The organism is Maricaulis sp. (genome assembly GCF_030149515.1).
Taxonomy (GTDB): Bacteria; Pseudomonadota; Alphaproteobacteria; order Caulobacterales; family Maricaulaceae; genus Maricaulis.
On the sequence record NZ_JASBRI010000022.1, the window covers coordinates 280,675 to 336,115 of the forward strand.

Below are 55,441 nucleotides of genomic sequence, written 5' to 3' on the forward strand. Positions count from 1 at the left end.
GTTCTCTCGCTCGAACGCTGCCGCACCGGCTGGTGCCGTGTCGAGGCCCAAGGCTATCGCGGCTGGGTCAGCACGGCCACACTGTGGGGCGTCTATCCGGACGAACGCAGCGGCGAGGATGCCGCCGGCCTCGACGGCACCACCGCCTTGAGCGCCCCTCGTACGCGTGATACCGCTCTGCGCTGACCCCGCCCGGACGCCGTGACTGCCGGGTTCCAGTGACTAGCCCGGAGACCGGCCCCGCGCCGCATGTCCGTGGCGCAACCGATCGGCTACATGACTGAACGCCAAAGCTCTTTCAGCTACGAAGACCTGATTGATTCCAGCGAAGGCCGGATGTGGGGACCCGAGAACGCCCAACTCCCCGCCCCGCCCATGCTGATGATGGATCGCATCACCCATATCGACGAGGACGGCGGCGAGTACGGCAAGGGACACATCGTCGCCGAACTCGATATCAACAAGGACCTCTGGTTCTTCGACTGCCACTTCAAGGGCGACCCGGTGATGCCCGGCTGCCTGGGCCTGGACGCCATGTGGCAGCTGGTCGGCTTCTTCCTGTGCTGGAAGGGCAATCCCGGCAAGGGCCGGGCGCTCGGCGTCGGCGAGGTGAAATTCAAGGGCGAGATCAAGCCCGACACCCAGCTGGTGCGCTATGTCATCGACCTGAAGCGTGTCATCCAGCGCAAGCTGATCATGGCGATCGGCGACGGGCGTGTCGAAGCCGACGGCAAAACCATATATACCGCCAAGGATCTGCGCGTGGGCTTGTTCAAGCCCGGCGAAATGGCCTGACCCCAGGAGAGACAGCAATGCGTCGCGTCGTTATCACCGGCCTCGGCGTGATTTCCCCGATCGGCAACAATGCCGAGGAAGTCACCCGCTCCCTTCGCGAAGGCAAGAGCGGCATCGGCCGCATGGACAGCTTCGTCGAGCACAATTTCAAATGCCACGTCGGCGGCAAGCCGACGGTCAATCCCGCCGAACATGTCGACAAGCGCGTCTACCGCTTCATGTCCGAGGGCGCGGGCTGGAACTATATGGCGATGGAACAGGCGATTGCCGACGCCGGCCTGCCCGAGGCCGACATTTCCCATCCGCGCACGGGTATCATCATGGGTTCGGGCGGCCCCTCGGCCGGCACCATCGTGGATGCCGCCGACATCACCCGCGACAAGGGTCCGCGCCGCATCGGCCCGTTCGCCGTGCCCAAGGCGATGAGCTCCACCGCCTCGGCGACACTGGCCACGCCCTTCAAGATCCTCGGCGTGAACTATTCCATCACCTCCGCCTGCACGACCTCGCTGCACTGCATCGGCGCGGCTGCCGAACAGATCCAGTGGAACAAGCAGGACGTGATGTTCGCCGGCGGCTGCGAGGAGATTCACTGGGCGCTGTCCAACCTGTTCGACGCGATGGGCGCCCTGTCGACCCGGTATAACGAGACCCCGGACAAGGCCTCGCGTGCCTTCGACAAGGACCGCGACGGTTTCGTCGGCGGGTCCGGCGCCGGCGTGGTGATCCTGGAAGAATACGAGCGCGCGAAAAAGCGCGGCGCGCCGATCATTGCGGAAATCGCCGGCTATGGCGCCACCTCCGACGGCTACGACATGGTCGCCCCGTCCGGCGAGGGTGCCGTGCGCGCCATGAAGCTGGCGATGGAGACCGTGAACGGCGAGATCGACTATCTCAACCCGCACGCCACCTCGACGCCCGTCGGCGACATCGCCGAGATGAAGGCGGTCAGGGAGACCTTCGGCGACAGGGCCCCGGCCATTTCGGCCACCAAGTCGATGACGGGACACTCGCTGGGCGCCGCCGGCGTGCACGAGGCTGTGTATACGCTGTTGATGATGAAGCACGGCTTCATCGCGCCCTCGATCAATGTCTTCGACATGGATCCGGAGATCGCCGAACTGAACCTGCCCATCGTCACCGAAACCCGCGAGGCCGACATCAAGACCGCGATGTCGAACTCCTTCGGCTTCGGCGGCACCAATGGCACCGTGGTATTCCAGAAAATCTAGCGGCGCGGCGGAACGGGCAGCGCCGGCCGGTCGATCGGTTCGCGCGGGCGGTGGCCCCAACGGACTCCCTATGCCCTGCCGGTGCAACGCTCGCGGGCCGGCAGTCCGCCGCGAGATTTCCGATCATTAACTTCCGCCCGGGCCCGAGCGCGGACTAGGTTGTGGCTGTGATCGACACGGACCGGACGAAACCATGAGCGATACTACGATCAAGGCAGGCCTGTTTGTCTGCGTGCTTGCAATCCTGATCGGCATCAGCCCGTCGCGCAGCGCGGCACAGGCCGTCACCACGGATTTCGAGTTCACATCGGAAGGACGCGTGCTCTCCGGCGTGCTCGATGTTCCCGCTGGCGGAACGGCAGAGGCAATGATCGTCTTCGTGCATGGATACGGCCCGACCGATGTCCGCGGCCGGGACATGTATGCTGACCTTCGGACCCGCTTCAACGCGCTCGGTATCGCGACCGCCGTCTGGGACAAGCCGGGCCAGGGGCGCAGCGAAGGCACGTTCGATATCGATCAGCCCGTTCATGAAAGCGCCCAGGAGGTCCTCGATGCCGCCGCTCATCTCCGGGCGCGCAACGTGCCGGGCTCGCACAGAATGGGCATCTGGGGCGTTAGCCGCGCCGGATGGATCGCGCCCATCGCCCTGTCGCAGGACCCCGGATTTGACTTCTGGATCAGCGTGAGCGGAACCACCGCCGAGGATAATTTCCGCTATCTGCTGATATCCAACCTGCCGCATGAGGGATACTCGGCCGAAGAAGCAGACAGGATCGACCGGGAGTGGCAGCGCGGCTGGGAGATTTTCCGCGCCGGCGGTTCCTACGACAGCTATCGCGACGCCACACCGACCTTGCGCGCGAACGAATACGTCACACGCATGCTTGGCGGGATCATGAGCCGTGACGAGTACGAAGCCGAACAGAGCGCGTATCTGGAGCACCAGGGCCCGCCATACCTGGATCCGGCGAGCGGGGCCTTCGTCCATATCCATGATTTCGACCGCATGCTCGGCGGACTGGATATCGACGTGCTCGCCATCTTCGGCGAAAAGGACCTCAATGTGGACTGGCGCCGGACACGGGCCCTCTACGAGACGACCATCGGCCGGAACCCGGACGCGAGTCTGCAGATCCGGACCTTTCCCGATGCCGACCACAATATCGTTGACTCCGAAACCGGCAGCATCCGCGAGATGCAGGAGGGCGGTCGGCGCGACCCGAGCGCAAGTTTCTACAGCACCCAGACCGAGTGGTTACGCGACGTCGTTCTGGACTGAGCCAGCACCGGATGCCCCGGTCACGTGCACCTCGGGTTTCAGTTCCCCGGGCACAGCGGCTATACCGGTGACGACACAACTCAAGAGGGGATCTCGATGAGCGATCATGTTTTTCCGGCCGGAGAGCTGATGAAGGGCAAGCGCGGGCTTGTCATGGGCGTGGCCAACAAGAACTCGATTGCCTGGGGCATTGCCCGGCAATTGGCGGCCCAGGGCGCCGAGATCGCCTTCTCCTACCAGGACGAGGCGCTGGAGCGCCGGGTGCGGCCGCTGGTGGAAAGCCTGCCCTGCGAACCCTTCATGGTGCAGGCCGATGTCACCGACGACGCCTCCATGGACGGCTGTTTCAAGGCGCTGCAGGACAAGTGGGGCACAATCGACTTCCTCGTCCACGCCATCGCCTTCGCCGGCAAGGACGAGCTGGTCGGCTCCTTCACCGAGAACACCACCCGCGAGGGCTGGCGCCGGGCGATGGAAATCTCCGCCTTCTCCTTCGTCGATGCCGGCAAGCGCGCCAGCCGCCTGATGCCGAATGGCGGCGCCATGGTGACGCTGACCTATCTGGGCTCGGAACGCGTCGTGCCCTCCTACAACGTCATGGGCGTCGCCAAGGCCGCGCTGGAAGCCTCCACGCGCTACATGGCCCGCGACTTGGGCCCGCACGGCATCCGCGTCAACGCGCTGTCCGCCGGCCCGATGCGCACCCTCGCCATGGCCGGCATTTCCGGCGGCAAGGCGCTGATGAAGACGGGCCGCGAATGGTCGATGATGAAGGAAGACACGAAGATGGAAGGCGTCGCCGGCGCCGCGCTCTACCTTCTCTCGGATCTGGGTCATTCCTGCACGGGCGAGACGCTGCACGTCGATGCGGGCTTCCATGCGGTGGCCGTGCCGGATATGGCGGATGAGTAGGGGCGGGCTTGCACCTGAGGCGCGAGCCCGCTACCCCTCTCACACACCCAGCCTGAAAAGGAGGCTCTGACGGTGAACAAATAGGCTGAAACTCGCCCGAAACGCGCCGCTCGATCGAGCGATGGTGCGTGCGAATTCAGACCTTTGACACCGGAGCCTTCCCATGCCCGAACAACCGAATACCGAAACCGCGCCCGTGCGCGGTCCCGATCCCATGGCCGCGCGGCCGCAGATGGATACCGCCTTTCTCCAGGCCGTGGTGACGCGTGCGAACATCGAGGTGGGGGCGTATTCCTATTATCACGACGAGAAGGGTCCCGAGCACTTCCAGGACCATTGCGTGAAGTATCATTTCGAGTTTCTCGGTGACCGGCTGGTGATCGGGAAATTCTGCGCCCTGGCGCAGGACGTGACCTTCATCATGAACGACGCCAATCACGCCATGACAGGGTTTTCCACCTATCCGTTCAATATCTTCGGCCACGGCTGGGAGGACGGGTTCGACTTCGCCACGATCGGGGCCGGGCTGCGCGGGGATACCGTGGTCGGCCATGATGTGTGGATCGGGCGCGGGGCGACGGTCATGCCCGGCGTCACGATCGGCCACGGCGCCATCGTGGCGACCGGATCGGTCGTGGTGCGCGATGTGCCGCCCTACACCATTGTGGGCGGCAATCCGGCGGGGGCGATCCGGCAACGTTTCGACACCGCAACGATCGCACGCCTGCTGGAGATCGCCTGGTGGGACTGGCCGGCCGAGCGGATCGGCCGCGCCGTGAATGCCATTCGCGGCAACGACCTTGCCGCGCTGGACGCTTTCGCCCGCGAGGCCGGCGACCGAAAATCGACGCCCGGGACACCTTGACCAAGCCGGGTACCCTAGCGGTGCACCCAGCCGGTCAGGCTGGTGCGGGCGCTGCGGGCAAAGGGCGCAACCATCTGGACCGCGTGGAATTGCGGTACGGAAAAGACATTGAGCGCGTTGAAGCACGGGATCAGCGCTTCCTCGATATTGCCGGCCTTGTCGAAAAAGGCGAGATGGCCACCCCAGTTGCGGTTCCAGTCCGGGGTCAGGGAGATGACATAGGCCGCCACGCGATCGCGCGCATGATGCGTGTCGTCGTGGGAGGTGAGGTAGTGGCCCGGCCCGTAGCAGGAGGCCAGGACGTCCGCCGACCTGATCCCTGGCTCGCCTGTGAGGCTTCGCATGAACCCCAGAAAGGCCTCGGAGTTGACGAAGTCGTGGGCGACATGCAGCGGATGGCCCGGATTGTCGCCGCGATTGACGCTCTCGGTGACATAGTATTGCAGGAAACAGTACTGGAAGGCATCGGCCGCGCGCTGATGGATCCGGGCGAAGAACTGCTGCTTCTGCTGCGGATTGAGGCGCTGGATATCGGCGCTCGGACTCTCCACGGCCTCGCCATTCTCCGTGTAGGCGAGATACCATTCCTGATTGCCGCGAATGGCAGCCAGCAACTGGTCGGCCGAGGCCGGCGCGAGGAAATCCTCGATATGAATCCGGCCCTTGTCAGCAAAGGTCCGGCCAAGCGCGCCGGCATCCAGCGCGCTGTTGATCGTGATCGCCTCGGTCATCCGGCCCCCGGCCATGTCGCAAATCCGGCCGTCACGCCTGGCTGCGGGTGACGGCCGGACGAGGTTAGGCGGTTTGCCGGCGGCGGGGCAAGGCGCGCGGTGCAGCCTGCCATTTCAACCCCATCACAGGCCGCAGGACCGGGATGCGGCGGACGATCTCGAAACCCAGCCAGCAGCCCGCTCCGGTGGCGAAGACGAGAACGGCGAATTCCACCCAGACATTGAGGCCCATCGGGGCGATCCAGTAGCCGGTCAGGACGGTGATCGTCTGGTGCAGGATATAGAAGGGGAAAATCGCTTCCGTGAGATAGCGCCGCACCGGTCCGTCTCCGGAGAGATAGCGGCGGGCCAGTCCCAGAAGCGCCAGGATGATCGCCCAGGCATAGGTGATGCGCGCGAGGCGGAAGATCCAGCTGAGCCAGGCCTGGCCCTCCCAGTCCCCGGCCGGCCGGCCGATCCCCCACCACAGCGCCGCGGCATAAAGCGCGGAATAGATCAGCGCAAACGGGAGGATACGGTCTACGGCGCGCCAGAACACATCCTGTTTGGCGACGCCATAGCCGATCAGCAGAATGGTCAGCCGATGAGCGTGATTGGCCCAGTCCCAGACCAGGTTGTGGGTGGCGGGAAAATGCGGTTCCAGCCAGATGCGATAGGCCCAGAAGGGCAGGCTCGGCACGATCAGGAGGAGGACAAGGCCCCATCCCCTCCCGTCCAGGATGCGCATGGACTGCGCCACGGGACCGTCGGAGACGCGGCGCAGGAGGGGGATGAAAGGTGACAGGATCAGGCAGTAGACGAAAAGGTAGACGACATACCAGAGATGGTTCCAGGTCGGCACGATGACACCGCCGATCTCGCCGCTGGTGATATAGCGCGGCCAGAAGGCCCAAAGCCCCTCCCCGATCTCGCCGGCCTGGCGCAGTTCGGCCCAGGTCTGGGGCATCACCACGACCAGCATCCCGAACACGATCACCGGCAGCAGCCGCCAGGTCCTGTCCAGCGCGAAACGGCCGGCGCCCAGCTTGTCGGACAGGAAGCGGATCGCCACGCCGGAGATGAAGAACAGGAGCGCCAGCCGCCAAGGATTGAGCAGCATCATGGCGTATTGCGGGCCCGGATTGGCCTGGGCGCTCTTCACGTGCCAGTCCCAGGGCACGAAGAACATGCCGACATGGTAGAGGATGAGAAGACCGAAGGCGACGATCCTCAGCCAGTCGAGGTCGTAGCGGCGGGTAAAGACGGCATCGGGATTGGCGGCAGTATCGGACATGGCGAACTCCGGAAGGATAATATGCCTCGAATTTGCCGTCGCGTTTCGCGTCCGTCGATCCTGCCGGGACGGAGAACGGGTGAAGGGGACCGCCGGCTGTATTGCGGGGCCGAACGGCGGCAGTGCGGGACGAGTGGCCGCCTCGCTTCCAATCAGCCGACTTGCGCCGGAGCGGGTTGAGGGCATGATCAGATCATGGCACAGCCGATACAAGTACAGCCGGACATCGATCGCCAGGCGGAGCGGGAAACCGAAACCCGGGCCTATAGGCGCGCCCTGCTGATCTCCGCCGGTATCATACTCACCTTCTACGTCCTCAACGCCTTGTCGATCGGCACGGAGTTGCGCTGGTCGGGGCGAGCGTGGCCGGATTATCTGCCCTGGGTGCAGGAAGGCAGCGCCATCCTTCCCATGCTGGTGGCGCTTCCAGTCGTACTCTGGCTGGGTCAGCGCTTTCCCTTCGAACGGGGACGCCTTGCGATGTCGCTCGCCGTCCATGCCACCGGGCTTCTGGCGTACGGACTGTTCCAGATCGCCGTCATGTTCACGCTGCGGGACCTGATCTGGCCGTCCGTCTACGGTTTCGCCTACACCACCGACGGCACCATGCTGGATGTATTCGTCTACGAGTTCCGCAAACAGGCGCTCGCCTATGTCGGCTTCCAGTTCATCCTGTCCACCGACATGGCACTGGAACGTGCGCGCATGGAAGCAGGCGCTGCAGCAACCGAAGCGCAGACCCGGCATCGCATCACGCTGAAATGCGGGGGTCGAGTGCTGCTGCTCGAGGCCGAAGGTTTCGAATGCGCCCAAGCCGCCAGCAACTATGTCGAGACCCGCTTTGCGGGCCGCACGCATCTCGCGCGCATGACGCTGGCCCAGCTGGAATGCCTGCTCGCCGAAGCCGGTATCGACGCGGTCCGCGTGCACCGCTCCTGGCTGGTCAATCGCGACCGCATCCGTGAAATCGCCCCGACCGGCGAGGGCGACGTCACGATCACCCTGGACACCGGCGCCACAATCCCCGGCAGCCGCCGCTACCGCGACCGGCTGGGGGCGGGGTAGGTTGGCCAGCCAAAAGCTGTACACACCAGACCGCCCATCCTGGCTCACGCCGGTGTGGGGATCGCGCAGCAAGCGGGGCGGGAGCGAGGTCCCGGCGAGCTGTCCGATAGCGGGATAGGCCCGGCGGGGCGCCCAAGCCGGCCTTCGCCCCCGAGGGTCCACGAAAACAGAAAACCGCGCCCCGGACACCCGGAGCGCGGCTTGTTTTTGTTGTCGCGGCCAAGGGCGTTTAGCCCTTCAGCAGCTCCGCCAGCGTCGTGCCCAGACGTGCAGGCGAGGGCGAGACCTTGATACCGGCGGCTTCCATCGCGGCGATCTTGTCTTCCGCGCCGCCCTTGCCGCCGGAGACGATGGCGCCTGCATGGCCCATCGTGCGGCCCGGAGGCGCGGTGCGGCCGGCAATGAAGCCGACGGTCGGCTTCTTGCGGCCCTTCTTCGCCTCGTCGGCGAGGAATTGGGCAGCGTCCTCCTCGGCGGAACCGCCGATCTCGCCGATCATGATGATCGACCGGGTCTCGTCGTCGGCCAGGAATTTTTCCAGCACGTCGATGAATTCGGTACCCTTGACCGGGTCGCCGCCAATGCCCACCGCCGTGGTCTGGCCAAGGCCGACCTGGGAGGTCTGGAACACGGCTTCATAGGTCAGCGTGCCCGAGCGCGAGACCACGCCCACCGAGCCCTTCTTGAAAATCTGGCCCGGCATGATGCCGATCTTGCACTCTTCCGGCGTCAGGATGCCCGGGCAGTTCGGGCCCAGCAGCATGGAGTTGGACTTGTCGAGCTTCGCCTTGACCTTGACCATGTCCATCACCGGAATGCCCTCGGTGATGCAGACAATGAAGGGAATCTCGGCATCGATCGCCTCGATGATGGCCGCACCGGCACCGGCCGGCGGCACGTAGATCACAGAGGCGTCGGCGCCCGTGCGTTCCCTGGCTTCCGCCACAGAGGCGTAGATCGGCAGTTCGGCGGAGCTTTCCAGGCCGGAGGACCAGGTCTCGCCGCCCTTTTTCGGGTGCACGCCGGCGACCATCCGGGTGCCGTAATATTCCAGCGCCTGTTCGGTGTGGAAGGTGCCCGTCTTGCCGGTCAGGCCCTGGACGATGACCTTGGTGTTCTTATCGACGATGATCGACATTATTCGGCCTCCTTCACGGCGGCGACAATCTTCTGGGCGGCATCGTCCAGATCGTCGGCGGCGATCACGTTGAGACCGCTCTCATTGATGATCTGCTTGCCTTTTTCCACATTCGTGCCTTCCAGGCGCACCACCAGCGGCACCTGCAGGCCAACCTCTTTCACGGCCGCGACCACGCCCTCGGCGATCACGTCGCAGCGCATGATGCCGCCGAAGATGTTGACCAGGATGCCCTTCACATTCTTGTCGGCGGTGATGATCTTGAAGGCCGCGGTGACCTTTTCCTTGGAGGCGCCGCCGCCGACATCGAGGAAGTTGGCCGGCTCGGCGCCGTAGAGCTTGATGATGTCCATCGTCGCCATGGCCAGGCCGGCACCGTTGACCATGCAGCCGATATTCCCGTCCAGCGCCACATAGGCCAGATCGTGCTTGGATGCCTCGATCTCCTTGGCGTCTTCCTCGGTGGTGTCGCGCAGTTCCTGGATATCGGGATGACGGAAGAGCGCATTGCCGTCGAAGGAGACTTTTGCGTCCAGCACCCGGACATGACCGTTTTCCATGACGATCAGCGGGTTGATCTCCAAGAGCGACATGTCCTTCTCGGTGAAGGCACGATAGAGCGTCGGCGCCAGCGAGAGCATGTCGTCGCGGGCTGTGCCTTCCAGCTTCAGCGCATCGGCGATCCGGGCCGCATCGGCGCCGGTGACACCGGTGTCCGGATCGATGTCGATGGTGAGGATTTTGTCCGGAGTCTCTTCGGCCACCTGTTCGATGTCCATGCCGCCCTCGGTGGAGACCACGAAGGCGACCTTGCCGGTCTCGCGGTTCACCAGCAACGAGCAGTAGAGCTCGGTGGCGATATCGGCGCCGTCCTCGATATAGAGGCGGTTGACCTGCTTGCCGTCCGGACCGGTCTGGTGAGTGACCAGTGTGTTGCCCAGCATTTCCCTGGCGTGGGCGAGGACCTCGTCCTTGGAAAAGGCCAGGCGCACGCCGCCCTTGGCGTCGGGGCCGAGTTCCTTGAACTTGCCCTTGCCGCGACCGCCGGCATGGATCTGCGACTTCACCACCCAGAGCGGTCCGGGCAGTTTGTCGGCCGCGGCAGCGGCCTCGTCGGCGGAGAAAATGGCAACGCCCTCGGCGACGGGCGCGCCGAAGGTTTTCAGGACGGCTTTCGCCTGATGTTCGTGGATATTCATGAATGGGGCCTCGCGGGAGGAAGGAAGCGAACGGATGGCCAGACAGGACCTGCCTTATAACACCGGGTCCGGTCAGCGCAACGCATTCAACAGCGCTGTCTTTCAGCTAGACCTGCAACGTGTCCCGCCGCTGCCAGGCGTCGAGTATTTCCGCCAGGCTCAGGGGCCGGGCCGGCTCGGGCAGAGCCATTTCCGGCGCGATCAGCGGACCCGAGAAATAGCGCACACCGGCCGACAGTCCGGCCTGCAGCACCTCGATACCCGCCGTCTGGGTGAAATAGGTTTCGGCCTTCAGGAGGCACGCCGAGGCGACCCAGTCCGCCATCGCCATAAGCTGCGCCTCGTCGGGCCCGGTTTCATTCATCCGCGCAGGCACTTCGGTCCCGAAAATGCCGATGCCGCAACCGTCGAAACGTTTCAGATCGCTTGCTCCGAACGGCAATTGCGTGAGTACATAGGCGCCGAAATGCTTCATCGAGCGGAACAGCTCCTGCATCTGCCCCAGCGGCGCGCCGTCAGGCACGCCGTCGACGCGCAGGAAGAAGAAGCGGCGCATCGGCTCCGGCACGGATTGCAGGATCGCGAAATAGCGCATGCGCTGGGACAGGGTGGCGATGGTGTCGTAGTGCACCGGCACGATGATGGCGCATGCGCCGCCCTGGGCGTAGGCCTTCTGGAAGCCGCGCTGGGCTGCGCGCGCCACGGATTCGTCGAGCTTGCGGTGCAGTGTCCGGTCGTCGGCCCCCATCAGCGTGTCACGCCCGTAATAGGCAAATCCCTTCACCACCCGGCGGGCAACGCAGATATTGTGCAGCAGGGCCGATTTGCGCCCGTCCCAGCAGGGCTTGAAGACGATATCGTCCCACACGCCTTCGCTCTCGGTGTAGATGGCCCTGGGCCGGGGCGTATAGACCGGTCTGGGACCGGGTCTGGGCGCCTCGACCCAGGCCGCACCCGTTTCGCCCGCCCGTTCCAGGCGCCGGTCGGGTGTCCAGGGCGGTGTCCGGCCGGGTTCGTGACCGCCGGCCTCCGCATCGCCCGTCCCGGACGGCCGGGCGCTCTCATCCTGGTCGCGCGCGACGATTTCCAGCAATTCCTCGGTTGTCACGCTGCGCGCCTCGGCCAGGATTTCCAGTGGACCGAGGTCGCTGTCGCCCAGGAAGAAGCGTTCCAGCTCCTGCGAGATCCCGTCGACGGTGGCCTGCGCGGCTTCGCCGTCCAGGGCCGCAAAAATGATCATGAAACCGCCGCGGCAACGGATCACGGCGTCGTCTCCATCGAGGCGTTTCTCGATGAAATGATGGCCGACCTCGTAGATCTTCTCGCGCAAACGGTCCCAGTCGCCGCCCGCACGCTCGCGCACCCGGCCCAGATTGAGAAACCGGACCTGGCCCATATCGACGGAACTGCGACCGGCGAGGACTTTCTTGAGCTTCTTTTTCAGTTCGGGCGGCATGAGCGCGTAAATCCCCGGCGAAACACTCCGGCCAGGTCAGGCTAGCGCTGCAGGTCTTGCGATTCCTCTAAGCGCCCGCTCAGGCAACGTCGGATTGCCGCCGCATGATATCGTCCAGCGTGCAGGCTCTCAGCGGCGCCGGGCGTTTCAGGTCGCCGCCGATCACCGAACCCGAGAACACTTCGAACCCGGCATCCAGGCTGACCGTTAATTGGTCGAGCGTCGCCACCTGGGTCAGGCAGCCGCGGGCCTTGGCGCGGACGATCGAGGTCGCCTGCGCGGTCAGCTTCTCGACGGTCGCCGGACTGGCGGCGAAGGGGCGCCGGCTGGGTATCTGCGAGCTGAACAGCGTAATGCCGCAATTCTCGAACCGGCTCAGATGCACCGTACCGAGCGGTATCTTGGCGAGAATATTGGAGCCGAAACAGCGCATCGCCCGGAACAATTCCTCCATCTGCCCCAGGGGCGCGCCATCGGGAATATTGTCGACGCGGATATAGAAATACTTCCTCAGCCGCGGCGGCACGTATTGCAGGATGGAAAAATAGCGGATCCGGTCCTGGGCACCCAGAATGGTGTCGTAATTCACCGGAATAGCGACCGCACACCTCATACCTTCGGAATAGCGGCTCATGAAGCCGCGCTGGGCGGCAATCACCACGGCGTGGTCGAGGGCGCGGTGCAAAGCCGGGGAATCCTTGCCCAGAAGCGTATCGCGACCGTACAGCGTCTCCCCGCGATACTGCCGCCGCGCCAGGCAGAAACTGGCGATGATATGGTTGAAACGCACGTCCCAGCACGGTTTGAAAACGATATCGTCCCAGGTCTTGTCGAGTTCGGAGAACAACGCCGCGGTTACGTGTCCGGGCGCCACTTCGGGAACATTGCCGTCCTCGTCCTCGATGGCGGTACGCGCCCGCGGCCCCGTACCGGCCGTCTTTTCCTGGCTGGGCACGACCGCCTGATCGAGCTCGTCTTTCTCCACTGAATCGACGGCCAGGACACCGGTATTTTCCCGGGCATCGTGTGCGATGGGGCGCCATTTTCCAGGCCCCTCCGGTCCGGGCGAGCCAGGCGCCTCGGTTTCCGACGCATCGCCGGTCTCCCGGCTGCGCTCCATGAAATCGGCCAGGTCCCCGACCGGGATGGATTCGCTGCGCGCGGAAATCTCGAACTGTTTCAGGATACGGTCGCCCAGGAAGAACAGGTTGAGCTGCTGGGAGGTCTGTTCGGTGCGTTCCTTCGCTTCCTCGTCGCTGCCCTTGGCAAAGACCAGGATGAATCCGCCCTTGCAGCGCAGAAGGACATCGCGCTCGGACAGGCGTTTCTCGATGAAATGGGAGGATGCGCTGTAGACCTTGTCTTTCAGCGTCTCCCACTTGTCCCCCGCTTCTGCACGAACCATGTCGAGATTGACCCACTGGAAGTGGCCGATATCGACTGCGTCGCGGCCGGCGAGGGCCGCTTTGAGGCGGTCCAGGGTTTCCGGCTTCATCACACACTCGCAAAGACTGGCCCGCCAGGCGACAGGAGGCAGGCAGAACCGTCATTCTAGTGGCGATACCTTAACGATAGGTGGTCGCCCCGGGCCGGTTAACCATAAGGCGAAGTTTACGCACCGCTTTTGTCCGCTTAAAAAACAAGACATTACTTGCTTCATGCCACCAAGCCGCGGCGCATGTATAATATATTACGCCGTCAGCGGGTCGTGGCCACAATGGCGCCGTCGATCGACAGACCGCCGCCGCCGCGGGCGAACAGGTAGAAGCTCATCGCCGCGAACATCACGGTCATCGGCCAGGCCTCGGGCGCCACCCACACCCCGTAGATCCAGCTCGCCAGCAGCAGGGCCACGCCCGCCAGCCGGGTGAGAAAACCCAGCACCAGCAGTGCGGCGCAGATCTGCGCTCCCCAGACCGCGAACTGAGCCAGATGAACCGGCGCAATCACCGGGACCGACCAGACATCGGCGGCATGGACGATATCCGGCATGACCTCGGGCCAGGGACCGGCATGCGCCCGTCCCCACAGCCACAGGCCCGGCGCCAGGGACAGGCGGATCAGCCCGCCGACGAGCCAGTCCGGCATGAAGCGTTCGGCCCGGGCGGGCCGAGCGGTGGTATCCATGAGCGCCCCCGGAAACATCCCCTCACAGCCAGCATGCCCAAGCCGCATCCCGGCTGCAATCGTCTGCACCTCTGGCGCGAGTCGAGGACGCGGCGATGACCGCGAACACACTCAGCCGGCGAGAAAGACGGTGTGCATCAAACCGTCCCAGAGCGCTCCCGGAACCCGGTGCAGCAGCGTGCCCTTCGGGCCGAGCAGCCGGACAGCGCCGAGGGCCAGCGCCGACAGTGCGCTGGCCCCATGGATCGGTACCAGCAGGGGGCGTCCAGGTTCATGCCGGCCTCCAGCAGCCGTGAAATCCCAGCGGACAGGCATAGGGCAGGCGCCAGCTGGCGACGGGCCCGTCTCCGACATTGCGGGCGTCCAGCACATGCAGCTCGGTCGCCGCGGCGCGCGTGTTCAGCGCCGTGTGGACGAGCCAGCCCTCGCCTTCCGCCGGACCGGCAGGCACGAAGAGCGGTTCTTCCACGATGACATCCGCGTCATGGCTGAAGCGCTGGGTGGCGCCGGAGACCAGGTCGCGGCGCACGATATCCGTGGGTCCTTGGATCTGCCCCGGCTGCCAGCCGACATGCCAGGTATAGCGCCGTTCCAGCCCGGTCAGACGCATGTCGACCTGGGGAAATTCCGCATAGCCGTCGTCGAACACGGACTGTTCGGACCGCCCGCCGGGATAAAGGACAAGACGGTGCAGACGGGCCTGCGAGACCGTTTCTTCGCGGGCCACGCCGCGCATCACGTCATAGGCGCCGCCAATGGCGAAGCGGGCGTCGCCGGACATGGCCGCGTCGAGACAGATCGTGCCGTCGGTGCGCTCCCAGGCACCGCCGACATGGAAGAGGAAGCCCGGCGGCAGATCCCAGGTGCGGCGCTGCGACCAGTCGGCCTTGTCGATCGCGATCGCGCGCATTGGCCGGCTTCCGTCCCAGCGGAAGCTCTCCAGATAGGGCAGGCGCATGCGCTCGAAACGCAGATTGCCCACCAGGAAGACCAGCGACCGTTCAGTGACGGCAAAATCATGGATCATTCCGCCGGGCACATCGCCTACCATATCGGCCCGGCGCAGGCTTCCGTCGGGCGCGATCTGCCAGAGCACCAGCGCGTTGCGCGCCGCGTCCTGGCCGAAATTCCAGACCGTGCCATCGGGATCGACCTTGGGATGGGCCGAAAACGGCAGGCCCGCCAGGCCATCGCCCCAGACGCGCGGCCCGTCCGACTGCAGCGTGTCCGGATCGAGCTGCCAGGCCGAACCGCCTTCCCACAGGGCCAGGAGATCACCGTCCAGCATCATCACGGACGTGTTGGCGGCATTCATGCCGTCCGGTCCGGACAGGCCCTCCTCGTCGGGCGGCGCCGAACCGAAGGCGGGCACCAGAAAGCGGCCCGCCGCTTCCTCGCGCCGCCATTTGCGGGTTTCCACGAAACGCGCCGCGTGGACCGGCGCCTCGCCAGCCTCCAGGTGCCAAGACTGGACCAGGCCATCGCCGTCGAACCAGTGGCGATAGCGCCAGTTCTCGCGGCTGAACCGGCCCGGCCCGTTGCGGTAGAGCACGCCCTCCAGCCCCTCGGGCAGGCGGCCGGTCAGCCTTTGCGCCACACCGTCAAGGCCGGCGGCAGGGGCATCGGCATAGCCCAGTGTCCAGGGTTGCTCCGGCCGCGCCGCCTCGAAGGCCTCGAACACCGGATCGCCCGGCTCGGCCCGGGCCGGGCCCGGCAGTCCCGCCATGCCGCCCGCCGCGGTCATCAGGGCGATCATCTCTCTGCGATTGGCGAACATGGCGCTCTCCTCAGCGGAAGCTCATTGCATGGGCGTTCTCGCCGGCGTCCACAGCAAAGGACGCGTCCGGCCAGGCCGCCGGCCCGAACCGGCCCATGGCATTGTTGGAAAAGGCGAAAGGCTCGCTGGGAATACCCATAAGATTGGTGTCCAGCTGGCCGTCATCGTCGACGTCGTGATACATCTTGATGCCGTAGCGCCCGGCCGGCAGCGGACCGAATTCGATCTCGGCGACATCGCCGGTTACCGCCACACGGCGGCCGTCGATCGCGGTCTCGCCGTCCCAGCCCTCGGCGGAATCGTAGAGGCCGACAACGAGATGGCCGGAGCCGATTTCGATACCGTCGACCGTGACGGTGATGGATGCCGTGCCATCGGCCATGGCCGAGGACAGGACCGCAGAAAGGATGAAAGCAGGCAGGATCATGGACCATTGTCTCCATTCGAACGCCGGAACAAGGCCGGCCGGGAAGGCCCGAAGACATCCACGCTGCCGCACCGCCGGGAAACACCGATTGCGTAAACGGGCTGCCGGGCTTCGCGAATTGCGCTAGGTGTTCGTTCGCGCTTCGTGAACGACAAGGCCCATGACGCTGCAGACCCTCAGATCCCTGGCCCCCAATACGGCCGCCGTCCTGGCCCTGGGCACTTTCCTGTCGATCCTCGGTCCGTACGACACGCACGATCTCGGCCTGCCCTGGGTGTGGCTCTACTGGACGGGGCTCATGGCGCTGGGCTGGGTGTCCGGCGTCATGTTCACGGCACTGCTGGCGCGCATCGTGCCGGACTGGCCGCGCACCGCAGTCGGGCTCGCCCTGTCGATCCTGGTGTCCCTGCCGGTGGCGACCGCGGTGATATCGATCCAGGCGGCTGTCGGCAGCACCCTCAGCCTGGCGGATCTGCCGCTGACCTTCTTCCTTGTCTGGGTGATCTCGGCCGGTGTCGTGACGGTGGCGATGCTGGCTGAACGGACCGGCGGTCCCGGCAGAACGGAGACCCGCGCCGGACCGGCACTGACGGAAAAACTGCCGCCCCGCCTGCGGCGGGTCCCCTTGCTCGCGCTGCAGGCCGAGGACCACTATCTGCGGGTCCACACAGCGGCCGGGGATTGCCTGGTCCTCATGCGGCTGCGCGATGCCATCGCCGCTGTCGGGGCGCTGGACGGCGCCCGCACGCACCGGTCCTGGTGGGTCGCCCGCGAGGCCGTGGACCAGGTGTCCCGCGGCGACGGCCGGGCCACGCTGACCCTGAAAAACGGCGTGGAAGCCCCGGTCAGCCGGACCTATGCGCCGAAGCTGCGCGAAGCCGGCTGGTATTGAGCCAGATCTCGGCGATCAGCAGGTGCGGCACCCAGGCCAGGAAGCTGACAATCTCATAGGTGGTCTGGAAGCTGAGACCGGACGCGATCAGCAGGGGCATTTCCACCCGCAGCGCCAGCGCCCCAAAGGTGAGCGCGACGCTGCGCACCATCCAGCGGCGATGGGACGGGAAATCGCGCTTCAAGGCCGCCCGCACACCCAATCCGGTAACGCCCAGCCAGATTACGGCCAGACTGCCGAACCCGGCCTGGACGACCGGTCCCCACAGCGAGCCGGCGGCCAGGGCCAGGCCGCTCAGCCCGCCGGTCGCGACCGCAACGGCATAGAGACGGCCTAGCAAACGGTGCAGGCCCGGACGCGCAGCCCGCAGGGGGCCGTGCAATTGCCAGGGCCCCGCCAGCAACGCCAGCGATGCCGACCCGGCATGCAGGCCCAGAAGGGTTGGGCCGAAACCATTGCGCAGGGGCTCGAAGCCGGACGGCGCCATCCCCGGCATCCAGTACCAGGCGGAATAGACGGCCACGCCCGTACACAGAATGCAAAGCGCGGCGAAGGCCACTACGCGGCTCACTTTCATGACGGCATCTCCCGAATCCGGTGTGCCATCCGGTTAGCGGCCCGCTGCGCCTGACGGGTGGAGAAATTCGCCGTATGCAGCCGTCCCCGCGCCAGTGCCGTTCGCGCGACGCAGGCCGTACGGCTTTGACACCGCGCGCGAGCCCCGGCATAGGCAAAGCCATGCCGATCCAAGCCCCGCACCGACCCGGGCGCGACACCTGGCCCGCCGAGATCGCCGTCCTGACAGGACTGGGCGTCTTCTTCGCCCTGGCCGGACTGTTCGACACGGACCGCGCGCCGCTGGCGCTCAGCCTGATCTACTGGTGCGGGCTGATGGTGGCCGGCGGCAGCATCCTGATCGCGGTCGACACCGCCCTGGGACGGTTTGCCCCGCGCCCGCTGGCCGAGGGATGGACGGGGTTTGCCGGGCTCGTGCTGATCGCCGGAACCCTGCAGACCGGGGTGGTGGCGTTTTTCGAAGTCGCGCTGATGAACCATCCGCCACAGCTGCAGGACATTCCCTATCTCTGGCCACCGGTATTGCTGGTCATGCTCGTCGCCGCAGCGGCGATGCGCGTGTTCCGGACCGTGTTGCGCCTGCGCCGGCAATCGCCCGGGGAAGCTGGCAGCCATGTCCGCGTGCCGGCACTGCTGGCCGAACGCATGGCGCCCGGACTGCGCCGCTCGCCCCTGATCGCGCTGTCGGCGGAGGATCATTATGTCCGGGTCCATACGCGGGCGGGTTCGGCCCTGGTGCTGATCCGGTTCGGCGATGCGCTGAAACTGGTCGGCCAGCAGCCGGGCCACAAGGTGCACCGGTCCTGGTGGGTCGCTACCGACGCCATCGACACGGCCGCCTACAGCCGCGGCCGCGGCGAGATCCGGCTGTCGACCGGCCTGACCGTTCCGGTCAGCCGCAGTTATGCCGAAACGCTGCGCGGCGCCGGTATCCTGCCCCGGCGCGGCGCGGCGTCCAGCTCGTCCTAGTGCACCATCAAGATGGCGAAACCGGTATCCTTGAGCAGGGCCGTGGTCTCGTCGCGGCCGAGCGCATACTGCCAGCCCGGCGCGCCGAAACCGCCCATTACGACGAGATCGGCCGCGTCATCCCGAGCGGTTTCAACCAGCGCGCGCGCAATACTGCGCCCCGACGCATCGACGGTCTCCGTGGCGGCGGCAACACCATGCCGGTCGAGATAGTTCGCAAGACGGCCCAGCCGGGCTGAATCGTCGTCGTGAAGGCCTGCATGCACGGCCTTGACGCTATCCGCGGCGGCCAGCAGCGGCAGGGCGCCCGACACGGCGCGGGCCGCCTCCAGCGAGCCGTCCCAGGCGATCATGATCCGCTTGAAACCGGCATCCGCGGCCCGGTCGGGCGGCAGCAGCAATACAGGCCGGCCAGCCTCGCAAGCGGCGGTCTTGATGGCACTCAGCTGGCTGGGCGCGCTGCGGCCGCGGGGCAGGGCCATGACCACGAGGTCGCTGAGGCGCCCTTCCGCCGCCATCGCCTGATGGGGTAATCCGACATATTCGCTCAACCGGCCGAAATGCTCCGCCGGGGCGTCGTCGCCCACCCGCTCGAACGCCCGGTGCGCACGCAGGCTGGCTTCCGACGCCGCATCGTCCAGTGCCTCCAGCACGGCCTCCATGCCATAGGTCGAGAAGGCATCTCCCATGAAATCGCCGCCGCTGGCGGCATTGCGGCGCACGAACAGGGCGTCCAGCCGGCCCGCCTGGGTCTCTGCGATGGCCAGGGCCTGGCGCAACAGGGCCTCGTCGTCGTCCGAGCCGCTGATCACGGTGAGTATGCGGCGAAATGCCATTGCGAAAACTCCCAGTTGCCGTTGTGATCAGCCAGGGGCGGCGCGCCGGGCGCGCCATTCCGACGCCGTCTGTCCCCACAGGTCCACGGTGATCCCGAAACCGGCCACCTCGACATCGCGGCCCAGATCGCGCGAGCCCAGCTTGGCCGCCACGGCCTGGCTGGGCGTATTCTCCTCATGGATGAGATGCACCACATCCGGCCAGCCCAGCGTGTCGAACGCCCAGTCCATGCAGGCCGTGGCCGCCTCGGTGGCAAACCCCTTGCGCCAGGTCGAACGGTTCATCGACCAGCCGATTTCCGGCTGCGGCCAGCCATGCGGATACCAGGGTCCGACCCGGCCGATCCACTGGCCCGAACCCTTCTCGATCACGCTGAAAAAGCCATAGCCGCGCAGGGCCCAGTGGCCGACAATGCCGCACAGGCCGCGCCAGACATGGGCGGGTTCCTGCACGCCGCCGATAAAGCGCGCGGTCTCCTCGTCGCCCATCAGCTCGCACAGGGGTTCGAAATCCGATATTTCGGGCTGGCGCAAAATGAGACGGTCGGTCTCGAGTACAGTCTGGGTCATGAGCGGATTCGGCGCAGGGGCGGGCGGTGCGTCAAGTATATTCCGGTGTGCTGAATACACGCATTCTTTATGACCGGCCACGGCGCCACATTGTCGCGCCACCACGCTAACCTCGCCAGGAAGTAATAATTTCGCTGCCGGGACGGAAGCCGGCGGCCGGTGGCGTGAGTTTTGCAGCCAGCCCCTTTTCGGGGGAGTGGCTGGAGTGAGTTGAGTCGGCATGGGCGAGAAGCACCAAGGTCCGGGCGTAGTAACCCTGCTGGTCTATCTGATCGGCGTCGCCAGCCTTGCCGGCGGTCTCTCCGGCTGGGTGCATGCCTCCGGTTCCTATGCCTGGCTGGAGGGGCTGAACGCCCCGAACTGGACGCCCAGTTTTGCGCTCCTGAACCTGGTCGGCCTGTTCATTCCGGTTTTCGCCATCATCAGCGTGTGGATCGTCCAGCGCTCCGGACGTGACGGCACCCGGCTTCTGGCCAGCCTCCTGACCGGCCTCCTGCTGGCCGGGATGACGACGCAGATCGTCGTCTTCTTCGCCACGCGTGACGTCACGCTGGGCTTCCTTATCGCCATCGCGATGTGGCTCTACGCCCTGTTCGCCGCCAATCTGGCCGGCCGGTCGTCGAAACCGGCGGGCGTGCTGCTCTGGGTGCCGTTCGGCTGGCACACCTTCCTGCTCGTACTGGGTTTCGAGCTGATGCGCCTGAACAACGGCACCACTTTCGCCGGCGGGCTGTAGCCCAAACAAAGCCGCCGGCCCAGCGGACCGACGGCTTCAGGTCTTCGGGCTGTGTGGCGCGGTCTACGCCAGCGCCGGCTCCAGCCCCTTGCAGGCCTCGACCAGTCCCTTCACGGCGTCCACCGAATGGTCGAACATTTCCTGCTCGTCCCTGTTGAGCGAGATCTCGACGATTTTCTCCACGCCATTGGCCCCGATCACGATCGGCACACCGACATAAAGGCCGTCGACACCGAATTCGCCGGTCAGATGCGCGGCGCACGGCAGGATCCGCTTCTTGTCGTTGAGATAGGACACGGCCATGTCGATGGCGCTTTCCGCCGGCGCATAGAAAGCCGAGCCCGTGCCGAGCAGGGAGACGATCTCGCCGCCGCCCTTGCGGGTGCGGTCGACGATGGCGTCCATCTTCTCCCGGGTCGACCAGCCCATCTCGATCATGTCGGGCACGGGAATGCCGGCGACGGTGGAATAGCGCAGAAGCGGCACCATCGTGTCGCCATGCCCGCCCATCACGAAGGCCGTCACGTCTTCCACGGAGACACCGAACTCCTCGGCGAGGAACCAGCGGAAGCGGGCCGAGTCGAGCACGCCCGCCATGCCGACCACCTTGTTGTGCGGCAGGCCGGAAAACTCGCGCAGCGCCCACACCATGGCGTCCAGCGGATTGGTGATGCAGATCACGAAGGCGTTCGGGGCGTATTTCGCGATGCCTTCGCCAACCGCCTTCATCACTTTCAGATTGATGCCCAGAAGATCGTCGCGGCTCATACCCGGCTTGCGCGGCACGCCGGCCGTGACGATGCAGACATCGGCACCCTCGATCGCGGCGTAGTCGTCCGTGCCGGCCAGCGCGCTGTCCTTGCCGAAGACCGGGCTCGCCTCGGCGATGTCCAGCGCCTTGCCCTTGGCCACGCCCTCGGCAATGTCGAACAGGACGACATCGCCCAGTTCCTCGCGGGCCGCCACGTGGGCGAGCGTGCCGCCGATCATGCCGGATCCGATGAGCGCAATCTTGTTTCGGGCCATGGGAGGACTCCTCTGTCGGGATTTTTCAAAGAACTTGCGCAGCGGTCTAGCGCTGCGGAGCGGCTTCGGCAAGGCGGCGAAGGCGCCGCGGTCGCGTGCCGAAGCGGGAAAAGCGGAGCCATGGTATTGCCGGAGACGGTCCGGCTTCCTAACTGGGCTCAGAACCGGAGGCTGATGCATGAGCCAGCGCGACTTTCACCTCGCCCAGATCAATATCGCCCGCACCCGTTTCGACATTGACGATCCGCGCTTCCAGACCTTCATCGACCTCCTGGCCCCGGTCAATGCGGTGGCCGAGCGGATGCCGGGCTTTGTCTGGCGGCTGACCGACGAAACCGGGGACGGTGCCGTCGGTGTGCCCGGCTTCGACGATCCGCGCATCATCATCAATATGAGTGTATGGACGGACGAAGAGGCCTTGTTCGCCTTCGCCTACAAGACCGCCCATACCAAGGTGATGAGCCGCCGTGCGGAGTGGTTCGAACCGCTGGCCCGCACCCATCTCGCCCTGTGGTGGATACCCGCCGGGCATATTCCCGACGTCGCCGAGGGCCGCGCCCGCCTGGAGCGGATCGATCGCGACGGGCCGACGCCCTCTGCCTTCGGCTTTGCCGATCTGCACGATCCGCACGGCGCGCCGATCGGTCCCGGCCTGCCCCAGGCCGAACGGGTTTGATCATTCCACCGGCAGGGTGAACACCTCTTCCACCGGCACGTCCAGCGCCCGGGCGAGTTTCAGGGCGAGAATGGCGGACGGGACGAACACCCGGTTTTCCACCGTATTGATCGTCTTGCGCGTCACGCCCACCCTTTCCGCCAGTTGCGCCTGGGTCAGCCCGTGGCGGGCGCGCAACTCGCGCAGCCGGTTTTCCAGGGCGACGAGATCGCTCACGCTTCACCCTCGGACGCCCGGCCCATCGCCAGAAAGGCGAAGAGCGGCGTGCACACGCCCACGACGACAAGAACACGCAGGCTCGGTTCGGCGGGCAGTTGCGCCAGCTGCGCCACGGCGAACAGGGCGGCAATCGCCAGCATCAGACCGCCATAGCCGATCTGGATCGCCTTGCGCTTGTGGTGCTGGAACAGCTCGTCCTCGATCACCGCCTGGCTGCGCGTTTTTGTCACCCGGCCTGCATAGACCAGAAACAGCACCGTCGCGGCGACCCAGCCCAGCGCGCCGGCCAGCTCGGCCACCGTCAGGACGCCCTCGGGCAAGGCCGGCGCGGCCAGCCATTGCATCGCATCCCGGTAGAGGCTGACGCCTTGCCAGACGAGAAAGGTCGTGGCCGCCAGCGCCAGACAGCGATCCCTGGACCGAACCAGCCTGTCGATATCATCCATGCCCTGTCTCCTTAGGTAACTTCAAGGTGGCATGGTACGTATAGGTGACTTGGTGTACCGTCAAGGTTACATTTTGGCGCTAACGCTTCACGGCCAGCAGGATGCCGTCGCCGATCGCAGTGAAGGCCGAATGCACCCGGTCGTCGTCCCGCACCGTCTCCGCCAGCGCCTTGAGGGCCGCCGTGTCTGCATCGGCGGCCACTTTCGCCGGATCGGCGACGGAGCCGTTCCAGAGCACATTGTCGAATAGGATCAGCCCGCCGGGCCTGAGCAAATCCAGCCCCGCCTCGAAATAGGCCTCATAGCCCGTCTTGTCGGCGTCGACGAACATCATGTCGGCCGTCCCGCCGATCTCGCCGGCCAGCCCGGCCAGGGTTTCACGGGCATCGCCGATGCGCAGCTCGATCAGCCCGTCCACGCCCGCCTCGGCCCAATAGCGCCGGGCCGGAGCGGTATAGTCTTCGGAACTGTCGCAACCATAAAGCCGGGCCGCCCCGCCATGCATGTCCTGCATCGCCAGTGCCGTGACCAACGCCGAATAGCCCGTGAACACCCCGACCTCCACGGCCGTCCTCGCATTCACCAGGCGCGCGCAGAGCTGCAGGAAGGCGCCCTGTTCCGGCGAGATCTGCATGCGCGAGATTTCGCCCATCGCATCGGTCTCCTCGCGGCAGCGGGCCAGCACCGGGTGTTCCGGCGGATTGGCATTGCGCACATAGGCGGTGAGCGTGTCGTCAAGACCGATCGATCGGGACATGGGGATCTTCCTCGCAGGCTTGTTCCGCCGCCGCTTCCCGGTGATGGGCGGCGAGGTAGTCGTGGGTGCGCATTTCCATCAGGCGCGAGGCGGTGCGTTCGAATTCGAAGGCTCCGTCGCCGGCCGGGTAGAGCTCGCCAGGCTCGGCATCGGCACTCATCACCAGCTTGGTCCTGGCCTCGTAGAGCGCGTCGATCAGGGTGACGAACCGCCTGGCTTCATTGCGCTTGTCCGGTGACAGGCGCGGGACGCTGTCCAGCAGTACGGTGTGGAAGCGCTCCGCAACGGCCAGGTAATCGGCCGCACCCAGGGGACGGGCACACAATTCGGGAAAGGTAAAGCGCGCCACCCCCGCCACTTCGCGCTCGACCACGAGCCGGCGGCCATTGACCTCCAGCGTGCAGTGCTGGGGCGCCGCCCCCGAGGTCAGCCTTTCCCAGGCCAGGTCCATGGCATGGCCGGCGTCCGCCCCCAGCGGGGCGTAGTAGACCGGCGCCGCCTCGAGCTGGCGCAGCCGGTGATCCACTCCGCCATCCAGTTCCATCACATCCAGCCGTGCTTTCAGGAGGTCGATGAACGGCAGGAAGAGCTGGCGGTTGATTCCGTCGCGATAGAGATCGTCGGGAAAGCGGTTCGACGTCGCCACCACGACCACGCCTTCGGCAAACAAGTGTTCGAACAGGCGGCCCAGGATCATTGCATCGGCGATGTCGGTGACCTGGAATTCGTCGAAGGCCAGGAGCCGGGCTTCGCCCGCCAGCGCCCGCGCCACCGGCGGGATCGGATCGTCGCCCGCCCCTTTCACATGTTCGGGACGGCGGCGGCGCTCCCCCCTGGACAGGCCGCGCCAGGCATTGATGCGGGCATGGGCGTCCTGCATGAATTCGTGGAAATGCGCCCGGCGGCGCTTTTCCACCGGCGCCGTTTCGACAAAAAGGTCCATCAGCATGGACTTGCCGCGGCCCACCCCGCCCCAGAGGTAGAGACCCTTTGGCGGCGGTTTCGGCTTTGTGAACAGTGGCTTGTGGCCCGGCTTCCAGGTCTTCAGGCGCACCGACAGATCGGTCAGCGCCTGCGCCGCCCGTTCCTGGTCAGCATCGTCGTTCAGGGTCCCCGCGGCGACACGCTGGCGCCACAACTCGATCGGCGTGGTCATGGGTTCAAGGCTTGGGTGCTGCGCCCGCCAAGGTCAATGGCAAAGCACGCCACTATCCCGCCGGCCACAGCCGCACGACAGCCAGCGCGCCCAGAACCAGTGTCGCCAGGCCGCCCACCCACAGCCAGACCGGTTTTTGCACGTCACGCATGAATGGCCTCCAGCGCCGTTCGCAGGGTCCGGGGCAAGCCTACAGGCCGGCGGCTCCCGCGGTCGACATAGACATGCACGAAATGACCCTGGGCGGCAGGGACATCTTCGCCCTGCCTGAACAGGCCGATCTCATAGGTCACCGAGGAGGTGCCGATCCGCGCCACGCGCACCCCCGCCTCGACGGTTTCCGGATAGGCCAGGGCGGCGAAGTAGTTGCAGCCGGTTTCCACCACGAGGCCGACAACGGCCCCGTCATGGATATCCAGACCGGCCTCCTCGATCAGGAAGGAATTCACGGCGGTATCGAAAAAGCCGTAATAGGCGGCATTGTTGACATGGCCATAGATGTCATTGTCGGCCCAGCGCGTGGGCAGCAACCGGAAACGCCTGTAGGCGTCGCGGGCACGTTTCTCGATCACAGCACCGCCTCATAGCAGGCCTTGGCGGCATCCAGCGTCATTTCCCGGGGATTGTTGACCAGAAGCCGGGTCACCTTCATCGCATCCTCGGCCAGTTTGGGCAGATCGTTGTGACTGACTCCGACCTGGCTTAGCCGGGTCTCGATCTTCACCGCGTCGGCAATGCGTTCCATCTCGTCGATCAGCGCGGCAGCACCGGGATTGGCCAGGCCGATATGGGCCGAGAGTTCAGCATAGTGCGGTTCGGCGGCCTCGGCATTATAGCGCAGCACCGGCGGCAGCATCAGCGAGTTGGACAGGCCGTGCGGTACATGGAAAATCCCGCCCAGCGGATAGGCCAGCGCGTGCACGGCACCCACCGGCGCGTTGGCGAAGGCCTGCCCGGCCAGAAGCGCGCCCAGCAGCATGTCCTCGCGCGCCAGCGCGTCACGGCCGTCGGTGCAGGCGCGTTCGATGGCGCCGTGCAGCTTCTTCAGGCCCGCCAGCGCGAGCGCGTCGGAGATCGGGTTCTTGTGGATTTTCGACGTATAGGCCTCGATCGCATGCACCATGGCATCGATACCGGTGGCGGCTGTGACAGCACGCGGCAGGCCGTAGGTCAGCTCGGCGTCCAGAACCGCGATATCGCCATAGAGCACCGGATCGTTCACGCCCATTTTCGAGGTCTCGCCGACCGTCACGACGGAGATCGGCGTCACTTCCGATCCGGTTCCCGCCGTGGTCGGGATGAGGATCAGCGGCAGGCGGGCGCCCCGGACCCGGTCGACACCATACATGTCCGCAAGCGGCTGATCGGTGCCCAGCAGCAGGGCCACCAGCTTGGCCGTATCCATGGACGAACCGCCGCCGAAACCGATCACCAGTTCGGCCCCGAACTGACGCGCCTCCTCGACCGCTGCCAGCACCATGTCCTCCGGCGGATCGGCGACGACACTGTCATTGACCGCCACCGCCAGGCCGGCCGCCTCAAGCCCGGCAATGGCACCGTCCAGCAGGCCGAGGCCGCGCACGCCCGTATCCGTGACGATAAATATCCGCCGCCGCGACCCGATCAGCGGTGCGGCGATATCCGCCAGCCGGTTCGCCGATCCCGGTCCGGCATGGATATGGGGAACGGTGCGAAAATCGTACTCGGCCATGACGCGGCAATTCCCGATTACAGTTAACGGTACGGCATCCATGTTCCATGGTCGGACTGCAGCGCGCGCTTGGCAAGCGCCGGGTGCGGAAAATCCGGCTAGCACACTGAATTCACTGATACGCCCGATTGCCTTGCAAAACAGGTTTCAACGGGTAGGCGAGACCTGATGAGGGATTCATTTTCAAATACTGGTGAACGCCGTTCGACGCGCCTAGCTTTCGCGCACAAACAACAACAAAACTGTGTATGGGTGTTCGAGTATGGCGGTCAGGGTCGACCTCGCCGAAGGCGGTCGCTTTATCGAGATTCTGTCGGAAGGCCACATCACCCGGCGAGAAGCCGGCTGGGCTACAGAGCGTACGTGCGAACTCCTGCGCACGCATGACGTCGCCGGCATCCTGGCGGACAGCCGCGGCGCGGAACGGCAGGTCTCCCCCCTGCTTTCGGGCGAACTGATCGAGAATTTCCTGTTTGCTGTCGGCCGCGCCGTTCCCACTGCCTACGTCCTGCCCGAAAGCTGGAGCGAGGAGTACACCGCCCGTGTACGCGAACAGGTGACGGAATGGTCGCAAAACGCCCGTTATTTCAGCAGTATCGAGACTGCCCGGGACTGGCTGATCGCCTCCGCCGGAGCCCGCGCCTGACACCGCCTTGCCTGACCAAGGCCATTACCCCCGGCGCCCGCGAGCGCCGGGGGCTTTTTTTGGCTAGTTCATCGTCGGGATGACAAAGGCCTGATCGCCGATATCGCCGGTGGGCCAGCGCTGGGTCACCGTCTTGATCTTGGTAAAGAAGCGGATGCCGTCGGTGCCGTACTGGTTGGTGTCGGTGAAGGCCGACCGCTTCCAGCCGCCGAAGGAATGATAGGCCACAGGTACCGGGATCGGCACATTGATGCCGACCATGCCGACCTGGACCTTCTTGGCAAATTCGCGCGCGGCCAGCCCGTTGCGGGTAAAAATGGCCACGCCGTTACCGTACTGGTGCTCGGACGGCAGGTGCGCTGCCTCGTCGAGACTGCCGGCGCGCACAACCTGCAGCACCGGGCCGAAGATTTCTTCCTGGTAGGACCGCATCTCCGGTTTGACATTGTCGAACAGGCTCGGCCCGATGAAGAAACCGTTCTCGTGGCCCTGCAGGGAGAAGCCGCGGCCGTCGAGCAGCAGGTCGGCGCCTTCGTCGACGCCGGCCTGGATCCAGTTCTCGATCGATGTGCGGTGTGCGGCGGAGACGACCGGGCCGTAATGGGCATCCGCATCCGTGGAGATGCCGACGCGCAGCTTGGCCGCTTCCTCTTTCATGCGGCCGACGAATTCATCGGCGGTGTCCTTGCCGACCGGCACGGCCACGGGCAGCGCCATGCAACGCTCGCCGGCCGAGCCGAAGGCGGCGCCGAGGAAGTCGTTGACCACCTGGTCCATGTCGGCGTCGGGCATGATGATGCCGTGGTTCTTGGCCCCGCCCATGGCCTGGAAACGCTTGCCGGTCTGGGCGCAGGTCGAGGCGATGTAGTGGGCGATATTGGACGACCCCACGAAGGAGACGGCCTTGATGTCGTCATTGTGCAGAAGGGCGTCGACGGCGGTCTTGTCGCCATGGATCACCTGCAGCACACCTTCGGGCAGGCCGGCCTCGATCATCAGCTCGGCCAGGCGGACCGGCACAGACGGGTCCTTCTCCGAGGGTTTCAGGATCATGGCATTGCCGGTCGCCAGCGCCATGCCCATGAACCACATCGGGATCATGGCCGGGAAATTGAACGGGGAAATGCCCGCCACCACGCCCAGCGGCTGGCGCATGGAATAGACATCGATGCCCGTGCCGGCGCTTTCGGTATACTCGCCCTTCATCAGGTGCGGCACGCCCATGGCGAACTCGATCACTTCCAGGCCGCGGATCAGATCGCCCTTGGCGTCGGCGATCACCTTGCCGTGCTCGGAGGAGAGGAGATGGGCCAGCTCGTCCATCTCGGCCTCGACGAGCGCCTTGTATTTCATCAGCACGCGGGCACGGCGCTGGGGGTTCATCGCCGCCCATTCCGGTTGCGCCTCGCTGGCCCGGGCCACCGCCTGTGCGACCTCTTCGGGAGTGGCGAACTGGACGCGCGCCTGAACCTCGCCGGTGTTCGGATTGAACACGTCGCCGAACTGGCCCGAAGACCCGGCAAAGGTCTTGCCGTCGATGAAATGATGGATCTCGCGCGTCATGATCATGCTCCCGGTGGATGGTTCCGGCGGTCTGGCGCCGCCTGTCTCGCGGGTGACTTAGTATGCGCGGACCGGGCTGTCGAGCGCCCGGCCGGTGTGGGAAGTGTGCAACGCTGATATTCGCTCGCTCCCGGCGGCTGCAGAACAACTATCCGTTGAGGCCGAGTTGTGGTTTTCTTGCCGAACCAGGAAACGGGCGAAACCGCCTGGTTTGCGATTGAGGGGTAAAATGACACACGCAAATCCGAACCCGCGCTCGTGGCGCAAGGCCTTGTCCACGACCGCATCCGCCGTTGCGCTCGCCGTGGCCGGCGCGGCGACAGCCATCACGCCGGCCGGGGCGATTCCCTACCGGGACGATGTCGGCGATGGCGGTTCCCAGGCCTTCGCCGCCGGCTGGGATGGCGTGGTTCAGATTTTCATGTGGGACCAGGCCTCCGGCAGCATCTTCTTCAACTGCACCGGTTCGATGGTGAATGCGCGCACGGTTCTCACCGCGGCCCACTGCCTGAATTCGCGCAGCTCGGAAGACTATGGTTTCGGCGGCAGCACCGTTCCGATCATCGCCTACGGCCCGGACACTTTCGTACCGCTGTTCAACTGGATCGGCACCGACCGGCAATTCGTCGACGATCTTAACGGCCTGACCTTCGGCATCGATGCCATCGTGCATCCGGACGGCGCGATCGACGGGTTTCCCTTCCCGGCCGCCGACGTGGCCATGATCGCCACGCTCGATCCGCTCTATACGCTGCCCACCTATTCCATGCTGTTCAGCCCCATCCCCAGCGACGTGTTCGAACAGGGCGTCCTGGTCAACCAGATCGGCTACGGCACCTTCCATGCCGGCTCTACCGACGCCGGCAGCATCAATGGCAAGCGCCGCGCCGGCGAAAACATGCTGGGTCTTCTGGCCTCGCAGAGCGATTTCTTCCAGGCACTGGCCCAGAACGAAGGCGCGGGATCGCCCGCACCGTCCGACAACCAGCTGCTCTACTGGACCGATTTCGACCTGCCGGACCGGACGGGCGAATGCACGCGCGGCGCCGATCCGCTCTTCGCCCTGCCCAACAGCATTTCCTGCGACGACTGGGACGGTTCCTCCGGCGTCTTCATGGATGGCGACACGGTCATCCTGCCCGGGCCGAGCATCGACTATTTCCCGGGCGATGCCCTGCCCAACGAAGTGGCAACGGCCGGCGGCGATTCCGGCGGTCCGCTGATGGCGATGAACATCCACGACCAGCCGCTGATCCTCGGCGTGCTGTCGGGCGGTTTCATCCCTGGCTTCTTCCACGCTGCGGGCCAGTCCTATGGCGAAGTGAGCTATTACAACCCGCTGTTCACGGTTCATGACTTCATTTCCGAGAACAACCCCTACAAGTATGTCTCGGCGGTCGCCGGGAACGGCGTCTGGAGCGATCCGGAGCACTGGGTCCAGACGATGGATCCGAACTATTTCATCTATGATGGCGGGGAGATCGTGAACGGCCTGCCGGACACGCCGGCCGAAGGCCTGGACGGCCGCCGTCCGACCGAAGGGGTGGTTTTCGACACGCCGGTCGGCGAGTACGATACCGGCGACGATGCTGCTTCCGCGGAAGCACCCGGCTTCTCGGCGACGGGCGATATCGCCAGCCGCAACCCGGCGCAGGCCGCCAGCAACGACAAGGCCGAAGCCGTCCTCGTGATGGATGACGCGTCCGCTCCGGCCCAGGCGGCTACTGGCGGCAAGACCGCCACGCCGGTTATGGATACCGGCCCGGCCACGACCGATCTGACAGCATCCGGCGTCGTCGCCGACGCGTCGGGCCAGCTGGCCGATGCGGGCCGGTCCGATCCGCTGGCCCAGTCGGGTTCCGCGGCGAGCCTGGGCGTTGCGTCCGGGCCGGGCTCGACCGGCTTCGTACCCAACAACACGTTCGGCGCGATCGGCACGGCCTTCGCCAATCCGGCCCAGTTCTTCGAGGTCACGCTCGATGCCGCCGGCACGACCACGCTGGATATGCATGTCGAGATCGACAAGCTGAACATCCGCGGTGCCGGTGCGGCGCTCGACATCGCCAGCGACTGGTCGCTGTTCAGCAATATCAATGTCGAGGTGTTCGACGGATCGCTGAATGTGGACGGCCTCCTCGGCTCACGCGAACTCGTCCTGTGGGGCGGGGAGCTGACAGGGTCCGGCGACATTCTCCTGTTCGAGCCCAACCTGCTTTTCGGCAATGGCCTCTACCAGCCCGGTACGCTGTTCAACATCGCCGGCACAGTGAACCCCGGCTCCAGCGCCGGAACGGGCACGCTGACGCTCGACGGCGATTATGTGCAGGCGTCCGCCGGCCGGTTGCTGATCGAGTATGACGATGCGGGGAGCGACCACCTTCTGGTGTTCGGCAATGCCTCGCTCGCCGGCGCCGTCGGATTCATGCCGCTGGGCGGGGCGCTGCCCCGCTATGGCGACAGCGGCACCTTCCTGACCGTTGCAGGAACCACGGTGGGCACGTTCGACACGGTACTCGACATGCCCGGCGTGCTGACCCCGGTGGTCACCTATTCGGCCGGTCAGGCCTCGTTCCGGCTGGACGCCCTGCCCTTCGCGACGCAGGCGACCTTCACCAATTTCTTCCAGGTCAATCTGGCCGACGCGCTCGACGATGCCCGGGACACCGACTATGCAGCCCTGGCCGACATCTACGGTCCGCTCGACCTGCTCGCCGGCGACGATCTGTCTCTGGCCCTGGACTCGATGTCGCCCTACGAGGCGGTGATGTTCGACCGTACCGCGCGGTTGCACGTCAACGCCCTCAACTCGGCCCTGATGGGCCAGCTGGGCGGCCGCTTCGGCGCCGGCGCCACGGATCTCAGCATGGCGCTGGCCTCGGCCGAGCGGCATGCCAACGGCCTCGCCGATACCCAGTCTATGGGCGGCGCGAAATCGCTGTTCCGCAATGTGTTCAGCGGCGGCGATGACAGCGCCGGCGGCGCGGACAACGGTTTCCGCCTGTTCGGCGATATCGGCATGATCCACGGCACCGCAGCGCTGATCTACGGTACCGACCGGGCCGACGTGCAGGGCCATTTCACCCTGCTCGGCTTCGAAGCCGGCCTGGCCCCGGGATGGTCCGGTGGCCTGGCGGTCGGTTTCGCCGATTCCGAAGCTGACGGCCCTGCCTCGCTGGGCCGTATTTCCGCCGACTCGCAAACCTCGCAGATCTCGGCCTTCGCCAGCTATCGCGGGGAGCGCCTGAGCCTGTCGGGCCATATCAATATGGCGGACCTGGAAAGCGACGCCCAGCGCGAGGTCAATCTGGGCGGCCTGACCACCGCGTCCGGTGCCGACCTGGCCGGTGACAGCATCGGCGGCGGTATCGTGCTCGACTATCTCGCCACCGCCCCGGATGCCGGCTTCCGCCTGATTCCGACGGCCAGCCTGGAGTTCGCCTCCTTCGACTTCGATGCGGTCGAGACCGTCGGCGGCAGCGCCGGTCTCGACATCGCGGCGCGGGACGTGGAGAGCGTGATTGCCCGGCTCGGAGCCACGCTGGACTTCGACGCCGGCAATTGGCGGCCGATGATCTATGTCGGTGTCGCCCAGGAAATGGGCGATGGCGGCGAGAGCTACAATGCGGCCTTCAGCGATGCCCCGTCGGTCACCTTCGGTGCGGCCGGCGATATCTCGCTGGACACGATGTGGATCGAGACCGGCCTGGGCGTCGAACGCAGCTACGGGAACGGCTCGACGCTGTCGCTCTCCGTGCAGACGGAAATCGACCGCGACTATCTGGAACGCGAAACCGCGACCGTATCCTACGCACTGCCCTTCTAGCGGCAGCATCTGGCACAGGGAAACGCCCGGTCCTTCTCGGCCGGGCGTTTTTCGTTGCGCTCGGCGCCGGTTGCGGACACGGCGCACGCGGGACCGGACGTGTCTAGGAGGCCTGCATGAGGGCCGCGGCATTCGCCGCATCCTCGTCGGTCCCGGTCAGCTCCGGGCGTGCATGACAGCAATCGTCGACCAGATAGCGCACCAGGCGGCGTGTGCCCTCCGGGTTGAGCGAGTACAGCATGAAGCGCGACCGGCGCTCCGCCTTGATCAGGCCGGCGCGTTCCAATGTCTGCAGATGACCGGTCATGGTCGAGGGCGGGATATCGAAACCCTGCGCCAGTTCGCCCGCCGAGGCCCGTTGCGGCGCCTGGTTGCACAGGGTGCGGAACAGGGCGAGGCGAACGGGATGCGACAGTGCGGCAAATCCGGAAATGGCGTCACGTGCGGTCATGCAGCCGGGGTAGTGCGCAACCGTGACCGCTGGATACAAGTTCAGTGAAAGTTTTGCGACAACCCATATCAACGATTGAGCGAATCGCCTTCGCTCAACCCGTGGCGCGGGCCTTGTTCCGGGGCCGGCGCGGAAACAGGCGCCGGACGATGGCCGCGATCGGCCCGCGCCGGACACCGCGCGGACGGCGGCCGGGACGCCCCGCCGCGGAAAGGGTCTGCAGTGTCCGGACATTGTCGGCGTCGGACGCCTTGCGGAACACGGCGGCGTCGCCGCACATGCGTTCCTGCAGTACCCAAGCCTCGTCCATTATCAACGCGTCCGCCAGACGGGCAGCCGCGCCATGATCGGCGCCCAGCAGAACCAGAATGCCCCCCTCGCGCATCGAGGAGGAGACGTGGCGCCAGTTCGCCGCCATGGCCGGGAAACCGGTTTCGGGGCCGAAGATCGCCACATCGATGGGCCGCTCATGCCCGTCGGTGCGGGCCGCCAGGCCGCCGCGCAGCGCATCGGCCGGTATCGCCCGCCTGTCGCATACGGCCTGCAGGGCCTCGATCGCCGAGACCGGCGCGACGATCTCGTGACGGGCACCGCGTTGCAGGCAGACCGCCCCAAGATCGCTGGCGCCGATCTGCAGCGTGCGGTCGCCGGGGCGGACGACGAGGCCGAGATAGTCGGCGATCACATCGTCCTGGACGCGCGTGCGGCGCGTTGTCAGCTTGCGGATTTCGCCGGCGGGCAGTGCGGTCGTGGCGGTCATGGCGTGTCCCGTTCGTGAACAAGGGGTTAATCCATGCCACCGCCGTCGCAAGCGGCGGGCCAATTCGTAAATTATGCGGTAACCATACAGGCCGCATCCGCGTTTTCCGATTGCGCGGCAGACGGTTCGGCGCTTGTTTGGCGTCATGACCGAAACGCCCGAACCGGGCCTCGATCGGGCCCGGCACATCGTCGATGCGCTGATCGAGGAACGCGCCCCGAAACTGATCGGAACACCGCTCTGGCCGCTGATCCGGGCGATCGGCTATCCCATGCTGGGGTATCGCCGGGCCGTGGCGATGGCCGATTCGATCGGAGCGCTGAGCGGAACGGACTGTCTCGACTGGGCATCGAACTATCTCGACCTTACGGTCGATGCCGAAGGCCTCGACCATGTGCCCGCAACCGGCGCCTGCGTGGTCGTGGCCAATCATCCCGGCGGTATTGCCGACGGGCTGGCCCTGTGGGACGCGCTGAAGACGCGCCGGCCGGACCTGGTCTATTTCGCCAATGCCGATGCGCTGCGCGTCTGTCCGGGGCTGGAAGAGCGGGTCATCCCGGTGGAATGGCGCGATTACCAGCGTTCGCGCACGCAGAGCCGGGACCTTCTACGCCGGGCCATGACCGCCTTCAGGGAGGAGCGCTGCCTTGTGATCTTCCCCTCCGGACGCATGTCGGAATGGAGCTGGAAGCAATGGGGCCTGAAGGAACGGCCCTGGCACCCCACCGCGATCAGCCTGGCCCGCAAGTTCGACGCCCCGGTCATCCCCCTCGCCGTACGCCAGCGCATGCCCTTCCTCTACTACGCCCTAGCCCAGATCAGCGAGGAGCTGAAGGACATGACCGTCTTCCAGGGCCTGATCGACAAGCGCCGCTCGAAATACCGCCTTAAATACGGCCGCCCCATGACGATCGGCAAGGATGACGGCACGGACGCCGAGGTCACGCAGATGTTCCGCGGGATCTGCGAGCGGGTGGCCTGGGGAAAATAGGCGCAAGTCCCAGAATTGCGACTTTTGATTGCATTTGTGCTAGCCTGTCCGCTCTCGATTTGGGAGCGGAAGTAGCAGCGCCGGGCCAGCGGCGCACCCGGGGAGGATAGGCCACCCCGGCTGTGGCGACAGCCTCGCTCTCGAACCGGAGGTGGTGAGATGTGGATTTTTCCGCTTTTCGTCACCCTGGACATGAAAAAGACCCGGACCACCTGGCAAGTACGGTTCCGGGTCTTCATCATGATCTAGGAAAGAGGGCGGGCCGGAAGGCTCGTCCTCACTCCGGGAGATAATCTAGTCGCTCGCGACCGAGAATGCCAGAGGCAGCAGGAAACCTACCCTTCCCGCTCGGCCATCATCTGCTTGATCTCGCCGATCGCCTTGGCCGGGTTGAGACCTTTCGGGCAGACCTGGGTGCAGTTCATGATCGTGTGGCAGCGATAGAGTTTGAACGGGTCGTTCAGATCGTCGAGGCGCTCGCCCTTGGCTTCGTCGCGGCTGTCGGCAAGCCAGCGATAGGCCTGCAGCAGCGCGGCCGGCCCCATGTACTTGTCGCCATTCCACCAATAGGACGGGCAGGCCGTCGAGCAGGACGCGCACATGATGCACTCGTAGGACCCGTCCAGTTTTTCCCGGTCTTCCGGGCTCTGCCGCCATTCCTTCTCGGGCGCCGGCGTGTCGGTCTTGAGATAGGGCTTCACCGCGGCGTGCTGGGCATAGAACTGCGTCAGATCCGGGATCAGGTCCTTCACCACCGGCTGGTGCGGCAGCGGGGAAATGGTGATCGTGCCCTTGTATTCGTCGATACCCGAGGTGCAGGCGATGGTGTTGCGCCCGCCGATATTCATCGAGCAGGACCCGCACACGCCCTCGCGGCAGGAGCGGCGGAAGGCCAGCGAGGCATCGACATTGTTCTTGATCCAGATCAGGGCGTCGAGGACCATCGGCCCGCAATCGTCCATGTCGACCTTGTAGGTATCCCAGGTCGGATTGCCGCCTTCTTCCGGATTGTAGCGGTAGATGCGGAAGGTGCGCGTATTCTCCGCCCCGTCCGGCTTGGGATGGGTCTTGCCCTTCTTGGGCTGGGAACCGCGGGGAAGTGTCAGCTGAACCATTTCGGGTCCTCGTTCAGTTCACGGCGCGCTTGTCGCGCGGAATCATCAGTTTCAGGCCCGACCAGACATCATCGACGGCACAGACCTTCACATCGACCAGATCGATCGGCAGGGCGACCTCGCGAATAACGTCCTCGGTCATGTCGATCGGCACTCTCGACGCCTTCTTGGGCCAGGAAACCCAGATCATGCCGGCCGGGTGGATCGCGGCCCGCAGGCGCGGCAGGTCGGTCTCGAAGTCCGCGCGCACCTTGGTGAAGTAGTGCACGAAATCGAGTGCGTCGCCGGGTTCGGCCGTCTCCTGGGCGCTGGTGAACACCGCGGCCGAGCGCAGGTCGTCAAGTTCCGCCGGCAAGCCGAGAAACGCCACCGCCTGCCCGTCCTTCAGACCGAGCTTCCTGGGCAGGGGCGTCCCCGAATATCCGGCGGTTGCGGCCATCGATCAGTACACCCGGGCCTTCGGTTCGATATACGCGATATCGTTCGACATCGTGTAGGTGTGCACCGGGCGGTAGTCGATCTTCACATTGCCGGCCTCGTCGCACCAGGCGAGGGTGTGCTTCATCCATTCCTTGTCGTCGCGATCCGGGAAGTCTTCGCGGGCATGGGCGCCGCGGCTTTCCTCGCGGTTGGCCGCGCCGTTCACCGTCACGGCGGCCTGGGAGAGGAGATTGTCCAGTTCCAGGGTTTCCATGAGATCGGTATTCCAGATCATGGTGCGGTCGGTCACGGCGATGTCCGGCATGCCGGAATAGACCTGTTTGATCGCCTCGACGCCCTCGTTCAGCACCTCGCCGGTGCGGAAGACGGCGCAGTTGTTCTGCATCGAGCGCTGCATCTCCAGGCGCAGCTTCGCCGTCGGCGTGCCGCCGGAAGCGTTGCGGTACTTGTCCAGGCGGTCCAGCGTATTCTGGCCGTCCGTGGCCTTCAGCTCGGGCTGGCCGGCTCCGGGCTTCACCGTTTCGCCCACGCGCAGGCCGGCCGCCCGGCCGAATACCACCAGGTCGATCAGCGAGTTGGAGCCCAGGCGGTTGGCGCCGTGCACCGAGACGCAGGCAGCTTCGCCGACAGCCATCAGACCGGGCACGACCGCATCGGGATCGTCGCCCACCTTGGTGAGGACCTCGCCGTGATAGTTCGTCGGGATGCCGCCCATATTGTAGTGCACGGTCGGCAGGACCGAGATCGGCTGCTTGGTGACATCCACCCCGGCGAAAATGCGCGCCGATTCCGAGATCCCCGGCAGGCGCTCGGCCAAGATATCCGGGTCCAGGTGATCGAGGTGAAGGTGGATGTGGTCCTTGCCTGCGCCCACACCGCGGCCCTCGCGAATCTCCATCGTCATCGAGCGCGAGACCACGTCGCGCGAGGCCAGGTCCTTGGCCGACGGCGCATAGCGTTCCATGAAACGCTCACCCTCGGAATTGGTGAGATAGCCGCCCTCGCCGCGTGCGCCCTCGGTGATCAGGCAGCCGGCGCCGTAGATGCCGGTCGGGTGGAATTGCACGAATTCCATGTCCTGCAGCGGCAGGCCGGCGCGCAGCACCATGGCGTTCCCGTCGCCCGTGCAGGTGTGCGCCGAAGTGGCGGAGAAATAGGCGCGGCCATAACCGCCCGTCGCCAGGATCACGGTCTGGGCGCGAAAACGGTGCAGCGTTCCATCATCCAGCTTCCAGGCGGTGATGCCGCGGCAGGCGCCGTCCTCGTCCATGATCAGGTCGAGGGCGAAATACTCGATGAAGAATTCCGTCTCGTTGCGCACGGACTGGCCGTAGAGCGTGTGCAGGATGGCGTGGCCGGTCCGGTCGGCGGCCGCACAGGTGCGCTGCACCGGGCCTTCGCCGTAATTGCGGGTCATGCCGCCGAAGGCGCGCTGATAGATCTTGCCGTCCTCGGTGCGCGAGAAGGGCACGCCCCAATGCTCGAGCTCGTACACGGCGGCCGGAGCATTGCGGCAGAGATATTCGATGGAGTCCTGGTCGCCCAGCCAGTCCGACCCTTTCACGGTGTCGTACATATGCCAGCGCCAGTCGTCCTCGCCCATGTTTCCGAGCGAGGCGGAAATCCCGCCCTGCGCCGCCACGGTGTGCGAGCGTGTCGGGAAGACCTTGGTGATGCAGGCGGTTTTAAGACCGGCTTGCGAGGCACCGAGTGCGGCACGGAGGCCCGAGCCGCCGGCGCCGACAACGACCACGTCATAGGTGTGATCGATCCAAGTGTATTCGGCCATCGTGTTTCGTGTCCGTTACAGAGCGAGCTTCAACAGGGCGAAGGCGGAAACCAGCCACAGGCCCAGCGCGAGAAACGTGTTGCCCAGCACCAGAACCGTCTTGGTGAAGGGCTTGTGAATATAATCCTCGATCACTTCGAGCATGCCCGTGCGCATGTGCGACAGGCCGGCCGTCAGTGTGAGCAGGGTCACGATGGCGCCGGCGGGCGAGGCGAAGAAGGCGCGGGCGAGATCCGGATCCGGCGCACCGGACATGGCCAGCATCCACACGAAGACCGGTGCCAGGAAAAACAGCGCGATCGCGGAGACGCGGTGGGAAATCCAGTGTTTCGCGGCATGGCCGGAAGCGCCGAGGCCGCGCACCTTGGCGGCGGGGGTGCGATAATCGGTCATGCTCACGCTCCCAGGTTCAGCCAGAGAAGGGCGGTGGGAACCACCGCACCGATCATGATCAGGATCGAGCGCAGATTGGACCCGTCCGGGTCGTAGCCCTTGCCGAAATCCCACACCAGGTGACGCAGGCCGTTGAGCCAGTGATAGCTGACCGAATAGGTCAGGCCGATCAGGGCGAAGCGCGTCACCCAGGCCATCCAGCCCTCGAACAGGAAGGCGACCGCGCCCTCCGCGCCGAAGGCCAGCAGGATCAGCCAGATAGAGATGGCCACGGCGCCGAAATAATTGGCGATACCCGTTGCGCGGTGAAGGATGGACGACGCCATGGTCGCGTGCCAGCGCCAGACCTGCAGGTGCGGCGACATGGGACGCGGATCAGACCAGTCGGAAGCCATTGGGCAGCCTCTTTCGATTATAATCCGGTGGGCGATAGGTATCCGGACGGACCGCCGCCAAGCCCCCGGCGGCGCTGTATGCCTATTTCGGTGCAGCACAATAGGCTCCAAAGTGTCAGGGTCAACGCGGCGCGAAGCGCACCGCTGACAACATCCCGACAGTTTTGGGGATTTTCTCGGAATCGTTCGCATTGGCGGGCGGATCGGATCGCCCTAACTTCACGGCGAGACACTGGAGAAACCCTCATGCCCCACACCCAACCCGCCGCCCTTGTCACCGGAGCGTCCACCGGTATCGGCCACGCCTGCGCCACGCGCCTCGCCGCGGAAGGCTGGCGCGTCTTCGCCGGCGTGCGCAAAGCAGAAGACGGCGAGCGCCTGACCGCCGAGCTCGGCGAGGCCGTCACCCCCGTGATCATGGATGTGACGGACACAGACAGCGTCAACCGCGCCGCCGGCACGGTGCGCGCCGCACTGGACGGGCAGACCCTCAAGGGCCTCGTCAACAATGCCGGCATCGCCGTGGCCGGACCGCTGCTCCACCTGCCGCTGGAGGCGTTCCAGAGCCAGATGGATGTCAACGTGACCGGCGTAGTGCGGGTGACCCAGGCCTTCGGCCCGCTCCTCGGCGTCGACGAGGGCCTTGAGGGCGGACCGGGACGGATCGTCATGATGTCTTCGGTAGCCGGCGAGATGGGCGCACCCTTCCTCGCACCCTATGCTGCCTCCAAGCACGCGCTGGAGGGCATATCCAAGGCATTGCGGCGCGAGTTGATGCTCTACGGCATCCAGGTTGTGGTCGTCGGACCGGGCGCGGTCGCGACGCCGATCTGGTCCAAGGCCGAGGACGTCGATCCGGAACCCTATCGCGAGACACGCTTTTACGACGCGCTGCTGCGGATCCGGAACTGGATGGTCAAGAACGGGCCGGAGGGCTTTCCGCCGTCGAAAATCGCGGACCGGGTCTTCCGCGCGCTGACCGAGCCGAAACCGCGCTTCCGCTATGCCATCGTGCCCCAGCGGCTGGTGAACTGGTCCCTGCCCAAACTCCTGCCCGAGCGCATTGTCGACAACATGGTCGCAAAACGGGTGGGGCTGGAGCGCACCTATCGCTGAGCGCATCCGCGGCTTGCCCCTCCGGCCCGGCCGCGCCATCCTGCGCCAAACCGCGCCCGGGCAAGGGCGCGAGACGGGGAGAGATTGCATGACATATCCGGCCTTGCGTGCCGTTCTGACCGGCGCATCCATCCTGGTCCTGGCGGCCTGTTCGCAACAACCGGCCGAAGCACCCGGAAATGCGCAACCGCCCGCCGAAACCGCGACAACGGCAGACAGCACCGAGACGGCCGCGGCCCCGGACAGCGAGACGAGCGCGGCCTTCGCCCAGCTGGTCGAGGATTTCGAAGCCTTCGAACTGGAAACCAGCCCGTCCCGCCGCGCCCGCCAGGGTGATATCGAGGCGATGAGCCAGTGGCCGGATATCTCGCGCGAGGCCCAGGCGGACCGCACCGGGCGGGAAGCGGCTTTCCTGGAGCGCCTGGAGGCCATCGACCGCACGGCGCTGGACCGCAATGACCGCACCTCCTACGACGTGCTGGCCTATATCCTGCGATTTCGCGTGGAGCTGGCGCCCTTCGACACGTCGCGCACGCCCTTCCTCAACGATAGCGGCTTTTTCACCGGCCCCACCTATGCCGCCTCCTCGACCCGGCCGCGCACTGTCGAGCAGGCCGAGGCCTGGATCGAACGCCTGCGCGGCCTGCCGGCCTATTTCGACGCCAATATCGAGTGGATGAACGAAGGACTGGAAGACGGTTTTACACAGCCGCGCCTGATCGCCGAGCTGGCCGCATCCCAGATCGAATCGCTGAGCGATGCCGACACGCTGACCGGCATTCTCATGGCGCCGATCGAGCAATTGCCGCAGACGATGGACACCGCCGAACGCGAGCGCCTGCGCACCGAAACGCAGGCGGCGATCGACGAGGCCGCCCGGCCGGCCTATGAAAACCTGCACGCCTATTTCCGCGACACCTACATCCCGCAAACCCGCGAAAGCCTGGGCATTTCCGAGGTGCCGCAGGGGCGCGAATTCTACCGGACCCTGGTGCGCTACCACACCACTCTGGATACCTCGCCCGAAGAGGTCCATCAGCGCGGCCTGGACGAGGTGGCCCGGATCCGCGCCGAAATGGACGATGTCATCGCGCGGTCCGGTTTCGAGGGCACGTTCGAGGAATTCCTCGCCTTCCTGCGCACCGACGAACAATTCTACGCCGGCACGGCGGAAGAGCTGCTGATGCACGCCGCCTGGATCGCCAAGCGGGCGGACGACCAGATGCCGCGCTTCTTCGGCCATCTGCCGCGCCTGCCCTATGGCGTGCGGCCGGTGCCCGACACGATGGCCCCGACCTATACGACCGGCCGCTACTGGCCCGGCAACATGGAGAACGGGGTGGCCGGCGGCTATATGGTCAACACCTACAACCTCTCCCAGCGCCCGCTCTACACCCTGCCGGCCCTGACCGTGCACGAAGCCGTGCCGGGCCATCATCACCAGGGCGCGATCGCCCAGGAGCTCGAGGACGTCCCGGATTTCCGCCGGAACACCTATATCACCGCCTTCGGCGAGGGCTGGGGCCTTTATACCGAATTCCTGGCCATCGACATGGGGCTGTACACCACGCCCTACGAGGAGTTCGGCCGCCTGACCTACGAGATGTGGCGTGCCTGCCGGCTCGTGGTCGATACGGGCATCCACTACATGGGCTGGACCCGGGAGGAGGCCGAGGCCTGTCTTCTGGAAAACTCCGCCCTGGCCCCGCACAATGTACGCACCGAGGTGCAGCGCTAGATCTCCTGGCCGGGCCAGGCCCTGGCCTACAAGACCGGCGAGCTGCTGATGCGCGACCTGCGCGCCCGGGCGGAGGAGAGATTGGGCGCCGATTTCGATATCCGCGAATTCCACGACGTGCTGCTGCGCGACGGCGCCATGCCGCTTTCCGCGCTGGAGGAAAAGATGCTGGCCTGGATCGAGGATGAAGCAGCGGCCCTGGCGGAGGGCGAAGGCGAATAGCGCTTTCCCCCCGGACGCGGTCCGGGGGAAGCGTCCAGAACGGATACCCACACTCCATGACCGACCTCCTCTTCGCCCTTACCGGTTTCCTTGTCGTCATCGGCGCCGGTCTGGGCTTGTGGCGTCTGTGGCCGCACCGGCGCGACGGCAAGGTGCGGATGATCCGGCTGGGACTGGTACTGACGGCACTGGCAGCGCTGGTGGGCACGCTGCGCTTTGCCGGCGGCCAGGTCGAGGCGCTGTCCGTCTGGCACGGGATCGCCACGGATTTCGCGGCTGCGGCCGGTCTTGTCCTGATCGCCACGGGGCTGGCGCTGAAAGCCACTGCCGTGAAACTCCCGGCAGGCATCACGCGCTATATCCGCATCGGCATTCCCGTGATCGTCGCCTTCATGATGGCCTTTCCCGGCCTGGACAGGCTGGCCGGGACACTGCCGGCCGCCGCCGTGCTGGCGGGTCTGGCGGCCAGTGGCGCCCTGCTGACCCGCCGCCACTGGAGCGCGGGCCTTCTCTGGCTGGCCGGTTTCATCCTGATCGCAGTCGCTTCCCTGGCCATCGGCGCCAGCCGCGAGGCCACGACGCTGGGCCTGGCCAACTGGCACATCTATCACGCGCTGACGGGTGTCTGGGCGGCCATGACGGGCGAAGCGGCCCGGCGCCTGTTTGCCGCACCCGCTCATATTTGACCACACAGCTTGACGATCCGGCGCCGCTCAACCACTTATCCGCCCCTCATGAGCGCGCGCGACGACAATCCTGCCGCGTCCGGTGCCGATACGCCGCCCATGCGTGACGTTCCGGCCGGGGACGGCCTCGACATTCTCACATTCGGCTGCCGCCTGAATGCCTGGGAAAGCGAAGTCATGCGCAAGCATGCGCGCGAGCAGGGGCTGACCAACACGATCCTTGTGAATACCTGCGCCGTCACCAATGAGGCCGTGCGCCAGGCGCGCCAGCACATCCGCCGCGCCCGGCGCGAAAATCCCGATGCCAGGATCGTCGTCACCGGCTGTGCCGCCCAGGTGGATCCGGACATGTTCGGCAAGATGGCCGAGGTCGACCGCGTCATCGGCAATGACGACAAGCTCAAGGCCGGGACCTTCCGCCCGGACAGCCTGCTGGGCGGTACGGAAAAGGTGCGCGTCAACGATATCATGAGCGTCACCGAGACGGCGGGCCATCTGGTCGAGGGCATGGAGGGCCGCGCCCGCGCCTATGTCCAGGTGCAGAACGGGTGCGACCACCGCTGCACCTTCTGCATCATCCCCTATGGTCGCGGCAATTCACGCTCGGTGCCCGCGGGCGAGGTGGTCGACCAGATCAAGACACTGGTCGATGCCGGCCACAGCGAAGTCGTACTGACCGGGGTGGACCTGACCTCCTGGGGCGAGGACCTGCCGGGTCATCCGCCGCTGGGCCGCCTGGTCCAGGCGATCCTGAAACACGTGCCCGACCTGCCGCGCCTGCGTCTCTCCTCGATCGACGCCATCGAGATCGACGAGGCCCTGTTCGAGGCGGTGACCGGGGAGATGCGCATCGCCCCCTATCTGCACCTGTCCCTGCAGGCCGGCGACGACATGATCCTCAAGCGCATGAAGCGCCGGCATCTGCGCGGCGATGCCATCGCCCTGACGCAGCGGCTGAAGGCGGCACGGCCGGACATCGCCTTCGGGGCCGACATGATCGCCGGCTTCCCGACCGAGACCGAAGACATGTTCGGGAACTCGATCCGGCTCGTCGACGAATGCCGGCTGGCCTATCTGCACGTCTTCCCGTTCTCACCGCGTCCCGGCACGCCGGCCGCACGCATGCCCCAGCTCGAGCGCGCGGTGATCAAGGATCGCGCCAACCGGCTGCGCGCCAAGGCGGACGAGGCGCTGACCCGGCATCTCGACGGCATGATCGGACGCGTGGGCCAGGCGCTCGTCGAGAAGCCCGGCTTTGCCCGGGCGGGCAATTTCGCCGGCATCCGCATCCCGCAAGCTGATATCCCGCGCCCCGGCGCCCTTGTCGATATCGATGTGAGCGGGCATGACGGTCGGGAACTTCAAGGGGTTATTGCCGGATGAGCGACAAGCAACCGGGCTTCTTCTCCCGGCTGGCGCAGGGGCTGAAACGCTCCTCCTCCAGGCTGGGCGACAGCGTCAGCGCGATCTTCACGAAGCGCAAGCTCGATGCGGCCGCGCTGGAAGAACTGGAAGATGCGCTGATCGCCGCCGATCTCGGTGCCGCCGCGGCCATACAGGTCACCGGACGCCTCGCGAAGGACCGGTTCGACAAGGAAGTCACCGACGAGGAGGTGCGCGGCGCGCTGGCGGACGTGGTGGCGGAGACGCTGAACCCGCTGGAAAAACCGCTCGACCTGACCGGGGAAAGCCCGCAGGTGGTCGTCTTTGTCGGCGTCAACGGCTCCGGCAAGACCACCACGCTGGGCAAGATTGCCGTCAAGCTGAAGCGCGAGGGCCGCAACCCCATCCTCGCCGCCGGCGACACATTCCGCGCCGCTGCCATCGAACAGGTGGCGATCTGGGGCGAGCGCGCGGGCGCGCCGGTGGTCAGGCGCGAAATCGGGGCGGACGCCGCCGGCCTTGCCTTCGACGCCCTGGAACAGGCCCAGCGCGCAGGACACGACACGGTGCTGATCGACACGGCCGGCCGGCTGCAGAACAAGGCCGAGCTGATGGACGAGCTCAGAAAGGTGATCCGCGTCATAAGGAAGAAAATGCCCGAGGCGCCGCACCATGTCGTACTGGTGCTGGACGGCACGGTCGGCTCGAACGCCGTCTCCCAGGCCGAGGCCTTCCTGGAAGCGGCCAATGTGACCGGGGTGGTCATGACCAAGCTGGATGGCACCGCCAAGGGCGGCGCCCTGGTCCAGGTGGCAGAGAAGTTCCGGCTGCCCATCCACTATATCGGCATCGGTGAAGGCGAAAGCGATCTGCAGCCCTTCTCGGCCCGCGACTTCTCCCGGGCGCTGGCCGGGCTGGACGGCTAGCGGGTGGACGCCGTCACGCTTTCGGCCTCCCTGGCCATGCTCGGTTCAGCGGCGGCACATTCGGGCATGACCCTGCTGACCAAGCAGGCGGCTGACAAGCTGGTCTTTCGCGGTCTCACGCTGGCCTTCGTCGGCCTGGCTTTTCTGCCATGGCTGCTGACCCAGCCCCTGCCACCCTGGGAGGTCTGGCGCTTCCTGCTCGCCGGCTCGGCGGTGATCTGGGCCTATAACATGCTGATGATCGCCGCCTTCCAGGACGGCGACATGAATCTGGCCTATCCCGTGATGCGCGGCAGCGCCCCGGCCCTGGCCGCCGTCGCGGCCTTCATCTTCCTGCGAGAGACAGTCTCCATCGGCCAGCTGGCCGGACTGGCCGTCGCCTGCGCCGCCCTGATCGGCTTTGCCTGGCCGGAACGGAATGGCAAACCCAAGCTGAGAATTCTGCTGCTGGCCCTCGCCGCGGCCTCGATGACAGCGGCGTATACCGTGATCGACGCATCCGGCGTGCGCGAGAGCGGGCGCGTGCTTGTCTATCTGGGCTGGTTCTTCGCCCTGTCGATCGTCACCATCCTGCCCACCGCGGTTCTCCGCCGCGGCCGGGCGTTCTGGCCGGCGGCCCGGCGCGAGGCCCGCCCCGCGCTGATCTCCACGCTCTTCAACACCTCCACCTACGGGCTGGCACTCTACGCCTACGCCAATGCCCCCGTGGCGCCGATGGCGGCCCTTCGCGAACTGTCCATCGTCTTCGGGGCGATCCTGGCCGCCCTGGTGCTGAAGGAACCCTTCGGTTCGCGGCGGACAATGCTTGCAATCTGCCTCGCGGGCGGGCTCGTATTGCTTCAGGTGATGTAACCGACCGGAGAACCCAATTGGCCCAGACCCAAGATACCGGCGAGCAGAGCTCGCGCCTGCTGATCGACGCCGGACCGATCGGGGTGTGGATCCTGGTCTACAACGGCGCGCGCGCCCTTGCCGGGTCCGACGCGATCTACTGGGGTACCGGCGCCTACATGATCGCCGCCACGGTGGCGCTGATCATGTCGGTCCGCATCGAGCGCCGCATTCCGCCCATGCTGGTCTTCACCACGGTCATCGTGCTGGGTTTCGGCGCGATGGGGATCTGGCTGCGCGATCCGATCTTCATCTATATCAAGCCGACCATCATCAATCTTTTCCTCTCCTACATGATCCTGATCGGCCTCGCCCTGGGGCAGAATGTCTGGAAGATCTTCTTCAGCCACATTTTCGAGCTGACCGAGGAGGCCTGGACGCTGCTGGCGATCCGCTGGGCCATCTGGTTCCAGTTTCTCGCCGGGCTGAACGAGGTGATGTGGCGGCACATCACCGACAGTGTGGTTCCGCAAGGCGCGCGCTGGTTTGCGGGGCTGGAACTGTCGGAAGCCTTCTGGTCGAACGCCAAGCTGGGTGTGCTGGTTCTCTCGGTTCTTTTTGCGGCCTCGCAGATGCCGCTTATCCTCAAGCACCAACCAAAAAAGGACGCTGCGGCGGACGCTTAGGGCCGAAATTCCGTGCTCGGACAAATGTCATTTTCGCGTTATAAATCCGCACTAGGATGATTTCGCGAACAACCGGAGAGGCCCCATGTCCCAGGACAAGACGGACGCCAAGACCTTCGACCTCGCCGAATCGCCGGGTCATCTCCTCCACCGCGCCCAGCAGTTCGCCGCCGAGCGTTTCACCAATGCCATGGCCGGCGCCAAGCTGACCCAGCGTCAGTTCGCCGTATTGCACGCAACCGGCCAGCAGGAAGGCCTGACCCAGACCGAACTGGTGCGGATCACGGGGATTGACCGTTCGACCCTCGCCGAACTGGTCGCCCGCATGGTGCGCAACGGACTGCTGGAGCGCGAGAAACTGCCCGACGATGCCCGCGCCAACGCGGTGCGCCTCACCGATGACGGGCGGGCCCTGCTCGAGGCCGCAGCCCTGGGTGCGACGGAAGCCGACAAGGCGATCATGTCCGCCCTGCCCAAGAACAAGCGCGCCAGCTTCCTGGAAACCCTGCGCCGCATCGCCCTGACCCTGGAGAAGGGTGAGGAAGAGGCCAAGAAGGCCAAGCAGAAGGCCAAGGAAAAGAAGAAGAAAGCCAAGAAGAAGGCGAAGGAAAAGGCCAAGGCGAAAGCCAAGAAGGCGGCCAAGAAGGCCAAGAAGGCGGACAAGGCCCGAAAGGCCGAAGCGGCTACACCGGCCGAAACCAAGCAGAAAATGACGGCCTGAGCACCGCCCGGGCAGGCCTGTTGTCCCGCCCCGGAGCATCCGTCTTGGTCACGCCGGGATAAGTCTAGCGGCGCCGGGCCTCGCGCTCCAGTGCCGGGTAGATCCGGTTGCGCAGCACGTCTGCCGTGATCGGGCCCGGCCAGCGCACCAGGATGTCGCCATCGCGCGAGATCACCAGCGTTTCCGGAGCGCCGGAAATGGCCAGCGCCCGGGCCGACGCCCCGTTCACATCCTGCATGATGCCGGCATAGGGATTGCCCAGCTCGTCGAGAAAGGCATTGGCGTCGTCGGGATGATCTCGCCAGTTGATGCCGTAGATCGCGATGCCTTCGGCCTGCAGGGCCATCAGAACGGGATGTTCGATACGGCAGGGCGCACACCATGAGCCCCACACATTGAGCAGATAGGCCTCGCCGATCCCGGCCGGATCGAAACCCTCGCGGCCCTCCAGCGGCTCCAGGGCGAGCGCCGGCAGGGGTTCGCGCGGGGATTGACGGGTCTGATACCATTGCCAGGCGAGGGCACCGGCCAGCACCGTCAGGGCCAGCAGGGCCGCAATGCGGATCGTCCGCATCATGCCTCGTCCTCCTCCAGCCGGCGCAAGCGCGCGGCGGCGGCCCGGCGCTCGGCGAAGGCAAAGACGACCAGCGCGCTCAAAGCCAGGGCTGACAGGCCCCAGGCCGGCCAGACGAAGGCCGCATAACCGTCCATGGCGAGAAAATCGCTCACGTCAGGCCGCCCTCCGTCGACTGCGCCTGGCGCGCCGCCTGCAGCTTGCGGCGTTCGGTCTGGCGCGCCCGCTGGATCAGCGCCCGCGAGCGCAGGCGATAGAAGACCAGCCAGGCGGCCAGCATCGTATAACCCAGCGCCATCACCGCCAGCGGCCAAAGCTGGGAGGCATGTATGGTGGGACCATCGAAACGGATCACCGAGGCCGGCTGGTGCAGCGAGGACCACCATTCCACGGAGAATTTCACGATCACCAGATTGATCACGCCGGCCATGGCCAGCACCGCCCCGGCGCGGGCTGCCTGCTGGGCATCCTCCAGCGCGGCACGCAGCGCCATATAGCCGAGATAGACCAGCAGCAGGACCAGCACGGACGTCATCCGCGCATCCCATTCCCACCACGTGCCCCACATCGGCTTGCCCCAGAGCGACCCGGTGACGAGGGCCAGCACGGTGAAGACGGCGCCGATGGGCGCGATCACCTCGGCGGCGGCGTCGGCCAGCGCATGGCGCCAGACGAAAAACACGAAACTCGCCCCCGCCAGCGCCGCATAGAGCGCCATCGCCATATAGGCCGCGGGCACGTGCACATACATGATCCGCACGGTTTCCCCCTGCTGGTAGTCCGGCGGCGAGCCGAAGAAGGACAGCCACACGCCGGCCGCCAGCAGCAGCACGGTCAAGACACCCAGCACGGGGATCGCCCGCCGGGCCAGACCGTCGAAACGCTGGGGGTTGGAGAAGTAGGACAGCATGGCAGCGGTTTACTGGCCCGTTGCGCCAGCGGCAAGTGCGGCGAATGGTGACGGCGAATTCCTCCCCGACGCCGGTTGGGGAGGACAGTCACCCCAACCGGCTCCTTACAGCGGCTGCAATCCCGAAAGGGGTCAGGGCGATGGCGCCCAGGGAGAGGGCGGCCGTGAGGCCCAGATTGGCCAGGGCGCGCTCGTCACCCTCGAAACCCGACCGGCCGGCGCCCGCGGCGAAGATCAGCACGGGCACCATCAGCGGCGCCGCGATCAGCGCGATCAGGAGGCCGGAGCGGCGCACGCCGGCTGCCAGCGCACCCGCAAATCCTGCCAAAAGCACCAGGGCCGGGATGGCCGCCAGCAGCGCTGCAGCCAGCATCAGGCTGGCCTGGACCGGCACGCCATACATCAGCCCGCCCGCCAGCGCGATGGCCGGCAGCGGCCAGAGCGTGGCCAGGCCCTGGCCCAGCGTCTTGGCCAGGCACAGAAGCGGCAGGCCCATCGGCGTCAGGGCGTAGAGATCCAGCGTGCCGTCGGCGAAATCGTCGCCATAGAGGCGTTCGGCCGATTGCAGCACCGAGAGCAGGGCGGCAAACCCCATCAGGCCCGGCCCGGCCGCAGCGAGCACTTCGGGTGCCGGTCCGATGGCCAGGGGGGCCAGGGTGATGGCCGCCAGGAAAAAGGCTGCCGGTCCCGCCGGACCGCCCCCACCAGACCAGGCCAGCCGGGCCTCGCGCGCAAAAACGGATGCCAGGCCGCTCATGCCGCCGCTCTCAGGGCCAGGGTTTTCGCGCCGGGCCAGTCCAGCACCTGATGCGTGGCGGCAATGACAATTCCGCCGCGGCCGCGATGCCAGCCGACCAGATCGGCCAGGCGTTCCCGGCCGGCCCCGTCGAGAGGCCCGGCCGGTTCGTCGAGCAGCCAGAGCGGGCGACCGGTCAGGGCGACGCGTGCCAGCGCGGCGCGGCGCTGCTGGCCGCGCGACAAGTGTCCGGCCGGCCGGTCGATCAGCGCATCGATGGCCAGAAGACGCAGCAGCGGCAGGATCGCGTGGCGCGGCGTGCCGTGCAGGCCGGCCCAGAAGCGCAGTGCCTGGCGCAGCGTCTCGTTCGGCTTGAGCCCGTCGGCATGGCCCAGCCAGCCGATCGTGTCGGCCGGCTCGCCCTCGTGTGTTACCGCGCCCCTATCCGGGCGGACGAAACCGGCAAGTGCCCGCAACAGCGTCGTCTTGCCGGTGCCGTTGGGACCGGTGAGCAGAAGGGCGTCGCCGGGCGCCAGCGCCAGGTCGAGATCCGCGATCAGCCTCACCTCGCCGCGCGACAGCGACAGCCCGGCCACATCGAGTGCGGCGGGCAGGAGCGCGGGCATGGCGGGAAGATCGGCAAGAGCGGTGGTCATTCACCGCATGTCGCCCGAGGCGGCCCCATCCGTCAACGACCGGAACGCCGCATTGCAGCGCGCCCGCACTCCGGTTAAAACCCCGCCAAAACATATGGCCACTTCGAATCCGGCCACCCTCCCACCGGGCCTTGGCAGGCCCTTTTGCCCTACGAGGACGACGCATATGGCCTCTCTCGACAGTTTTTCCTGCAAGCGCACCCTTACCGCCGCCGGTGAGACCTATACCTATTACGACCTCAAGGTCGCCGAAGAGAACGGGCTGACCGGCATTTCGCGCCTGCCTGCCTCGCTGAAAGTGCTGCTGGAAAACCTGCTGCGGTTCGAGGACGGCAAGACCGTCACCAAGGCCGATATCGAGGCGATGGCCACCTGGCTGAGCACGCGCACCTCGCAGCACGAGATCGCCTACCGCCCGGCCCGCGTGGTGATGCAGGACTTCACCGGCGTGCCGGCCGTTGTCGACCTTGCCGCCATGCGCGATGCCGCGGGCAAGCTGGGCGCCGATCCCCAGCGCATCAATCCGCAGGTGCCGGTGGATCTGGTGATCGACCACTCGGTCATGGTCGACAATTTCGGCCATGCCGACAGTTTCAGGAAGAATGTCGAGCGCGAATACCAGCGCAATGGCGAGCGCTACAAATTCCTCAAATGGGGTGCCAAGGCGTTCGACAATTTCCGCGTCGTACCGCCGGGCACGGGCATCATCCACCAGGTCAATCTGGAAAACCTGGCCCAGACCGTCTGGACCCGGGACGAGGACGGCGAAACCGTCGCCTATCCCGATACCTGCGTGGGCACGGACAGCCACACCACGATGATCAACGGCCTGGCCGTGCTGGGCTGGGGTGTCGGCGGGATCGAGGCCGAGGCGGCCATGCTGGGCCAGCCGGTCTCCATGCTGATCCCGGAAGTCATCGGTTTCGAGCTGACCGGCAAGATGCCGGAAGGCGCCACCGCCACCGACCTCGTGCTGAAAGTGGTGGAAATGCTGCGCAAGAAGGGCGTGGTCGGCAAGTTCGTCGAATTCTACGGCGAGGGCCTGGACCATCTCTCCCTGGAGGACGAGGCCACCATCGCCAACATGGCGCCGGAATACGGCGCCACCTGCGGCTTCTTCCCGGTCGATAACGAGACGCTGGACTATCTCAGGGCCACCGGCCGCGACGACAAGCGCGTGGCCCTGGTGGAAGCCTATTCCAAAGCCCAGGGCATGTTCCGTCCGGAATACACCGACGCGCCGCTCTTCACCGACACGCTGCACCTGGACATGTCGACGGTGGAACCGGCCGTCTCCGGTCCCAAGCGTCCGCAGGACTGGATCGAACTCTCCAAGGCCGCCGAGGGCTTTGCCCGCACGATGGCCGAGGAATACGGCAAGCCGGGCGAGCTGGACAAGTCCGCTCCGGTCGAGGGCGAGGACTATGTCTTCACCAATGGCGATGTCGCCATTGCCGCCATCACCTCCTGCACGAACACCTCCAACCCGTCCGTCATGCTGGGCGCCGGCCTGCTCGCACGCAACGCGCTGGAAAAGGGCCTCAAGGTGAAGCCCTGGGTGAAGACGTCTCTGGCGCCGGGCTCCCAGGTGGTGACCGATTATCTGGAAAAGGCCGGCCTGCAGGACGACCTGGACGCGCTGGGTTTCAACCTGGTCGGCTATGGCTGCACCACCTGTATCGGCAATTCCGGCCCGTTGCCGCCGGCCATCTCCAGGACCGTCAACGAAAACGATCTTGTCGCCACTTCGGTGCTCTCGGGCAACCGCAATTTCGAGGGCCGGATTTCCCCCGACGTCCGCGCCAACTATCTGGCTTCTCCGCCGCTGGTGGTCGCCTACGCCCTGGCCGGCTCGATGAAGGTCAACCTGGTGACCGATCCGATCGGCCAGGACAAGGACGGCAATGACGTCTACATGAAGGATATCTGGCCCTCCTCGGCGGAGATCGCCGACGTGGTCCGCGCCGCCGTGACCCCGGACATGTTCGCCAAACGCTATGCCAATGTGTTCAAGGGCGACGATGCCTGGGCCGGAATCGAGGTTTCCGGCGGTCTCACCTATGCCTGGGACCACACCTCGACCTATGTGCAGAACCCGCCCTATTTCGAAGGCATGACGATGGAGCCGGAAAGCCCCGGCGATGTCGTGAACGCCCGGATCATGGGCCTGTTCGGCGACTCGATCACCACCGACCATATCTCCCCGGCCGGCTCGATCAAGGCCGACAGCCCGGCCGGCCGCTACCTGCAGGAACACCAGGTGCCGGTGCTGGAGTTCAACTCCTACGGTTCGCGCCGCGGCAATCACGAAGTGATGATGCGCGGCACCTTCGCCAATATCCGCATCAAGAACAAGATGCTGGACGGGGTCGAGGGCGGCTTCACGAAGAAGGACGGCAATCAGGTCGACATCTACGATGCCTGCATGGAATACCAGGCCGAGGGCACGCCGCTCGTCGTCTTCGGCGGCAAGGAATACGGCACCGGTTCCTCGCGCGACTGGGCGGCCAAGGGCACGCGCCTTCTGGGCGTCAAGGCCGTGATCGCGGAGAGTTTCGAGCGCATCCACCGGTCCAACCTGATCGGCATGGGCGTGCTGCCGCTGCAATTCGAGGATGGCCAGTCCTGGGAAGCCCTGGGCATGACCGGCGACGAGACCGTCACCATTCGCGGCGTGGAAACGCTGGAGCCGCGCGCGGCGATGACGGTCGAGATTGCCTTCCCGAACGGCGAGACCAAGACCGCCAAGGCCCGGGCCCGGATCGATACCGAGAACGAGCTGGAATATTTCCGCCATGGCGGCATCCTGCACTACGTGCTGCGCAACCTGGCGCGGGACTAGGACGATCCGGCGGCTATCGCACGCCATCCTACCCCTTGTTGGGGGAGGGGGACCGCAGCTTCGCTGCGGTGGAGGGGGTGGAGGCGAGGCACGTGAACTTGCAGGCGCCGTGCAACACCCCTTCCGACCCGGGGCTTCGCCTCGGCCGTTCCTTGCTCGAAACGCTCCCCCGGAGCGTTTCGTCCGCTGCGCGGACCGCGCCTCACTCCCCGTCAAGGGGAAGGATGGTCGGCGCTCAACGTCCGCGTCACGGCCATTTGATTGGCAGGCGCGGACGGGGCTGATTATCTAGACGGTATGCTGAGACCGCTCGTCACCCTGCTGATCGCCGCATTGCTGGCCGGCCCCGCCTGGGCCGGCGGCCAGGATCGCGATCATGACAGTGATACCGAAGCCGATTGCTGGTCGGAACGCCCGGTCCTGGTGGAATTGTTCACCAGCCAGGGCTGCCCGCTGTGCCCCGACGCCAATACCTTCCTGGGCGAGATCGACCGGCACGACAATGTCTTCGCTCTCGCCTATGCGGTCTCCTACTGGGACATGTATGGCTGGGTGGATACCTATGCCCGGCCGGAATACGTGCAGCGCCAGCGCATGTATCTGCCCCATCTCGACGTCGCCCGCCTCTACACACCGCAATTCGTCGTCGACGGAATGAACGACGCGCCGGGCTGGAACCGGGACAAGGTGATCGCGGCGGTCGAGGAGCGCCTGTGCGCCATGCCCGCCAGTCCCACCATCACCATCGAGGACGGTCCCTTCAACGCTTTCGTGGTGCATGTCGATGGCGAGGCGCCCGAAGAAAACCTCGATGTGTGGCTGGCCGCCTATGCGCCCGGCTGGGCCATGGTCGAGATCGGCGCCGGCGAGAATGAGGGCCTCGACATGCCGCATTACAACATGGTGAAAAGCCTGACCTATCTGGGTTCATGGTCGGGCGGCGAAGCCAGCTTCATGGGCGAAAGCATGCGCCGCTACGGCACCGTGGCCATCCTGCAGGGCGCCCATGGCGGCCCGATCTACGGCTTCGCCCACGCCGCCCCGGCCGAGGAAGACGCGCGGCGGCATTGAGGCAGCGGAAACCTGCACGCTGGCGCCCCGCGCCGTATGGTTTGCGATTGCGATACCGTTTGGCGTGACCGCCAATTCCATTGCACGGAACTGCCCACTGCAGTAGTATGACAGGGCGCCTTCGGACCGGCATTTCTGTACAATGCCCTTTACTCCAAGGCGGCAGCTGATGTCGGCGCCAACGCGCTGATGCTGCACGAATCCGGGTCCGCTCCCGGCGGCAAAGCGGCGTAGAGTACTCGATTGAAAACCAGGCAGACTGGCGGATTGCGCCATCTGAACGCCGGAGGTCACACCGATCCCGCGACGGGGAAACTATTCGCTCCAAGACTGGTGCCGACTCGTTCGCTCAAATCGGCTGGCCGCCGTTCGGGGACCACCCATCAATCGAGGAGGCGAAAAACCAGATTACTTTGGAGGCAAGCACGCCATGACCAGTGAAACCAAGCGGGACCCCGGCAGGGACCGCCTTCTGACACCCCAGAATTCTGCATTCATCATCATCGACTACCAGCCCGTTCAGGTGAACTCCATCGCTTCAATGGACCGGCAGTTGATGCTCAACAATATCGTCGGCTGCTGCAAGGCAGCGGATGTCTATGGACTGCCAATCATCCACTCCACGGTCAATGTGAAGACCGGTCTCAACAAGCCTCCGGTGCCCCACATCCAGCGGGTGCTCGGCCAGTATCCGACCTATGACCGCACCACGATCAACAGCTGGGAAGATGTGGAATTCAAGAAGGCCGTGAAGGCGGCAGGCCGCAAGAAATTGATCATGACGGCGCTGTGGACCGAGGCCTGTCTGACCTTCCCGGCTCTCGACGCACTCGCCGAAGGCTTTGAGGTCTATGTGCCGGTGGACGCAGTGGGCGGGACATCGGTGGAAGCCCACGAGGCGGCCCTGCATCGCATTGAACAGGCCGGCGGCAATCTGATCTCGACGGTTCAATTGTTCTGCGAGCTCCAGCGCGATTGGAGCCGGTCGGAAACCGTCCCGCAATTCATCGACCTCTTCATCGAGACCGGCGGCACACCCTCGATCCAGTTCACCTACGACATGGCCGAGCGCCGCGACGAAACACAAACTCCCGCAGAATCGCGTGCCAAGTCCAAGGAAAGAACCC

General features: G+C 65.8%; 55 protein-coding genes and 2 pseudogenes (1 of these 57 cut by a window edge). 25 read left to right on the forward strand and 32 right to left on the reverse strand.

Translation table 11 applies throughout. From position 1 onward, the window contains the following. The 6 genes from Q1U94_RS10235 to Q1U94_RS10260 form a co-directional block, all read left to right on the forward strand. A protein-coding gene (locus tag Q1U94_RS10235; RefSeq protein WP_300544113.1) for an SH3 domain-containing protein crosses the window boundary here: on the forward strand, nt 1-186 show its 3' portion. 372 nt of this gene lie to the left of the window's left edge; only the last 186 of its 558 coding nucleotides appear in the window; the start codon falls outside the window, past its left edge; the stop codon is at nt 184-186. A gap of 90 nt (nt 187-276) precedes the next feature. Continuing rightward, nucleotides 277-795, forward strand: coding sequence for a bifunctional 3-hydroxydecanoyl-ACP dehydratase/trans-2-decenoyl-ACP isomerase (gene fabA / locus Q1U94_RS10240; protein WP_300544115.1), 519 nt, complete (start codon nt 277-279; stop codon nt 793-795). A gap of 17 nt (nt 796-812) precedes the next feature. Next, on the forward strand, nt 813-2,027 hold the full coding sequence (gene fabB, locus Q1U94_RS10245; protein ID WP_300544118.1) for a beta-ketoacyl-ACP synthase I: 1,215 nt from the start codon (nt 813-815) through the stop codon (nt 2,025-2,027). 193 nt (nt 2,028-2,220) lie between these two features. Then, the gene (locus Q1U94_RS10250) at nt 2,221-3,309 is read left to right on the forward strand and encodes a S9 family peptidase (protein WP_300544120.1); all 1,089 of its coding nucleotides are present in this window, start codon (nt 2,221-2,223) and stop codon (nt 3,307-3,309) included. 96 nt (nt 3,310-3,405) lie between these two features. Further along, nucleotides 3,406-4,221: an enoyl-ACP reductase gene (locus Q1U94_RS10255; protein WP_300544123.1), complete on the forward strand. Its 816-nt coding sequence runs from the start codon at nt 3,406-3,408 to the stop codon at nt 4,219-4,221. A 214-nt stretch (nt 4,222-4,435) separates the two neighbouring features. Next, nucleotides 4,436-5,086 (forward strand): CatB-related O-acetyltransferase, encoded by a 651-nt coding sequence (locus Q1U94_RS10260; protein WP_366917282.1) that lies wholly within the window; start codon nt 4,436-4,438, stop codon nt 5,084-5,086. A 14-nt stretch (nt 5,087-5,100) separates the two neighbouring features. Here the strand turns inward: Q1U94_RS10260 and Q1U94_RS10265 are convergent, their stop codons facing one another. Both Q1U94_RS10265 and Q1U94_RS10270 read right to left on the reverse strand, forming a co-directional pair. After that, nucleotides 5,101-5,832 carry a 2OG-Fe(II) oxygenase family protein gene (locus Q1U94_RS10265; RefSeq protein ID WP_300544128.1) on the reverse strand — a complete coding sequence of 244 codons (732 nt, stop codon included), beginning with the start codon at nt 5,830-5,832 and terminating at the stop codon, nt 5,101-5,103. Nucleotides 5,833-5,881: 49 nt separating this feature from the next. Then, nucleotides 5,882-7,090 (reverse strand): acyltransferase family protein, encoded by a 1,209-nt coding sequence (locus Q1U94_RS10270; protein WP_300544131.1) that lies wholly within the window; start codon nt 7,088-7,090, stop codon nt 5,882-5,884. A gap of 195 nt (nt 7,091-7,285) precedes the next feature. Between Q1U94_RS10270 and Q1U94_RS10275 the strand changes: the two genes are divergently transcribed. Further along, entirely contained in the window at nt 7,286-8,155 is an 870-nt protein-coding gene (locus tag Q1U94_RS10275) for a LytTR family DNA-binding domain-containing protein (protein ID WP_300544133.1), read from the forward strand. 229 nt (nt 8,156-8,384) lie between these two features. Here the strand turns inward: Q1U94_RS10275 and sucD are convergent, their stop codons facing one another. The 7 genes from sucD to Q1U94_RS10310 form a co-directional block, all read right to left on the reverse strand. Then, nucleotides 8,385-9,293 carry a succinate--CoA ligase subunit alpha gene (sucD, locus tag Q1U94_RS10280; RefSeq protein WP_300544135.1) on the reverse strand — a complete coding sequence of 303 codons (909 nt, stop codon included), beginning with the start codon at nt 9,291-9,293 and terminating at the stop codon, nt 8,385-8,387. Beyond that, nucleotides 9,293-10,492, reverse strand: a complete 1,200-nt coding sequence (gene sucC, locus Q1U94_RS10285) for an ADP-forming succinate--CoA ligase subunit beta (RefSeq protein ID WP_300544137.1) — start codon at nt 10,490-10,492, stop codon at nt 9,293-9,295. The genes sucD and sucC overlap by 1 nt, the downstream gene beginning before the upstream one ends. Before the next feature lie 106 nt (nt 10,493-10,598). After that, nucleotides 10,599-11,948, reverse strand: coding sequence for a hypothetical protein (locus tag Q1U94_RS10290; protein ID WP_300544139.1), 1,350 nt, complete (start codon nt 11,946-11,948; stop codon nt 10,599-10,601). A 79-nt stretch (nt 11,949-12,027) separates the two neighbouring features. Then, nucleotides 12,028-13,443 (reverse strand): hypothetical protein, encoded by a 1,416-nt coding sequence (locus Q1U94_RS10295; RefSeq protein ID WP_300544141.1) that lies wholly within the window; start codon nt 13,441-13,443, stop codon nt 12,028-12,030. Between the two features lie 203 nt (nt 13,444-13,646). Beyond that, nucleotides 13,647-14,075, reverse strand: coding sequence for a TQO small subunit DoxD (locus Q1U94_RS10300; RefSeq protein ID WP_300544144.1), 429 nt, complete (start codon nt 14,073-14,075; stop codon nt 13,647-13,649). A gap of 271 nt (nt 14,076-14,346) precedes the next feature. Beyond that, the gene (locus Q1U94_RS10305; protein WP_300544148.1) at nt 14,347-15,852 is read right to left on the reverse strand and encodes a carotenoid oxygenase family protein; all 1,506 of its coding nucleotides are present in this window, start codon (nt 15,850-15,852) and stop codon (nt 14,347-14,349) included. Nucleotides 15,853-15,862: 10 nt separating this feature from the next. Continuing rightward, a complete protein-coding gene (locus Q1U94_RS10310) occupies nt 15,863-16,279 on the reverse strand; it encodes a DUF2141 domain-containing protein (RefSeq protein ID WP_300544150.1) in 417 nt (138 codons plus the stop codon). A gap of 160 nt (nt 16,280-16,439) precedes the next feature. On the opposite strand from Q1U94_RS10310, the gene Q1U94_RS10315 reads away from it, so the two are divergent. Further along, the gene (locus tag Q1U94_RS10315; RefSeq protein ID WP_300544153.1) at nt 16,440-17,171 is read left to right on the forward strand and encodes a LytTR family DNA-binding domain-containing protein; all 732 of its coding nucleotides are present in this window, start codon (nt 16,440-16,442) and stop codon (nt 17,169-17,171) included. Here Q1U94_RS10315 and Q1U94_RS10320 read toward each other — a convergent pair. After that, nucleotides 17,125-17,748, reverse strand: a complete 624-nt coding sequence (locus Q1U94_RS10320) for a DUF2306 domain-containing protein (RefSeq protein ID WP_300544155.1) — start codon at nt 17,746-17,748, stop codon at nt 17,125-17,127. The two genes, Q1U94_RS10315 and Q1U94_RS10320, sit on opposite strands and share 47 nt — an antisense overlap. 161 nt (nt 17,749-17,909) lie before the next feature. On the opposite strand from Q1U94_RS10320, the gene Q1U94_RS10325 reads away from it, so the two are divergent. Beyond that, a complete protein-coding gene (locus Q1U94_RS10325; protein WP_300544158.1) occupies nt 17,910-18,716 on the forward strand; it encodes a LytTR family DNA-binding domain-containing protein in 807 nt (268 codons plus the stop codon). Here Q1U94_RS10325 and Q1U94_RS10330 read toward each other — a convergent pair. Next, complete coding sequence (locus tag Q1U94_RS10330) at nt 18,713-19,552, reverse strand: universal stress protein (protein ID WP_300544160.1); 840 nt, start codon at nt 19,550-19,552, stop codon at nt 18,713-18,715. The genes Q1U94_RS10325 and Q1U94_RS10330 overlap by 4 nt on opposite strands. 27 nt (nt 19,553-19,579) lie before the next feature. After that, nucleotides 19,580-20,122: a GNAT family N-acetyltransferase gene (locus Q1U94_RS10335; protein ID WP_300544162.1), complete on the reverse strand. Its 543-nt coding sequence runs from the start codon at nt 20,120-20,122 to the stop codon at nt 19,580-19,582. A gap of 220 nt (nt 20,123-20,342) precedes the next feature. On the opposite strand from Q1U94_RS10335, the gene Q1U94_RS10340 reads away from it, so the two are divergent. Continuing rightward, a complete protein-coding gene (locus tag Q1U94_RS10340; RefSeq protein WP_300544164.1) occupies nt 20,343-20,858 on the forward strand; it encodes a TspO/MBR family protein in 516 nt (171 codons plus the stop codon). Between the two features lie 63 nt (nt 20,859-20,921). On the opposite strand, the gene mdh is transcribed toward Q1U94_RS10340, so the two are convergent. Continuing rightward, nucleotides 20,922-21,884: a malate dehydrogenase gene (gene mdh / locus Q1U94_RS10345; RefSeq protein ID WP_300544166.1), complete on the reverse strand. Its 963-nt coding sequence runs from the start codon at nt 21,882-21,884 to the stop codon at nt 20,922-20,924. Between the two features lie 178 nt (nt 21,885-22,062). Between mdh and Q1U94_RS10350 the strand changes: the two genes are divergently transcribed. Beyond that, nucleotides 22,063-22,560: a DUF3291 domain-containing protein gene (locus Q1U94_RS10350; RefSeq protein WP_300544168.1), complete on the forward strand. Its 498-nt coding sequence runs from the start codon at nt 22,063-22,065 to the stop codon at nt 22,558-22,560. On the opposite strand, the gene Q1U94_RS10355 is transcribed toward Q1U94_RS10350, so the two are convergent. The 6 genes from Q1U94_RS10355 to Q1U94_RS10380 form a co-directional block, all read right to left on the reverse strand. Next, nucleotides 22,561-22,776 carry a helix-turn-helix transcriptional regulator gene (locus Q1U94_RS10355; protein ID WP_300544170.1) on the reverse strand — a complete coding sequence of 72 codons (216 nt, stop codon included), beginning with the start codon at nt 22,774-22,776 and terminating at the stop codon, nt 22,561-22,563. Beyond that, nucleotides 22,773-23,225 carry a hypothetical protein gene (locus tag Q1U94_RS10360; protein ID WP_300544173.1) on the reverse strand — a complete coding sequence of 151 codons (453 nt, stop codon included), beginning with the start codon at nt 23,223-23,225 and terminating at the stop codon, nt 22,773-22,775. The genes Q1U94_RS10355 and Q1U94_RS10360 overlap by 4 nt, the downstream gene beginning before the upstream one ends. A gap of 79 nt (nt 23,226-23,304) precedes the next feature. Beyond that, complete coding sequence (locus tag Q1U94_RS10365; protein WP_300544176.1) at nt 23,305-23,982, reverse strand: O-methyltransferase; 678 nt, start codon at nt 23,980-23,982, stop codon at nt 23,305-23,307. Further along, nucleotides 23,960-25,138, reverse strand: a complete 1,179-nt coding sequence (zapE, locus tag Q1U94_RS10370; RefSeq protein ID WP_300544179.1) for a cell division protein ZapE — start codon at nt 25,136-25,138, stop codon at nt 23,960-23,962. The genes Q1U94_RS10365 and zapE overlap by 23 nt, the downstream gene beginning before the upstream one ends. A gap of 143 nt (nt 25,139-25,281) precedes the next feature. Next, complete coding sequence (locus Q1U94_RS10375; RefSeq protein WP_300544182.1) at nt 25,282-25,710, reverse strand: thioesterase family protein; 429 nt, start codon at nt 25,708-25,710, stop codon at nt 25,282-25,284. After that, on the reverse strand, nt 25,707-26,849 hold the full coding sequence (locus Q1U94_RS10380) for an iron-containing alcohol dehydrogenase (protein WP_300544185.1): 1,143 nt from the start codon (nt 26,847-26,849) through the stop codon (nt 25,707-25,709). The genes Q1U94_RS10375 and Q1U94_RS10380 overlap by 4 nt, the downstream gene beginning before the upstream one ends. Nucleotides 26,850-27,111: 262 nt before the next feature. On the opposite strand from Q1U94_RS10380, the gene Q1U94_RS10385 reads away from it, so the two are divergent. Next, a complete protein-coding gene (locus tag Q1U94_RS10385) occupies nt 27,112-27,495 on the forward strand; it encodes a hypothetical protein (protein ID WP_300544188.1) in 384 nt (127 codons plus the stop codon). Nucleotides 27,496-27,558: 63 nt separating this feature from the next. Here the strand turns inward: Q1U94_RS10385 and Q1U94_RS10390 are convergent, their stop codons facing one another. Continuing rightward, complete coding sequence (locus Q1U94_RS10390) at nt 27,559-29,058, reverse strand: CoA-acylating methylmalonate-semialdehyde dehydrogenase (RefSeq protein ID WP_300544190.1); 1,500 nt, start codon at nt 29,056-29,058, stop codon at nt 27,559-27,561. 229 nt (nt 29,059-29,287) lie between these two features. On the opposite strand from Q1U94_RS10390, the gene Q1U94_RS10395 reads away from it, so the two are divergent. Further along, the gene (locus Q1U94_RS10395; RefSeq protein WP_300544192.1) at nt 29,288-32,881 is read left to right on the forward strand and encodes an autotransporter domain-containing protein; all 3,594 of its coding nucleotides are present in this window, start codon (nt 29,288-29,290) and stop codon (nt 32,879-32,881) included. Between the two features lie 103 nt (nt 32,882-32,984). On the opposite strand, the gene Q1U94_RS10400 is transcribed toward Q1U94_RS10395, so the two are convergent. Both Q1U94_RS10400 and Q1U94_RS10405 read right to left on the reverse strand, forming a co-directional pair. Next, on the reverse strand, nt 32,985-33,332 hold the full coding sequence (locus tag Q1U94_RS10400; protein WP_300544194.1) for a metalloregulator ArsR/SmtB family transcription factor: 348 nt from the start codon (nt 33,330-33,332) through the stop codon (nt 32,985-32,987). A 94-nt stretch (nt 33,333-33,426) separates the two neighbouring features. After that, nucleotides 33,427-34,092, reverse strand: a complete 666-nt coding sequence (locus tag Q1U94_RS10405) for a hypothetical protein (protein ID WP_300544196.1) — start codon at nt 34,090-34,092, stop codon at nt 33,427-33,429. A 145-nt stretch (nt 34,093-34,237) separates the two neighbouring features. Here Q1U94_RS10405 and Q1U94_RS10410 point away from each other — a divergent pair, with 145 nt between their 5' ends. After that, the gene (locus tag Q1U94_RS10410; protein ID WP_300544198.1) at nt 34,238-35,083 is read left to right on the forward strand and encodes a 1-acyl-sn-glycerol-3-phosphate acyltransferase; all 846 of its coding nucleotides are present in this window, start codon (nt 34,238-34,240) and stop codon (nt 35,081-35,083) included. A 335-nt stretch (nt 35,084-35,418) separates the two neighbouring features. On the opposite strand, the gene Q1U94_RS10415 is transcribed toward Q1U94_RS10410, so the two are convergent. Genes Q1U94_RS10415 through sdhC form a run of 5 tightly spaced genes read right to left on the reverse strand, consistent with a single transcriptional unit; the run spans nt 35,419 to nt 39,216 of the window. After that, complete coding sequence (locus Q1U94_RS10415; protein ID WP_300544201.1) at nt 35,419-36,198, reverse strand: succinate dehydrogenase iron-sulfur subunit; 780 nt, start codon at nt 36,196-36,198, stop codon at nt 35,419-35,421. A 13-nt stretch (nt 36,199-36,211) separates the two neighbouring features. Beyond that, a complete protein-coding gene (locus Q1U94_RS10420) occupies nt 36,212-36,637 on the reverse strand; it encodes a DUF3052 domain-containing protein (RefSeq protein WP_300544203.1) in 426 nt (141 codons plus the stop codon). 3 nt (nt 36,638-36,640) lie between these two features. Beyond that, nucleotides 36,641-38,428, reverse strand: coding sequence for a succinate dehydrogenase flavoprotein subunit (gene sdhA / locus Q1U94_RS10425; RefSeq protein WP_300544205.1), 1,788 nt, complete (start codon nt 38,426-38,428; stop codon nt 36,641-36,643). 15 nt (nt 38,429-38,443) lie between these two features. Continuing rightward, the gene (sdhD, locus tag Q1U94_RS10430) at nt 38,444-38,821 is read right to left on the reverse strand and encodes a succinate dehydrogenase, hydrophobic membrane anchor protein (protein ID WP_300544207.1); all 378 of its coding nucleotides are present in this window, start codon (nt 38,819-38,821) and stop codon (nt 38,444-38,446) included. A 2-nt stretch (nt 38,822-38,823) separates the two neighbouring features. Then, on the reverse strand, nt 38,824-39,216 hold the full coding sequence (sdhC, locus tag Q1U94_RS10435; protein WP_300544210.1) for a succinate dehydrogenase, cytochrome b556 subunit: 393 nt from the start codon (nt 39,214-39,216) through the stop codon (nt 38,824-38,826). Nucleotides 39,217-39,462: 246 nt separating this feature from the next. Between sdhC and Q1U94_RS10440 the strand changes: the two genes are divergently transcribed. The 8 genes and pseudogenes from Q1U94_RS10440 (at nt 39,463) to Q1U94_RS10475 (ending at nt 47,525) form a co-directional block, all read left to right on the forward strand. Next, nucleotides 39,463-40,332, forward strand: coding sequence for an SDR family oxidoreductase (locus Q1U94_RS10440; protein WP_300544213.1), 870 nt, complete (start codon nt 39,463-39,465; stop codon nt 40,330-40,332). A gap of 88 nt (nt 40,333-40,420) precedes the next feature. Next, nucleotides 40,421-42,292: pseudogene (locus tag Q1U94_RS10445) on the forward strand (DUF885 domain-containing protein). A 56-nt stretch (nt 42,293-42,348) separates the two neighbouring features. Beyond that, nucleotides 42,349-42,978 carry a hypothetical protein gene (locus Q1U94_RS10450; RefSeq protein ID WP_300544215.1) on the forward strand — a complete coding sequence of 210 codons (630 nt, stop codon included), beginning with the start codon at nt 42,349-42,351 and terminating at the stop codon, nt 42,976-42,978. Nucleotides 42,979-43,026: 48 nt separating this feature from the next. Beyond that, nucleotides 43,027-44,361 (forward strand): tRNA (N(6)-L-threonylcarbamoyladenosine(37)-C(2))-methylthiotransferase MtaB, encoded by a 1,335-nt coding sequence (mtaB, locus tag Q1U94_RS10455; RefSeq protein ID WP_300544217.1) that lies wholly within the window; start codon nt 43,027-43,029, stop codon nt 44,359-44,361. Beyond that, entirely contained in the window at nt 44,358-45,287 is a 930-nt protein-coding gene (gene ftsY / locus Q1U94_RS10460) for a signal recognition particle-docking protein FtsY (RefSeq protein ID WP_300544219.1), read from the forward strand. Before mtaB ends, ftsY begins: the two co-directional genes overlap by 4 nt. Nucleotides 45,288-45,290: 3 nt before the next feature. After that, nucleotides 45,291-46,139 (forward strand): DMT family transporter, encoded by an 849-nt coding sequence (locus Q1U94_RS10465; RefSeq protein ID WP_300544221.1) that lies wholly within the window; start codon nt 45,291-45,293, stop codon nt 46,137-46,139. Nucleotides 46,140-46,156: 17 nt separating this feature from the next. Continuing rightward, nucleotides 46,157-46,804 (forward strand): septation protein IspZ, encoded by a 648-nt coding sequence (locus Q1U94_RS10470; RefSeq protein ID WP_300544223.1) that lies wholly within the window; start codon nt 46,157-46,159, stop codon nt 46,802-46,804. A gap of 85 nt (nt 46,805-46,889) precedes the next feature. Next, nucleotides 46,890-47,525: a MarR family winged helix-turn-helix transcriptional regulator gene (locus Q1U94_RS10475; RefSeq protein WP_300544225.1), complete on the forward strand. Its 636-nt coding sequence runs from the start codon at nt 46,890-46,892 to the stop codon at nt 47,523-47,525. Between the two features lie 64 nt (nt 47,526-47,589). On the opposite strand, the gene Q1U94_RS10480 is transcribed toward Q1U94_RS10475, so the two are convergent. The 5 genes from Q1U94_RS10480 to ccmA form a co-directional block, all read right to left on the reverse strand. Beyond that, on the reverse strand, nt 47,590-48,102 hold the full coding sequence (locus Q1U94_RS10480) for a redoxin family protein (RefSeq protein WP_300544228.1): 513 nt from the start codon (nt 48,100-48,102) through the stop codon (nt 47,590-47,592). Next, entirely contained in the window at nt 48,099-48,254 is a 156-nt protein-coding gene (gene ccmD, locus Q1U94_RS10485) for a heme exporter protein CcmD (RefSeq protein WP_300544230.1), read from the reverse strand. Before ccmD ends, Q1U94_RS10480 begins: the two co-directional genes overlap by 4 nt. Further along, nucleotides 48,251-49,009 (reverse strand): heme ABC transporter permease CcmC, encoded by a 759-nt coding sequence (ccmC, locus tag Q1U94_RS10490; protein ID WP_300544232.1) that lies wholly within the window; start codon nt 49,007-49,009, stop codon nt 48,251-48,253. The genes ccmD and ccmC overlap by 4 nt, the downstream gene beginning before the upstream one ends. An 88-nt stretch (nt 49,010-49,097) precedes the next feature. Beyond that, nucleotides 49,098-49,766 carry a heme exporter protein CcmB gene (locus Q1U94_RS10495; protein ID WP_300544235.1) on the reverse strand — a complete coding sequence of 223 codons (669 nt, stop codon included), beginning with the start codon at nt 49,764-49,766 and terminating at the stop codon, nt 49,098-49,100. Continuing rightward, nucleotides 49,763-50,401 (reverse strand): heme ABC exporter ATP-binding protein CcmA, encoded by a 639-nt coding sequence (gene ccmA / locus Q1U94_RS10500; protein WP_300544237.1) that lies wholly within the window; start codon nt 50,399-50,401, stop codon nt 49,763-49,765. The genes Q1U94_RS10495 and ccmA overlap by 4 nt, the downstream gene beginning before the upstream one ends. Before the next feature lie 166 nt (nt 50,402-50,567). Here ccmA and acnA point away from each other — a divergent pair, with 166 nt between their 5' ends. The 3 genes and pseudogenes from acnA to Q1U94_RS10515 all read left to right on the forward strand — a co-directional run. Then, on the forward strand, nt 50,568-53,243 hold the full coding sequence (acnA, locus tag Q1U94_RS10505; RefSeq protein WP_300544240.1) for an aconitate hydratase AcnA: 2,676 nt from the start codon (nt 50,568-50,570) through the stop codon (nt 53,241-53,243). A 297-nt stretch (nt 53,244-53,540) separates the two neighbouring features. Further along, entirely contained in the window at nt 53,541-54,314 is a 774-nt protein-coding gene (locus Q1U94_RS10510; RefSeq protein ID WP_300544242.1) for a DUF1223 domain-containing protein, read from the forward strand. Nucleotides 54,315-54,744: 430 nt separating this feature from the next. Continuing rightward, nucleotides 54,745-55,383: pseudogene (locus tag Q1U94_RS10515) on the forward strand (hydrolase); the annotation flags it as partial. Nucleotides 55,384-55,441: the final 58 nt, after the last annotated feature.

Bases quoted from the DNA above. Each gene is read 5' to 3' on its own strand.
- fabA (WP_300544115.1), top strand. From the start codon at position 277: ATGACTGAACGCCAAAGCTCTTTCAGCTACGAAGACCTGATTGATTCC.
- fabB (WP_300544118.1), top strand. From the start codon at position 813: ATGCGTCGCGTCGTTATCACCGGCCTCGGCGTGATTTCCCCGATCGGC.
- Q1U94_RS10250 (WP_300544120.1), top strand. From the start codon at position 2,221: ATGAGCGATACTACGATCAAGGCAGGCCTGTTTGTCTGCGTGCTTGCA.
- Q1U94_RS10255 (WP_300544123.1), top strand. From the start codon at position 3,406: ATGAGCGATCATGTTTTTCCGGCCGGAGAGCTGATGAAGGGCAAGCGC.
- Q1U94_RS10260 (WP_366917282.1), top strand. From the start codon at position 4,436: ATGGCCGCGCGGCCGCAGATGGATACCGCCTTTCTCCAGGCCGTGGTG.
- Q1U94_RS10265 (WP_300544128.1), bottom strand. From the start codon at position 5,832: ATGGCCGGGGGCCGGATGACCGAGGCGATCACGATCAACAGCGCGCTG.
- Q1U94_RS10270 (WP_300544131.1), bottom strand. From the start codon at position 7,090: ATGTCCGATACTGCCGCCAATCCCGATGCCGTCTTTACCCGCCGCTAC.
- Q1U94_RS10275 (WP_300544133.1), top strand. From the start codon at position 7,286: ATGGCACAGCCGATACAAGTACAGCCGGACATCGATCGCCAGGCGGAG.
- sucD (WP_300544135.1), bottom strand. From the start codon at position 9,293: ATGTCGATCATCGTCGATAAGAACACCAAGGTCATCGTCCAGGGCCTG.
- sucC (WP_300544137.1), bottom strand. From the start codon at position 10,492: ATGAATATCCACGAACATCAGGCGAAAGCCGTCCTGAAAACCTTCGGC.
- Q1U94_RS10290 (WP_300544139.1), bottom strand. From the start codon at position 11,948: ATGCCGCCCGAACTGAAAAAGAAGCTCAAGAAAGTCCTCGCCGGTCGC.
- Q1U94_RS10295 (WP_300544141.1), bottom strand. From the start codon at position 13,443: ATGAAGCCGGAAACCCTGGACCGCCTCAAAGCGGCCCTCGCCGGCCGC.
- Q1U94_RS10300 (WP_300544144.1), bottom strand. From the start codon at position 14,075: ATGGATACCACCGCTCGGCCCGCCCGGGCCGAACGCTTCATGCCGGAC.
- Q1U94_RS10305 (WP_300544148.1), bottom strand. From the start codon at position 15,852: ATGTTCGCCAATCGCAGAGAGATGATCGCCCTGATGACCGCGGCGGGC.
- Q1U94_RS10310 (WP_300544150.1), bottom strand. From the start codon at position 16,279: ATGATCCTGCCTGCTTTCATCCTTTCTGCGGTCCTGTCCTCGGCCATG.
- Q1U94_RS10315 (WP_300544153.1), top strand. From the start codon at position 16,440: ATGACGCTGCAGACCCTCAGATCCCTGGCCCCCAATACGGCCGCCGTC.
- Q1U94_RS10320 (WP_300544155.1), bottom strand. From the start codon at position 17,748: ATGAAAGTGAGCCGCGTAGTGGCCTTCGCCGCGCTTTGCATTCTGTGT.
- Q1U94_RS10325 (WP_300544158.1), top strand. From the start codon at position 17,910: ATGCCGATCCAAGCCCCGCACCGACCCGGGCGCGACACCTGGCCCGCC.
- Q1U94_RS10330 (WP_300544160.1), bottom strand. From the start codon at position 19,552: ATGGCATTTCGCCGCATACTCACCGTGATCAGCGGCTCGGACGACGAC.
- Q1U94_RS10335 (WP_300544162.1), bottom strand. From the start codon at position 20,122: ATGACCCAGACTGTACTCGAGACCGACCGTCTCATTTTGCGCCAGCCC.
- Q1U94_RS10340 (WP_300544164.1), top strand. From the start codon at position 20,343: ATGGGCGAGAAGCACCAAGGTCCGGGCGTAGTAACCCTGCTGGTCTAT.
- mdh (WP_300544166.1), bottom strand. From the start codon at position 21,884: ATGGCCCGAAACAAGATTGCGCTCATCGGATCCGGCATGATCGGCGGC.
- Q1U94_RS10350 (WP_300544168.1), top strand. From the start codon at position 22,063: ATGAGCCAGCGCGACTTTCACCTCGCCCAGATCAATATCGCCCGCACC.
- Q1U94_RS10360 (WP_300544173.1), bottom strand. From the start codon at position 23,225: ATGGATGATATCGACAGGCTGGTTCGGTCCAGGGATCGCTGTCTGGCG.
- Q1U94_RS10365 (WP_300544176.1), bottom strand. From the start codon at position 23,982: ATGTCCCGATCGATCGGTCTTGACGACACGCTCACCGCCTATGTGCGC.
- zapE (WP_300544179.1), bottom strand. From the start codon at position 25,138: ATGACCACGCCGATCGAGTTGTGGCGCCAGCGTGTCGCCGCGGGGACC.
- Q1U94_RS10380 (WP_300544185.1), bottom strand. From the start codon at position 26,849: ATGGCCGAGTACGATTTTCGCACCGTTCCCCATATCCATGCCGGACCG.
- Q1U94_RS10385 (WP_300544188.1), top strand. From the start codon at position 27,112: ATGGCGGTCAGGGTCGACCTCGCCGAAGGCGGTCGCTTTATCGAGATT.
- Q1U94_RS10390 (WP_300544190.1), bottom strand. From the start codon at position 29,058: ATGACGCGCGAGATCCATCATTTCATCGACGGCAAGACCTTTGCCGGG.
- Q1U94_RS10395 (WP_300544192.1), top strand. From the start codon at position 29,288: ATGACACACGCAAATCCGAACCCGCGCTCGTGGCGCAAGGCCTTGTCC.
- Q1U94_RS10400 (WP_300544194.1), bottom strand. From the start codon at position 33,332: ATGACCGCACGTGACGCCATTTCCGGATTTGCCGCACTGTCGCATCCC.
- Q1U94_RS10405 (WP_300544196.1), bottom strand. From the start codon at position 34,092: ATGACCGCCACGACCGCACTGCCCGCCGGCGAAATCCGCAAGCTGACA.
- Q1U94_RS10410 (WP_300544198.1), top strand. From the start codon at position 34,238: ATGACCGAAACGCCCGAACCGGGCCTCGATCGGGCCCGGCACATCGTC.
- Q1U94_RS10415 (WP_300544201.1), bottom strand. From the start codon at position 36,198: ATGGTTCAGCTGACACTTCCCCGCGGTTCCCAGCCCAAGAAGGGCAAG.
- Q1U94_RS10420 (WP_300544203.1), bottom strand. From the start codon at position 36,637: ATGGCCGCAACCGCCGGATATTCGGGGACGCCCCTGCCCAGGAAGCTC.
- sdhA (WP_300544205.1), bottom strand. From the start codon at position 38,428: ATGGCCGAATACACTTGGATCGATCACACCTATGACGTGGTCGTTGTC.
- sdhD (WP_300544207.1), bottom strand. From the start codon at position 38,821: ATGACCGATTATCGCACCCCCGCCGCCAAGGTGCGCGGCCTCGGCGCT.
- sdhC (WP_300544210.1), bottom strand. From the start codon at position 39,216: ATGGCTTCCGACTGGTCTGATCCGCGTCCCATGTCGCCGCACCTGCAG.
- Q1U94_RS10440 (WP_300544213.1), top strand. From the start codon at position 39,463: ATGCCCCACACCCAACCCGCCGCCCTTGTCACCGGAGCGTCCACCGGT.
- Q1U94_RS10450 (WP_300544215.1), top strand. From the start codon at position 42,349: ATGACCGACCTCCTCTTCGCCCTTACCGGTTTCCTTGTCGTCATCGGC.
- mtaB (WP_300544217.1), top strand. From the start codon at position 43,027: ATGAGCGCGCGCGACGACAATCCTGCCGCGTCCGGTGCCGATACGCCG.
- ftsY (WP_300544219.1), top strand. From the start codon at position 44,358: ATGAGCGACAAGCAACCGGGCTTCTTCTCCCGGCTGGCGCAGGGGCTG.
- Q1U94_RS10475 (WP_300544225.1), top strand. From the start codon at position 46,890: ATGTCCCAGGACAAGACGGACGCCAAGACCTTCGACCTCGCCGAATCG.
- Q1U94_RS10480 (WP_300544228.1), bottom strand. From the start codon at position 48,102: ATGATGCGGACGATCCGCATTGCGGCCCTGCTGGCCCTGACGGTGCTG.
- ccmC (WP_300544232.1), bottom strand. From the start codon at position 49,009: ATGCTGTCCTACTTCTCCAACCCCCAGCGTTTCGACGGTCTGGCCCGG.
- Q1U94_RS10495 (WP_300544235.1), bottom strand. From the start codon at position 49,766: ATGAGCGGCCTGGCATCCGTTTTTGCGCGCGAGGCCCGGCTGGCCTGG.
- ccmA (WP_300544237.1), bottom strand. From the start codon at position 50,401: ATGACCACCGCTCTTGCCGATCTTCCCGCCATGCCCGCGCTCCTGCCC.
- acnA (WP_300544240.1), top strand. From the start codon at position 50,568: ATGGCCTCTCTCGACAGTTTTTCCTGCAAGCGCACCCTTACCGCCGCC.
- Q1U94_RS10510 (WP_300544242.1), top strand. From the start codon at position 53,541: ATGCTGAGACCGCTCGTCACCCTGCTGATCGCCGCATTGCTGGCCGGC.